The sequence below is a fragment of the Enterovirga sp. genome, from assembly GCF_035325185.1.
Lineage (GTDB): Bacteria > Pseudomonadota > Alphaproteobacteria > Rhizobiales > Beijerinckiaceae > Enterovirga.
Window position 1 is genome coordinate 1 of sequence record NZ_DAOLAJ010000020.1, and the last position, 51,691, is coordinate 51,691.

At 67.3% G+C, this 51,691-nt stretch carries 48 protein-coding genes, 2 pseudogenes and 1 riboswitch; of the genes and pseudogenes, 23 read left to right on the forward strand and 27 right to left on the reverse strand.

Annotation, left to right across the window (positions count from 1 at the left end):
• Positions 1-200 precede the first annotated feature (200 nt).
• A complete protein-coding gene (locus PKD06_RS06120) occupies positions 201-593 on the forward strand; it encodes an Arm DNA-binding domain-containing protein (RefSeq protein WP_324378629.1) in 393 nt (130 codons plus the stop codon).
• 41 nt (positions 594-634) lie between these two features.
• Here PKD06_RS06120 and PKD06_RS06125 read toward each other — a convergent pair whose 3' ends face one another.
• Positions 635-1,522 (reverse strand): caspase family protein, encoded by an 888-nt coding sequence (locus PKD06_RS06125; RefSeq protein WP_324378631.1) that lies wholly within the window; start codon positions 1,520-1,522, stop codon positions 635-637.
• Here PKD06_RS06125 and PKD06_RS06130 point away from each other — a divergent pair.
• On the forward strand, positions 1,506-1,919 hold the full coding sequence (locus PKD06_RS06130; protein WP_324378633.1) for a hypothetical protein: 414 nt from the start codon (positions 1,506-1,508) through the stop codon (positions 1,917-1,919). The two genes, PKD06_RS06125 and PKD06_RS06130, sit on opposite strands and share 17 nt — an antisense overlap.
• On the opposite strand, the gene PKD06_RS06135 is transcribed toward PKD06_RS06130, so the two are convergent.
• The 10 genes and pseudogenes from PKD06_RS06135 to PKD06_RS06180 form a co-directional block, all read right to left on the reverse strand.
• On the reverse strand, positions 1,916-2,191 hold the full coding sequence (locus PKD06_RS06135) for a hypothetical protein (RefSeq protein WP_324378635.1): 276 nt from the start codon (positions 2,189-2,191) through the stop codon (positions 1,916-1,918). The genes PKD06_RS06130 and PKD06_RS06135 overlap by 4 nt on opposite strands.
• Before the next feature lie 136 nt (positions 2,192-2,327).
• Positions 2,328-3,830: a caspase family protein gene (locus tag PKD06_RS06140; RefSeq protein ID WP_324378637.1), complete on the reverse strand. Its 1,503-nt coding sequence runs from the start codon at positions 3,828-3,830 to the stop codon at positions 2,328-2,330.
• Positions 3,800-5,419 carry a caspase family protein gene (locus PKD06_RS06145; protein WP_324378639.1) on the reverse strand — a complete coding sequence of 540 codons (1,620 nt, stop codon included), beginning with the start codon at positions 5,417-5,419 and terminating at the stop codon, positions 3,800-3,802. The genes PKD06_RS06140 and PKD06_RS06145 overlap by 31 nt, the downstream gene beginning before the upstream one ends.
• Positions 5,416-6,480: an OmpA family protein gene (locus tag PKD06_RS06150; RefSeq protein ID WP_324378641.1), complete on the reverse strand. Its 1,065-nt coding sequence runs from the start codon at positions 6,478-6,480 to the stop codon at positions 5,416-5,418. The genes PKD06_RS06145 and PKD06_RS06150 overlap by 4 nt, the downstream gene beginning before the upstream one ends.
• Positions 6,481-6,509: 29 nt before the next feature.
• Complete coding sequence (locus PKD06_RS06155) at positions 6,510-10,154, reverse strand: caspase family protein (protein WP_324378643.1); 3,645 nt, start codon at positions 10,152-10,154, stop codon at positions 6,510-6,512.
• Positions 10,138-10,764, reverse strand: a complete 627-nt coding sequence (locus PKD06_RS06160) for a trimeric intracellular cation channel family protein (RefSeq protein ID WP_324378645.1) — start codon at positions 10,762-10,764, stop codon at positions 10,138-10,140. Before PKD06_RS06160 ends, PKD06_RS06155 begins: the two co-directional genes overlap by 17 nt.
• A gap of 252 nt (positions 10,765-11,016) precedes the next feature.
• Complete coding sequence (locus PKD06_RS06165) at positions 11,017-11,418, reverse strand: type II toxin-antitoxin system death-on-curing family toxin (protein ID WP_324378647.1); 402 nt, start codon at positions 11,416-11,418, stop codon at positions 11,017-11,019.
• The gene (locus tag PKD06_RS06170) at positions 11,418-11,642 is read right to left on the reverse strand and encodes an AbrB/MazE/SpoVT family DNA-binding domain-containing protein (RefSeq protein WP_324378649.1); all 225 of its coding nucleotides are present in this window, start codon (positions 11,640-11,642) and stop codon (positions 11,418-11,420) included. Before PKD06_RS06170 ends, PKD06_RS06165 begins: the two co-directional genes overlap by 1 nt.
• Positions 11,643-11,743: 101 nt before the next feature.
• Positions 11,744-12,137: pseudogene (locus tag PKD06_RS06175) on the reverse strand (transposase); the annotation flags it as partial.
• A 284-nt stretch (positions 12,138-12,421) separates the two neighbouring features.
• On the reverse strand, positions 12,422-13,810 hold the full coding sequence (locus PKD06_RS06180) for a GntP family permease (protein ID WP_324378651.1): 1,389 nt from the start codon (positions 13,808-13,810) through the stop codon (positions 12,422-12,424).
• A 282-nt stretch (positions 13,811-14,092) separates the two neighbouring features.
• Between PKD06_RS06180 and PKD06_RS06185 the strand changes: the two genes are divergently transcribed.
• Entirely contained in the window at positions 14,093-14,392 is a 300-nt protein-coding gene (locus PKD06_RS06185; RefSeq protein WP_324378653.1) for a hypothetical protein, read from the forward strand.
• 40 nt (positions 14,393-14,432) lie between these two features.
• Here the strand turns inward: PKD06_RS06185 and PKD06_RS06190 are convergent, their stop codons facing one another.
• The 3 genes from PKD06_RS06190 to PKD06_RS06200 all read right to left on the reverse strand — a co-directional run bounded on the left by PKD06_RS06190 (position 14,433) and on the right by PKD06_RS06200 (position 17,353).
• Positions 14,433-14,894 (reverse strand): CBS domain-containing protein, encoded by a 462-nt coding sequence (locus PKD06_RS06190; protein WP_324378655.1) that lies wholly within the window; start codon positions 14,892-14,894, stop codon positions 14,433-14,435.
• Positions 14,895-15,111: 217 nt separating this feature from the next.
• Positions 15,112-16,233: a hypothetical protein gene (locus PKD06_RS06195; protein WP_324378657.1), complete on the reverse strand. Its 1,122-nt coding sequence runs from the start codon at positions 16,231-16,233 to the stop codon at positions 15,112-15,114.
• Between the two features lie 382 nt (positions 16,234-16,615).
• Positions 16,616-17,353 carry a GntR family transcriptional regulator gene (locus PKD06_RS06200; protein WP_324378659.1) on the reverse strand — a complete coding sequence of 246 codons (738 nt, stop codon included), beginning with the start codon at positions 17,351-17,353 and terminating at the stop codon, positions 16,616-16,618.
• 315 nt (positions 17,354-17,668) lie between these two features.
• On the opposite strand from PKD06_RS06200, the gene PKD06_RS06205 reads away from it, so the two are divergent.
• The 5 genes from PKD06_RS06205 (at position 17,669) to PKD06_RS06225 (ending at position 21,986) form a co-directional block, all read left to right on the forward strand.
• Entirely contained in the window at positions 17,669-18,412 is a 744-nt protein-coding gene (locus PKD06_RS06205) for an acetoacetate decarboxylase family protein (RefSeq protein ID WP_324378661.1), read from the forward strand.
• Positions 18,413-18,460: 48 nt separating this feature from the next.
• A complete protein-coding gene (locus PKD06_RS06210) occupies positions 18,461-19,204 on the forward strand; it encodes an acetoacetate decarboxylase family protein (RefSeq protein ID WP_324378663.1) in 744 nt (247 codons plus the stop codon).
• 191 nt (positions 19,205-19,395) lie between these two features.
• Positions 19,396-20,259, forward strand: a complete 864-nt coding sequence (locus PKD06_RS06215; protein ID WP_324378665.1) for an ABC transporter substrate-binding protein — start codon at positions 19,396-19,398, stop codon at positions 20,257-20,259.
• Positions 20,260-21,132 (forward strand): amino acid ABC transporter permease, encoded by an 873-nt coding sequence (locus PKD06_RS06220; protein WP_324378667.1) that lies wholly within the window; start codon positions 20,260-20,262, stop codon positions 21,130-21,132. It abuts the gene before it with no gap.
• A 101-nt stretch (positions 21,133-21,233) separates the two neighbouring features.
• Positions 21,234-21,986: an amino acid ABC transporter ATP-binding protein gene (locus PKD06_RS06225; protein WP_324378669.1), complete on the forward strand. Its 753-nt coding sequence runs from the start codon at positions 21,234-21,236 to the stop codon at positions 21,984-21,986.
• 133 nt (positions 21,987-22,119) lie between these two features.
• Here PKD06_RS06225 and PKD06_RS06230 read toward each other — a convergent pair whose 3' ends face one another.
• The 10 genes and pseudogenes from PKD06_RS06230 to PKD06_RS06275 all read right to left on the reverse strand — a co-directional run.
• A complete protein-coding gene (locus tag PKD06_RS06230) occupies positions 22,120-23,442 on the reverse strand; it encodes a hypothetical protein (protein ID WP_324378671.1) in 1,323 nt (440 codons plus the stop codon).
• Positions 23,439-24,083 (reverse strand): tetratricopeptide repeat protein, encoded by a 645-nt coding sequence (locus tag PKD06_RS06235; RefSeq protein ID WP_324378673.1) that lies wholly within the window; start codon positions 24,081-24,083, stop codon positions 23,439-23,441. Before PKD06_RS06235 ends, PKD06_RS06230 begins: the two co-directional genes overlap by 4 nt.
• Positions 24,080-24,997, reverse strand: a complete 918-nt coding sequence (locus PKD06_RS06240) for a VWA domain-containing protein (RefSeq protein WP_324378675.1) — start codon at positions 24,995-24,997, stop codon at positions 24,080-24,082. The genes PKD06_RS06235 and PKD06_RS06240 overlap by 4 nt, the downstream gene beginning before the upstream one ends.
• Positions 24,994-26,004, reverse strand: a complete 1,011-nt coding sequence (locus tag PKD06_RS06245; protein ID WP_324378677.1) for a VWA domain-containing protein — start codon at positions 26,002-26,004, stop codon at positions 24,994-24,996. The genes PKD06_RS06240 and PKD06_RS06245 overlap by 4 nt, the downstream gene beginning before the upstream one ends.
• A 2-nt stretch (positions 26,005-26,006) precedes the next feature.
• Entirely contained in the window at positions 26,007-26,492 is a 486-nt protein-coding gene (locus PKD06_RS06250) for a DUF4381 domain-containing protein (RefSeq protein ID WP_324378679.1), read from the reverse strand.
• Positions 26,489-27,487 (reverse strand): DUF58 domain-containing protein, encoded by a 999-nt coding sequence (locus tag PKD06_RS06255; RefSeq protein WP_324378681.1) that lies wholly within the window; start codon positions 27,485-27,487, stop codon positions 26,489-26,491. Before PKD06_RS06255 ends, PKD06_RS06250 begins: the two co-directional genes overlap by 4 nt.
• A gap of 9 nt (positions 27,488-27,496) precedes the next feature.
• Positions 27,497-28,483 (reverse strand): MoxR family ATPase, encoded by a 987-nt coding sequence (locus PKD06_RS06260; RefSeq protein WP_324378683.1) that lies wholly within the window; start codon positions 28,481-28,483, stop codon positions 27,497-27,499.
• A 14-nt stretch (positions 28,484-28,497) separates the two neighbouring features.
• On the reverse strand, positions 28,498-29,457 hold the full coding sequence (locus tag PKD06_RS06265) for a formylglycine-generating enzyme family protein (RefSeq protein ID WP_324378685.1): 960 nt from the start codon (positions 29,455-29,457) through the stop codon (positions 28,498-28,500).
• A 142-nt stretch (positions 29,458-29,599) separates the two neighbouring features.
• Entirely contained in the window at positions 29,600-31,147 is a 1,548-nt protein-coding gene (locus tag PKD06_RS06270; protein WP_324378722.1) for an arylsulfatase, read from the reverse strand.
• 295 nt (positions 31,148-31,442) lie between these two features.
• A pseudogene (locus PKD06_RS06275) lies at positions 31,443-31,763 on the reverse strand (haloacid dehalogenase-like hydrolase); the annotation flags it as partial.
• Between the two features lie 400 nt (positions 31,764-32,163).
• On the opposite strand from PKD06_RS06275, the gene PKD06_RS06280 reads away from it, so the two are divergent.
• The 7 genes from PKD06_RS06280 to PKD06_RS06310 all read left to right on the forward strand — a co-directional run bounded on the left by PKD06_RS06280 (position 32,164) and on the right by PKD06_RS06310 (position 39,538).
• On the forward strand, positions 32,164-32,823 hold the full coding sequence (locus tag PKD06_RS06280) for a hypothetical protein (RefSeq protein WP_324378687.1): 660 nt from the start codon (positions 32,164-32,166) through the stop codon (positions 32,821-32,823).
• Positions 32,824-32,845: 22 nt separating this feature from the next.
• Positions 32,846-33,130: a helix-turn-helix domain-containing protein gene (locus PKD06_RS06285; RefSeq protein WP_324378689.1), complete on the forward strand. Its 285-nt coding sequence runs from the start codon at positions 32,846-32,848 to the stop codon at positions 33,128-33,130.
• Between the two features lie 426 nt (positions 33,131-33,556).
• Positions 33,557-33,750: riboswitch (cobalamin riboswitch) on the forward strand.
• 102 nt (positions 33,751-33,852) lie between these two features.
• The gene (locus PKD06_RS06290; RefSeq protein ID WP_324378691.1) at positions 33,853-36,183 is read left to right on the forward strand and encodes a TonB-dependent siderophore receptor; all 2,331 of its coding nucleotides are present in this window, start codon (positions 33,853-33,855) and stop codon (positions 36,181-36,183) included.
• 26 nt (positions 36,184-36,209) lie between these two features.
• The gene (locus PKD06_RS06295) at positions 36,210-36,998 is read left to right on the forward strand and encodes an ABC transporter ATP-binding protein (protein WP_324378693.1); all 789 of its coding nucleotides are present in this window, start codon (positions 36,210-36,212) and stop codon (positions 36,996-36,998) included.
• Positions 36,991-37,971 (forward strand): ABC transporter substrate-binding protein, encoded by a 981-nt coding sequence (locus PKD06_RS06300; protein ID WP_324378695.1) that lies wholly within the window; start codon positions 36,991-36,993, stop codon positions 37,969-37,971. The genes PKD06_RS06295 and PKD06_RS06300 overlap by 8 nt, the downstream gene beginning before the upstream one ends.
• A complete protein-coding gene (locus PKD06_RS06305) occupies positions 37,968-39,008 on the forward strand; it encodes an iron ABC transporter permease (RefSeq protein ID WP_324378697.1) in 1,041 nt (346 codons plus the stop codon). Before PKD06_RS06300 ends, PKD06_RS06305 begins: the two co-directional genes overlap by 4 nt.
• The gene (locus tag PKD06_RS06310; protein ID WP_324378700.1) at positions 39,005-39,538 is read left to right on the forward strand and encodes a (2Fe-2S) ferredoxin domain-containing protein; all 534 of its coding nucleotides are present in this window, start codon (positions 39,005-39,007) and stop codon (positions 39,536-39,538) included. The genes PKD06_RS06305 and PKD06_RS06310 overlap by 4 nt, the downstream gene beginning before the upstream one ends.
• A 53-nt stretch (positions 39,539-39,591) precedes the next feature.
• Here PKD06_RS06310 and PKD06_RS06315 read toward each other — a convergent pair whose 3' ends face one another.
• A complete protein-coding gene (locus PKD06_RS06315; protein WP_324378702.1) occupies positions 39,592-40,491 on the reverse strand; it encodes a LysR family transcriptional regulator in 900 nt (299 codons plus the stop codon).
• Positions 40,492-40,586: 95 nt separating this feature from the next.
• Between PKD06_RS06315 and PKD06_RS06320 the strand changes: the two genes are divergently transcribed.
• From PKD06_RS06320 to PKD06_RS06345, 6 genes are read left to right on the forward strand one after another with little or no spacing between them, the layout of a single operon-like run.
• Positions 40,587-41,963: a M20/M25/M40 family metallo-hydrolase gene (locus tag PKD06_RS06320; RefSeq protein ID WP_324378704.1), complete on the forward strand. Its 1,377-nt coding sequence runs from the start codon at positions 40,587-40,589 to the stop codon at positions 41,961-41,963.
• 47 nt (positions 41,964-42,010) lie between these two features.
• Positions 42,011-43,627 (forward strand): ABC transporter substrate-binding protein, encoded by a 1,617-nt coding sequence (locus tag PKD06_RS06325; protein ID WP_324378706.1) that lies wholly within the window; start codon positions 42,011-42,013, stop codon positions 43,625-43,627.
• Positions 43,628-43,656: 29 nt separating this feature from the next.
• Positions 43,657-44,628, forward strand: a complete 972-nt coding sequence (locus tag PKD06_RS06330; RefSeq protein ID WP_324378708.1) for an ABC transporter permease — start codon at positions 43,657-43,659, stop codon at positions 44,626-44,628.
• Positions 44,625-45,461 (forward strand): ABC transporter permease, encoded by an 837-nt coding sequence (locus tag PKD06_RS06335; protein ID WP_324378710.1) that lies wholly within the window; start codon positions 44,625-44,627, stop codon positions 45,459-45,461. The genes PKD06_RS06330 and PKD06_RS06335 overlap by 4 nt, the downstream gene beginning before the upstream one ends.
• Positions 45,458-46,444, forward strand: a complete 987-nt coding sequence (locus PKD06_RS06340; RefSeq protein WP_324378712.1) for an ABC transporter ATP-binding protein — start codon at positions 45,458-45,460, stop codon at positions 46,442-46,444. Before PKD06_RS06335 ends, PKD06_RS06340 begins: the two co-directional genes overlap by 4 nt.
• Positions 46,441-47,436 (forward strand): oligopeptide/dipeptide ABC transporter ATP-binding protein, encoded by a 996-nt coding sequence (locus tag PKD06_RS06345; protein WP_324378714.1) that lies wholly within the window; start codon positions 46,441-46,443, stop codon positions 47,434-47,436. Before PKD06_RS06340 ends, PKD06_RS06345 begins: the two co-directional genes overlap by 4 nt.
• A 21-nt stretch (positions 47,437-47,457) precedes the next feature.
• On the opposite strand, the gene PKD06_RS06350 is transcribed toward PKD06_RS06345, so the two are convergent.
• Positions 47,458-48,441: a zinc-dependent alcohol dehydrogenase family protein gene (locus PKD06_RS06350; protein WP_324378716.1), complete on the reverse strand. Its 984-nt coding sequence runs from the start codon at positions 48,439-48,441 to the stop codon at positions 47,458-47,460.
• Positions 48,442-48,746: 305 nt separating this feature from the next.
• Here PKD06_RS06350 and PKD06_RS06355 point away from each other — a divergent pair, with 305 nt between their 5' ends.
• Positions 48,747-50,543, forward strand: coding sequence for an alpha/beta fold hydrolase (locus tag PKD06_RS06355; protein ID WP_324378718.1), 1,797 nt, complete (start codon positions 48,747-48,749; stop codon positions 50,541-50,543).
• A 221-nt stretch (positions 50,544-50,764) separates the two neighbouring features.
• Positions 50,765-51,013, forward strand: a complete 249-nt coding sequence (locus PKD06_RS06360) for a KGG domain-containing protein (RefSeq protein WP_324378724.1) — start codon at positions 50,765-50,767, stop codon at positions 51,011-51,013.
• A 57-nt stretch (positions 51,014-51,070) separates the two neighbouring features.
• On the opposite strand, the gene PKD06_RS06365 is transcribed toward PKD06_RS06360, so the two are convergent.
• The coding region (locus tag PKD06_RS06365) for a putative PEP-binding protein (protein ID WP_324378720.1) at positions 51,071-51,691 on the reverse strand (621 nt) is incomplete at its 5' end.

The following is a 51,691-nucleotide window of genomic DNA, read 5'->3' on the forward strand; positions in this document are numbered from 1 at the left end:
GAGCGCTGCAATCGCACTGCAGAGGTCAGGGGTTCGAATCCCCTCAGCTCCACCACCGGGCGGTCCGTAGTTATTCATTTTTTCCTACTCCTCGTCCGCTCGCCCTCTTGAAACTCTCTGCGGCGCACGGATAATCGTTCGCACGATGCCGCGCGGTTTCGACACAATGAGCCATCCGCGTTGGGGCGAATGGTGGGGTGATGGCCCGAGAGATTAATCGCCTGTCGGCGCGCCGTGTGCAGACCATTTCCGAACCGGGCCGGCATGCCGACGGCGGCGGGCTGTACCTTTTCGTCGAGCCGGGCGGCGCAAAGCGCTGGGTCATGCTGTATCACATGGCTGGCCGGCGGCGCGAAATGGGGCTCGGCAACACGATCTCGGTCCCGCTGGCCAAGGCCCGCGAGGCAGCCGCAGAGGCGCGAGCCCTGATTCAGCAGCGAATCGACCCCATCGAAGCGCGTAATTCGACCGTGGCGCCCGCCAAAGCCGCGCCGACATTCGGCGAGGTGGCCGAGGCATACATGGCCGATCGTGAGGCGGCGTGGCGGAATGCCGTGCATCGTCGGCAATGGCGCCAGACCCTTGAGGTGTAAGTCGCGGACATCTGGAAGAGGCCGGTCAACCTCGGCTTCGGTCACGGCCGCAGGAAGGACAGTTCCGCAAGCGGAAGCTGACTCACGACTTCGGGCTCCTGCGTCCCGCCGGTTTCGCGCGTAACGTCCTCCCGCACCCGCCGAAACAGCGTCGCCAGATCAAGGCCGGGCGTCGCGACGTGACGCATCAGGGCTGCCGCATAAGGCGAATGATCAGGCGAAAGAACGGACCACTCGAAGGGAAACTTGCCTGGGCGCGACGCATACGAGACGATAATCTTGGCCGAGCCCTGCATGGCCTCGTCCTGCGAAGATCGCGGGGAGCCACCGCCGTCGGACGCAATTCGGGTATTCCTGAACGTGTCGACGAGAAGCAGACCGAAGCGGCCGACGCCGTCAAGGGACGCCCGGACGGTGTTCAAAGGGATTGATTTCGTCGCCCGGGCCGAGCGATCTTCCGGATCGACCCCGATGGGTATGAGCAGCGTGTCGTTCTCGGAGCCGATTCCCGACCCCGCATAGTAGATGGCGGCCAGTTCCGCCTCCTTGGCCTCCTCCTCGAACCGGCGAAGCTCTCCCAGCATCTCGGCCCTGGAGGCGTTTGTCACGACCCGAACGGAATCGAAACCGGCACGTCGCAGCGCCTCTCCCACGGCCTTGGCGTCGCGGGCAGCGTTCTGCAGATGAAATCGTTCGTAGGTCCCGTTGCCGATCGTCAACGCGATCCGGCGTGGCTGTGGTGGCGAAGGTCGAGAGGCATCGTCTTGCGGTTTCGAGCCGTCCGGATCCTCGAACGCCAGACCGGAGGAACTGACGAGCGCCCGGAAACCCGACGGCCGGTCGGGAGCGGCCACGCCCGCTGTTGGCGCGACGGTGGCAGCGGCGATCTGGATTGCCGCCACAGCAAGGTATTTGAACAATGGCATCATCGACATCTCCTGCTTCAGGCCGGCAACCTATGATAGTTCCGGCCGCTCCGATCAGCAAAATACGTCACCCCCCGACCGCAGCCACCAGCAGCGTCAGAACGGCAATACTCGTTCGAGCCCTGTCCTCACCTTTCAGCAACGTCGTCCCGCCTTCGGCCGCGCGCCGGTACCATGCCATTGCCTCGGCCTTGTTCCAGCCAACGCCTCGGCCATGGTGGAGGTGGGCCGCCAACAGCCGTATGGAGAGGACGAGCCCACCCTCGGCCGCCACGCGGCACAGGCGGACCGCCCCGGCCTGGTCCTCGCGAACGCCGCTCCCGGTTTCGTGCAGGGTGGCCAGATTATGGGCCGCGACGATGCTCTCGCCTTCCGCCGCCTCGCGGAAGAGGACGGCTAGCGCTCCGGCGGAGCACCGGATTTCGCCAGCGCGCGGGCGAGCTGATACTTGATGCGCGGATCCTTCGGCCGCTCCTTGAGCGCCTGCATGCAGCGCGGCACCGCCCGGGCGACGTCGACGACGTCGAACCCGACCCCCGGCACGCCGGCCGGGCGCGTCGTGTCGAGCGGCGAGGCGGCGAGCCGGTCACAGCCGGCCACCTGCGCAGCGGCCGGCTGCCAGCACATGACAGCCAGCCCGAGCCAGAGGATTGCAGCGCATCTTCGCATCATGTTCCCCATCCTTCAGCCGGCGCCGCTCTCCCGCCACCCGCAGGGCGCGGCGTTCTTGTTCTTCCATCGCGCTCCGACCCGCCGGACCGTGCCGGAATCGTCGCGGGCACGGGTCGCATGCGGGTCGGCATCGTCATCATCGGGCGATCGTGTAGGGCATGGTCACGAACGACCAGCGATAGCGGCCATTCGGGATGGTGAGGTCGGGTGTGATATGCGCGGCCTGCACGGCCTCGGCATATTCGACCACGAGACCGCGAGGATCGGAGACCGGCTTCAGGTCGAGATGGGCGCCGATGACGCGCGAAAGATCGAGCGCCTGCTCCGCGACGAGCACCATCAGCGTGCCGGGGCCGGCATCGCGGGCGATGAAGCGGCAGCCGAAGCTCGCATCGGGGATGGTGTAAGGTGCTTTAGCCCGCACGGAGCGAAGGCCGGGATCGCTCCGGCAGGCGCCGCTGGGAAACAGCTGGTACAGCTTCCCGTCGGGGTTGGAATCGAGCACGACGAGCGTGCCGGCCTCGCCGGAGGTGATGCGGAACTGGACCGCGTCGCCGAGCCTGGGGCGCGGGCTCGGCATGATCTCCACCTTCAGCGGAAAGTCGTTGCGGTGGGAGAGCACGCTGGTCGCGTCGGCGACCGCCTGCGTCGCGGTATTGGGAGGGGCGGCGGTTGCGCGGTCCGGCACGAGGAGCGCGGTCCGGTATTCGGGAACGTTCGTCTCAAGCTGCGGAGTCAGACCCGGGCACGCCACGTTGGCGCAAAAAAGCTCGGATTGCTCGCGCACGTAATTGTAGAGGGAGCCGGCCGTGAGGCCGTGCGATCCCGGCGCTTTCGCCTTGTGCAGCCTCTCAACGAAGCTCTGGGTGAAGACGCCTCCCGAGCGATCCTTCCGGTCATAGGCCAACTGGTCGAGCGTGGTCGCAGACCAGACCGCAAGGCTGCCGCGACCTGAATTTCGCGGTCCGACCTTCACGAAGCGCGTCTGCGCCTTCACCTCGGATTGCAGGCTGCGGGTGTAGCCGTCGCCGGCGAGGCCGATCGGAATGCGGGGCGTGATGGTCCGCACGAGCGGCTCGTCGCCGGAGGGGCCATCGAGCCCGCGGGTCACCGAGCCGGAGTGGCAGGAATCTGCCACGACGGTCACGTGTCGATCCTTCAGGCGCTCGAGATAGGAGCCGATCGCTCGGCCCTCGATCATATTTGCGACGCTGTGGCGTACGGGATCGTCGGCAGCGTCCGCCGGCACCAGCGTCGAGGTGAAACGGCCGCGGCCATCGGGATCGGTCACATAGGCGGTCGCGCCGTGGCCGGCGAAGTAGAGGACGACCCGGTCGCCGGGCCGGCTCCCGGCGATCAGCCACTCCTCAAGACCGGCGAGGATGGCCCCGCGGGTCGCCTGGCCGTCGAGCAGAAGGCGGATGTCGCCCTGCTCGAACCCGAACACATCCACGAGGGCATCGGCGAAGGCTCGCGCGTCGGGCACCGCCCCGCGCAGATCCGCCGGGAGCCCGTTCATGCTGATGCCCGGATATCGGTTGATGCCGACGACCAGGGCACGGTCGCGGGCCTGCGCCCCGGCCGAAATGGCGCACAGGATCGCGAGGATCAGGGCGCCAAGGAAAGCATGCTGTCGCACGTCTTGTTTCCCTTGAGTTCCCGGCAGGTGAAAAGGCTCTGGATGCCGATCCTGATGCGCTTGCCGGCGAGGGCGCGCGTCAAGACATCCTCGATCTCGCTGGCACCAGCCTTGTTCCCCTTGAAAGCCCGCCACAATCCGAGTGGCGCCTCGCTGTTGACGAAGACCGCGAAATCGCCGCCGAACGGCTCGAGAACGACCAGCGGCTCGAAATCGAAGCGTCCGGGCCGCTCCTCCGCATCCTCCCGCGGGAAGATGATCTGCACCTCGCCGCTCGCGCTGATGTTGAACAGAGTCGTGTAGGGAAACGGCCTCGGCGCGGTCTCGACGACGAGCCTCTCGTCCTTGAGGAAATAGCGATGTTTCTCGTCCGCGCCCGCGGCTCCGCCCGTCGCGGAGCGGACCGAAACGTTCAGGTTGCCGCTCCGCTCGCTCGCACCGCGCAGGAAGAGCAGCAGGTGCCGGGCATCGACCGCACCCTGGAGGCCGGATCCGTCGAGCCCCGAGACCAGAACGTCGCCGGCCGCATCGAGGAGCTGGCGGCGCTGCGGATCCCAGATCAGGTCGGCGGCCGCCTTGGAGGTCATGAATCTCGCATTGCGCAGGGCCGCGCCGGAGCCGAGGCTATGGATCACCACCTCCGGCGCGGCGGGAAGGTCCGGCACCGGCGGCCTCGCACCGGGCTCCGGCCCGAAGATCGGCATCGTCTCATCCTCGGCGCGGACCTTCTTCTGCGGCGCCTGCTGGTTTTCGGAGCGGTCCTCAACCACCTGCTTGACGAAATCCCATAACGCCCGGAACGTGATCGACCCCGTCCGGCCGGCATCGGCCGCCCCCTCCAGGCCGCGGGCGACGGCGTAGCTGAGGATGCCGCGCTGCCGGCCGTCGATCGGATATTCCTGGATCTTCTTTTCCTCGAGCTGCGCCGTGATCGTGGCCACGGAGGGGATCGGAGGGCGCGGAGCGCGGACCGGCTGCGGCGCGGCATCGGCCGGACTTTCCGCCGAAACGTCAAAGGACTGGAAGCGCGGAGCCCCACCTCCCCGACGGGGATCGACATCCCTGATGCCGGATCCGGCATGGCAGGCATCAGCCACGAAGATGATGCGCACCCCTCTCGCCGCGACATCGCTGAAGAGGTCGTAGAGATGCTCGTCGCGGAGGATCTCCTCGGGACGGGCATCGGGATCGAATGACGGGAACAGGAAGCCCTTGTCGCTGCCGTACGGCGTAGGCCTGGACAAGCGCTTTGCGGGTGTTGCGACGCCGTGGCCGGCGAACGAGAGGACGATGAGATCGCCGGGTCGCGAGCGCGACACGATCTCGCTCCACCGTCGATGGAAGTCGCTCACGCGCGACCGGGGGTCCGTCATCATGACGACGTCGCGGACACCGCGCTTCCTGAGCGCGCCCGCGATATCGTTGGCGTCGGCGACCGCGCCGCGCAGTGCCTGGCCTTTATAGGCGTCGAAGCCGATTGCGAGGGCGTGGATCTCCGCTGACGCGCCGCCAGCCGAACCGATGCCGATCCCGGCGACGAGCGCCGGCAGGAAAGCCGACCGAAGCCGGGCGAAAGCCCTGCGTCTCATGGCTCGCCTCCTGCCAGCTCGACGCGGCGATTGAGCTGGAGGATCTCATCCTCGCTGAGGCGACCGGCATCGGCGCTCCGGTAGGGTTGTCGCTTGCCTTTGGGCTCGAGAACGATGCGGCCCGTGAAGCCGCGGTCGACCAGGAGCTGTTTGACCGCCTGCAGCCGCCGCGCCGACAGCTTCATGTTGTAGTCGTCGGTTCCGCGCATATCGGCGTGACCGGTCAGGCGAATGCTCGCGAAACTCCGCGCGGTCACGCATTCGGCGAGCGCATCGGCCGCCTGCCGGCCCTTGGCGGTGAAGGTGGTCGAGTCCGTGTCGAACTCGATCGGCAAGGGAGTGCTTTCGGCCGCGAATCCCCGGACTTTGGTCAGGAACACGCCGCCGCATTGGCCGTCCCGCGTGCGGACCAGCTCGAAGGCGGGTGCGAGGAGCTTGGCCTCGGTCATCCGACGCCGAAGCCCCGCGATCTGTGCGCTGGGGGGAGCGCCCGGCTCGCCGAACGCGGCGCAGGCCGGTTCCTCGGCGAGATCGTTCACGGCCATCTCGTAGGCCCGCGCGGCCCGGCCATAGGCCCGCTTGTCGCCTTTGAGCCCGTCCTCGAACTCCAGATCGCCTTCGGCCACGAGAAGCTGCCAAGGCGCCCCGAAGGATTTGCCTTTTCTGATCGTCTCCCGAAGCTCCCCGGTCTTCATGGTCGAGGCGCCTGCGATCACCGCATTGCGGTACAGGATGCCGACCAGGCGGCCCGTGCAGAAGGTCGTCTTCGCCGGGCAGGTCGAGCGCGGCTCGCGCGCTCTGCGGTAGATCGCTTCGAGCTGCGCGAGATGGCCGGACCGGAAGGTCGCGGCCACGGACGCCGCGTCGCATGCCGGCCCCTCCTGCGCCCACGCATCGGGCGCGAACGCGAGAAAGCCGATGAGGGAACATAATGTGAAACACTGGCATGCCGTTGCACGCATCGTGAGCCTGGGCATCATGAGAGCCTGCTCCGGGAAAAATCGTCGTGCGTCACAATATGGCAAAACCGCCCCACGTCTGGAAGTTGCAAGAGCTCCCAACGGTTGGGAGGGCGGGCCGGCTCGGCGCCTCACTGCCTTGCGATGGCGAAGTCGAAATCCGGGACGGTTGCGGGCCGGATCATGACGGGGCTCTGGGTGCCCCCGGTGAGGCTCTTGACGCGCTCGCGCACATAGGCGTCGAGGGCCGAGGTGGTGATGGCGCCCGTGCCCAGGAGATCGGCCTTGGCCGGCTGGCCGGGGAGGCCCAGGCCCTCGACCACCGCCTTGGTGAAGGCGCCGTTGCCCCAGGCCGGGTTCTCCTGGCTCACCTGCTTGCCGGTCGAGGCCGTGAACATCACAACGCCCCGCTCTGCCTGCGCGAAGCCGTTGACCACGCTGTTGATGTCCAGGCCCCCACGGCGACCGCCCGCCCCCGCGATCGCACCGGAATGGCACGCGTCCAGGAACAGCAGGGCCTTCCCCGCCAAGGCCGACAGCGCGTCCTGGAGGTCCTCGCGCGGCACGGCGGTCGCCCGCAGACGCGCCGTGTCGCTGTCCGCCGCCAGGAAGTAGAAGCGGCCGCGCTCGTCGAGCAGGCCGTGCCCCGCCAGATAGACCACGCCGATATCCGCGCTCGTCACCTGCTGCGTCAGCCAGTCGAGGCCCTCCCGGATGCCCGCCGCGCTGGCCTGCCCGTCCACCAGCATCCGCACCGTCACATCGCCGTAGAGCCCGCCCTTCTGGTGCGCCAGCGTGGCCGCGAAGTCGCGCGCGTCCTTGGCCGCGTAGGCGAGCGCATAGTCAGGATTGGCATAGGCCGAGATGCCGATCACCAGCGCGTAGAGCTTGGGCTTGAGCAGCTCTGCCCCGGCGGCGACCCCGGCCCGGGTCAACCGCACCTGGACCACCTCGCCCGCCCGCTCCCCCGTGCGCGCGAACAGCCCGACCTGATGCGTCCCCGGCGGGAGCGACACCGTCAGGCTGCCACGGCAGCCCTGGAGGCCCCCCTCCAGACGGCCCCGGCCCTGCGTCTCCGCGAGGCAGCGGCTCACCGGCTCGAAACGGTCCTCGATTCGGCCGAGCCCCCGCCCGGCCCCCGCCGGGCGCCCGTCCACCAGCGCCTCGATCCGGTCGACCGGCAGGCCCGCCGGCGAGCGCACCAGATAGTCGATCCGAACGCTCGCCCCCGCCACCGTCGTGCCCTCGCCCGGTGACAGGATCGAGACGACCGGCGGCAGCAAGTCCGCGATCGGCTTCGCCGGCGCCACACGGCCCGGAAGCGCCGCATTCGCCTGGCGCACTGCCTCGTCCTCGTCCAGCGTGGCCAGCACCCGCTCGACGATATCGGGCCGGGCATAGGTGTCGCGGAACTTCGAGGTCGGGAAGAAATCCGCCGGCTGCTCCCAGCCGCGGTTGACGTGCCAGCCGATCAGTTCCTCGCCGCCGGGCGAGGCGGCATAATAGCCCCTGGGCGTCCAGGCCACCCAGGCCTTCGTCTGCCGGTCGACGAAGAGCGCCAGCAACTCGGCCCCGTCCCGCCAGCGGTGCCAGCGCACGGTGCCGTCCCCATAGGCCGCCACGATCAATTCGCCGTCACGGGCGAGGTTCACGCCCCAGACGACGCCCGGCCCGGCCCGGTCCGGCCAGCGCTCCCGGCCCGACGCATCGTAGGCGCGCAGCGACCACTCGGTCCCGAGCACGAAGCCGGACCGGTCGGGCCGCACCGCAAGAGAGCGGGTGACCTCGTATTCCCGGAGCGCGATCGGCTTGCCGCCGAGGCGGGGATGCATCGTGTCCATCCACTCCGTCACGGCGATGCCGCCGGTCCGCGGCGGGATCAGGCCCGGCACGGCCGCAGCCGCCTGGGTCAGCATCGACCGGCCGAGATCGAACAGCACAGGCTGGTTGGCGGCCCGGCCCAGCCCGAACCGGATCTGCCGCCCGTCGGACGAGACCGTGAAGGCCTCGCCCAGTTTGTCCCGCATGTCTGGGCTGCGGCCCCGCGCCAGGGTGACAGCCTGTCCGTCAGGCCGCAGCAACCCGAAGGACGGGTCCGCCGCCCCGAACCCCACCCCATCCCCGCAGGGCGCGAGCGACATGATCGTGTCGTCCGCCGCCGGTGCCTCTGGACCCAGCCGACGCCCCTCGGGCGTGAAGCTCAGCAGTCGACGACGGCCGTTGCGGTCGGAGTACCTCCCCCCCGCCACCAGCCGGCGTCCATCCGCCGACCAGGCCACTCTGCCAAGATTACCCTTATTGATGCCGCGCGTGTCGACTGCTCCGATCCGGCGCAGGCTCGCCGCTTCGTAGAGGTCCACGGACGCCGTGTCGGCGTATCCGACCGCGAGCCGGCGGCCGGTCGGATCGACCGCGACCGAGAAGGGCTCCTTGCCACCCTCGGTCACGACCTTGGCGGCGAGACGCCCGTCCGGTCCGTAGCGCCGCAGGAAGCCGTCATCCCCGACCGCATGGAGCGAGCCGTCCGGACTGAAGGCGACGCCGTAGCTGGCCTTGCCGCCGTAATCGCGGTCGGCCGTCAACTCGCGGCCCGACGCCACCTCCACCACACGCACGCCCTGGCCCCCGCCGAGCGCCACCGCCAAGCGCCGCCCATCCGCCGAGAAGGCAAGATGGGTGATCACACTGCCGAAGCTGCCGAGCCGGCGTATCGACAGGCCCGTCGCGCTGTCGAACAGGGACACGCTCATGTTCCTGCCGGTGTCCCAGGTCGCGTCCCATCCTCCGGCCGCCACCCAGGCGCCGTCCGGCGAGACCGCGACCGAAAAGACCTTGCCGCCGTCCCCGCCCCCGATCGGCAGGCGCTGGGTGCGCAGGAGCCTCCCCTCCGGCATCGACCACAGCCGCACCGTCTTGTCGAGGGACCCGCTCACCAGGAGGCGGCAGCTCCGATCGGCCCCGAGGCGCCAGATGGGAGCCGTGTGCATCCCCGTCTCGATCCGCAGGACGGGGCGCGGGTCGGGAGCGGGCAGTCCCGGCTGGGCCTGCGCGGGCACCGCAAGACAAAGCCCGGCCAGGAGCGGCGCAAATACCACCACGCTCAAGAGAGCAAGGAGCAGGGGTACGATATGCAGGCCGCGACGATCTCTGTGGCCGCCGATCCGCGGAGCGTCCGCATATTGCGCAAGGGGACGCTGTTGTCCCGAAGGCGATAACGCACCCGCTCTGAAGATCCACATGGAGATTCTCCAGGCACCTCTGCCGACAAAGAGAACGTCGACGTTACCGCGAGCGACATAGCACGCGCCGCCAGCGCCCAGAAGATCGCAACAAAGCCGCTGCTCTCCAAACGATTTGGAAGGCACTCGCGGCCCGCGGCGTAGCACGAGAAGACTTTCAGAGCCGATCCGGCCTCCGGCCCATGCGCCGGGAGGTTCGCCAATTTCTTGGCGCGGACGTCCACCGATTGCCCGGCCATCTCGAAGACGCGAGCGATCTCCGGGACGCGGACGCCGGCCTTCACCATCTCCTCGAACAGCGCGGCGCCGTCCGGCTTCCGGCCCGGCCTCTGAACGGCCGTAGCAGCCGCGCAGGCTGGTCCGGCTTTGATTCTCCGGATTGGAGGGCGTCGTGATGATCTTCGTCACGATGGCGCCAGGCACGCCGAGCTTGAACGCCAGCCGGGCCATCGCCAGCGTGCCCGCCACGACGTTCGTGGTTTCCTGGCCCGGCTCGCTGGTGCCGGGACGAGGTGCCTGGTCAGTGCCAGTCCTCATGGTAGACGAATTTTGGCATGCTCCAGCCGAAGCGCAAGGCGAGCAGCCTCAGCGCCAAGCCGATTGACATGGCAAGTACCGCCGAAAGGCCGTGATTAAAGCCGAAGTGTCGGCCAGCAATGTAGAGCAGGCCCGTCGCGACAGAAACCGTCGCATAGAGTTCCGAGCGGAAAAGCAAGGGAACGTCCGCGCAGAGGATGTCACGCAGAACGCCGCCAACACAGCCGGTGATCATTCCAGACGCAATCACGATGATGAGCGGCATGTTCATGCCGATCGCCACTCCGCAGCCGATCACAGTGAAGACGACGAGCCCGACAGCATCGAGGAAAAGGAACAATCGCCGCAGCGAATGCATGAAGCGGGCGATCGGTATCGTCGCGAGCGCCGCAGCGCCCGTGAGGAGCAGGTAACTCGGATGCTCGACCCATGACAGCGGGTGATGGTCGAGCAGAACATCACGCGCCGAACCTCCTCCCAATGCGGTGACGCAACCGAGCAGAATGACCCCGATCCAATCCATCTCACGGCGGCCCGCTGCAAGCGCAGCCGTCATGGCTTCAGCGACGATAGCCGCGAGATAGAGCGCGTGGATGATCTGGTCGGCCATAGCTCAACATTCGGGCAGGCTCCCGCCCGCCGGGAAGCGCCTGCATGATGCAGGTGCCTTGTCTCCCAATTTGATGAAAACCGCGAGGGCACCGGTTCCTCTTGAACGCCTCGTGCCGCTGCCGAGCCCGACAACTCGATGCGCTGGCAGCGATGGACATCGAGGCGAGAGCCCTCGGCCAGAAGGGGATCGAGGCGAACCTTGCAGCCGGGAAGGACGTGGAAAAGCTGGAGCCTCTGACGGCCGCGGCGTTCAGGGAGGTGCGAGTTCCGAGGTACCTGGTTCCGTGTTTGATCGGAACCAGTCGGCGATCTGCTCCTCGTCCATCGACCCGTCGGCGATTGCGAGCCAAGTCGTGACGATATCCGCCAAGTCTGCGGTCACCGTCAGGCCGTTCAATTCGAGGAACGTGACGGAGACCACTTCGGAGGTTCGCTTGTTCCCGTCCACGAACGGATGGTTCCGGGCGATCCCGAAGGCATAGGCAGCAGCGAGAGCGCATAGGTCAGGTTCGTCATAGGCCGCGAGGTTCTGAGGGCGTCCCAAAGCGGATTCGAGAGCGCTGTCGTCCCGTGTTCCCGGCGAGCCGCCGTGTTCGGCGATCTGCTCGTCGTGGATCGCCAGGACGACGGCCTTGTGGATCCAGAAGGGCATCACTTCGCGAGTTCGCGGAGCGCCGCCCGATGCTTCTTCATGACGGCGCGGGCAACCTTCATCTGCTCCTCGAAATCAGGCGCATAGGGAGTGATCCGGAACCCGTCCGGGGCCTCGGTCAGGTAGATGACATCGCCCTTCTCGACACGGAGCTTGTCACGCACCTCCTTGGGGAGCACGACGCCGACCGAGTTGCCGACCTGGGTGAGTTTGAGCGCAACCATAACGTCCTCCTCGGCGCGAGGATGTAATAACGACGGTTAGAATGTAGCGTTGAGAGACGCTCCAATCAACGGGTCGTTGATTGGACAGGGAGCGGCATAGCTGAGCGGTTCAGCCAGGCATGAAACCCGGATCGGGAGACATCCAGCGCGTCGCAAAGCCATGCCACCGGCCAGATCGCACGGTGCCTCGCAACGAAAGCGAATCTCATATCGATTCCCTCGCGAAGTAGGCTGCGGCCATTTTTTGGATATCGCGCTCCGCCTTGAGCTTGGCGACCTCACGCCGCAAACGCTCGATCTCGAGGTGCTCCGGCTTCATCTGGCCGTGCCGGGAAAGGCCTGCCCAGGATCGGCGGCAAACTCCTTCACCCATTTGCGCAGCACGTTCTCATGGACTTCGAGATCCCGCGCCGCCTGCGCGACACTCATCCCTCGATCCTCGATCAGCCGAACCGCCTCGATCTTGAATTCACGCCCAAATCGCCTTCGCTGCATACGCCACCTCCGGCTTCAGGAAACACCTAATCTCGGTGTCCACGAAACCGGCAGCAGGCCAGTTCGCTTCGTCATGGCTCCATCCTCTCAAGAGGGGGGGGAGCCTCCGGAAATCCCGGCGCGGTTCAGCGGAGCCGCTTTATTGCGAGACGCTGGAGATCCGGGAGCGAGTTCTGGGACCGGACCATCCCGAAGCGGCGCCATGACCATGGACACAGGCCAAGGTCACGGCGAGAGCCGGGAAAATCCAGGCCCTCGGGCTGTGGATCGGCGCAGGGCCGGCGTCAGACGATTCCGGTCGTGTAGTAGACGAGGATCACGAAGAGGACCGCCAGCGTCTTCAGCACCGTGATCGCGAAGATGTCGCCATAGGACTGCCTGTGGCTCAGCCCGGTGACGAACAGGAGCGTGATGACCGCGCCGTTGTGAGGCAGGGTGTCCATGCCCCCGCTCGCCATCGCCGCGACCCGGTGCACCACTTCCAGCGGGATGTTCGCCGCCGCCGCCGCCTCCTTGAACTGGCCGGACATGGCGGCGAGCGCGATGCTGAGTCCCCCGGAGGCCGAGCCGGTGATCCCGGCCAGCGCGCTCACCGTCACGCCGATCTTGACCAGCGGGTTGGGGATCGCCTGGAGCATGCCGGCGATGACGAGGAAGCCGGGCAGCGAGGCGATCACCCCGCCGAAGCCGTATTCGGAGGCGGTATTCATCGACGCCAGGAGCGAGCCCGCGACAGCCGCCTTGGTGCCCTCGGCGAATTTCGCCGCCACCGCCTTCCAGGCGAAGGCGAGCACGGTCAGGATGCCGAGGATCAGCGCCCCCATCACCGCCCAGATCGCCGTCACCGGGCCGATCTGGGTGATGAGTGGCTCATGGCCGACGAGCTGGACCTTCTGGGTCGTGCCGAAGACGATCGGGATCGCCGAGGTCAGGACCTTGTTCATCACCCCCACCACGATCAGCGGCAGGATGGCGACCCAGGGATTCGGCAGGTTCTCCTCGGAGAGCGGCTCAGGCTCGTTGACATGGCCGGTCCCATAACCTTCGCCCTGGGCCTTGGCGGTCCGGCGACGGAATTCGAGATAGGCCATGCCGAGCACGAAGATGAAGACCGACCCCAGTACGCCGAGCACGGGCGCTGCCCAGGTCGTGGTGCCGAAGAAGGTCGAGGGGATGATGTTCTGGATCTGCGGCGTGCCCGGCAGAGCGTCCATGGTGAAGGAGAAGGCGCCGAGCGCAACCGTTCCCGGGATCAGCCGCTTGGGAATGTCGCTCGAGCGGAACATCTCGGCGGCGAAAGGATAGACCGCGAAGACCACGACGAAGAGCGAGACGCCGCCATAGGTGAGGATCGCGCAGACCAGCACGATCGAGAGCATCGCGCGCTGCGCCCCCACCACCCCGATCACCGCCCGGACGATGGTCTTGGAGAAGCCGGAAATCTCGATCACCTTGCCGAAGACCGCGCCGAGCAGGAAGACCGGGAAATAGAGCCGGACGAACCCCGCCAGCTTCTCCATGAAGATGCCGGTGAACATGGACGGCACGGCGTCGGGCTGGGTCAGCAGCACAGCGAGCATCGCCGCGATCGGGGCGAAGAGGATAACGCTGAAGCCGCGATAGGCCACGAACATCAGCAGACAGAGGGATAAAAGTACAATCAGGAAATCCATGCTGTTCCTCCCGACGCTCGACGATCCGTGCCAAGTTGAAGGCGAGGTTAAGCACGTGCCACGCCCGGCGGAAACAAAATTCCTGGTGGACGCGCCCGTTCCGCCGCCGCGAGGGCGGTCGGTCCGGCGGATTGCGCAGCGCGGCTGCTCTCGTGAATGGTGGAACGGCGCCGGCGCGCCAGCGTCTGGCCGAGCCGGCGGCACAGGAAGGCGGAAGAGGAGTGGCGCGATATCCGCCCCGGTAGAGGGGGCCTCGAGGTCGTCCACCATCCCGGCACAGGCATGCTCGACCTGATCGTGAACCTACGCCTGGTTGTCGTTCACGACCACGTCCACTTTGTGCCCCAGCGGGCCCACAAGGGTGTTCACCCGCTCGCGGATCGCCTCGATGCCGGCGACGGTGCGCAAGGCCTGCCGAAGCGGCTCGGGCCAAGCCTGCCATGGCCGGGCTCCGCGAACCGGGCCACCGCCTCAGAGAGGTTTCGACATCCGGCGGCGGAGATCCGACCGGCTTTTCCAAAAGGCTTCTGGATCGCGATGATGCTTCGTCGAAGCGCCATTGCGATCCAGCTTGTCATTTGAGCATGATCTCTTCGAAAGACACCACTCCTCGGATCCTGCTTCAATAGAGCCCGCTCTCAACCAGGCGACGTTCGATCTCCAGGCTCTTGATGTCTTTCTCCTCGTCGGCCACGACTTCCGTGAGCACGTCGCGGCTCGAGAGCACGCCCACGAGCTTGCCGTTCTCGATCACGGGCAGGTGGCGGATGTGGTGCTGACGCATCAGGACGTTGCATTCCTCGACGGTCTCGTCCGACGACACGGTCACAAGCTCGGTGGTCATGAGGTCTTTGACGTGCGTGGCTACGGCAGTGCGGCCCTTCAGCTCCACTTTGCGGGCATAGTCGCGCTCCGAGAAAATCCCGACAAGCCGCTCGCCGTCGAGCACGAGTACGGCACCGATATTGCTCTCCGCCATCACCTCGAGCGCCTTGAGCACGGTGTCGTCGGGGAGAACGCCGATCTGCCCGGTATTCTTGCGCGCGAGCAGCTGCCGAACGCGCGTAACGTGCCTCTCCGCCATTCCACCCTCCTCCGATCGGCGCCGACGGCGTCGATTAGGTGCGGCGCACGGCCTCCGCCAATCTATTCAACCGAGCCTCGCGCAGCAAGTTCGAGGCCGCCCCGATTCCAAGCCTCGCCGGCCAGGGGAAAGATCGCGCCTCGCCGTACTGGCCCCGCAGGGCCGGAACGGCGAGGAGCGAGGAGCGGTTGGAGAGAGGCGATATCTTCCCTTCGCATCACACCGGGTAGCGCAGGATCGCCGCCAGCGCCCCGCCGCCCGGAATGTCGGCGGCGCGCGCCGACACCACCCGCGCGCCGGACAGCAGCGCGCGGCGGGTGATCTCGTCGGTGACGCTGTAGTTCACGCCGTCGGCCTTCTCTGCAAAGGTCACCGCCCCGTCCTCATCCGCCACGGTGCCGGGCAGGTCGGCGTCCATGTCCACCACCAGCGTGTCGATCGCACCGAAGGTCGCGGCTCGGGCTGCGGTGGCGATCTCGTTCGTCGCGCGGCCCTGGCTGGCGCGCGCGGCATAGAGCGTGCCGAGTTCCTCGACCTGACCCGCGTAGACGCGGTCCAGCACCGACCGGGCGGCAGCGGCGAGCTCATGATCCGGCGAATGGTCGGCGCTGCCCGGAATCGCTTCCGGGGCGAGGTGCGGGTAGCTGCAAACGGCACGGTAAAGCGACGCCAGCGGTTCCGCCGCGACGATGATCAACGGGCGCTCGTGGCCCGACAGCACCGGACGGAGCGCCTGATCCACGGCGCGGGCATATCGCGTCATGGAAGCGTGCTCGCTGGTGCTCTCGCCGCTCAGCATGTCGCCCTTGCGCTCGATGTGGCTGCGCCGTCCGAGCGCGTCGGCGGCGTTGCGCGGCAGGCCGGGCACCTTGACCTCGTGCGGCGGCATGTCGGCCGAGACCTCCACGAGCCGAACCGCGCCCATGCTGATGACCAGCAACCAGGCGTGATGCGGGAAGGTGACCGAGCGCAGCAGCGGCTTGAGGTGGAAGCGATCGGCGACTTCCATTCCCTCCGCCAGCTTGTTGGGCAGACGGAAGGTGCGCACGGCCTCGGGTGTGGCGAAGATGGCGAGGCTGTTGGCCTGCTCGGCCCAAAAGTCGTCGTCCTCGACAAGGTGCCCGACGGCATCCTCGACGGCGCGGACGGCACGTTTCGGGGTATCTACCCCCTCCATCTCGGCGACGGCCGATTTCAGCAAGTTCTTGAGGGCGATGCGGTCGGCCTGCACATCCTGCGTCAGGGGCGTGGTCGGCAAATAGAGAGAGACGGCCGGGCTACCACGAAAACCCGCGAGACGCTCGATCTCGCTGCGCGTGGGAACATCAATGTGGAGCACGGCAAGGCCTCGCAACGAACGGGCGCCCCGTTTACTATAGGCGACGGCTTTTGCAATCCGGACGGGAGCCTGACCTGGACAGGGCCGCGGCTTTTCTCATGGTCTGGATTTTGCGGTGGCCGGCGAGATTGGAGCGTGCGACGCAGGGCGTATCGGCGGGAGTATGAGGAGTTTCGTGTGCGGGCGCGATGTCTTTCAGTTGCGGCACCGATTCCATGATCATCCACAGCGCCCGGCGATCGTCAGGCGCGATCAGCGCGCCGTTCGGGTCGCCAGCAGGCTCTCGAAGAGTACGCCCTGTTTTGTCATCGGCGTCCCAGCGGCCGCATCCGCGTCTTCGCATCCCGCGACGACGACGCCCAAGGCAACAGCAACTGTAATGCTAAAGCAGCATCTCTCGAAGAAGATCCGAGTGCTGGGTCACATGCTCGCCGAGCAGGGCGCGGGCAGCCTGCGGATCGCGATCCGCGATTGCCCGGGCGACCGGCCGCTGGTCGAGAGGCCCCAGTTCGCGCCGGTTCGCCTGGCGACGGCAAAAATGCCAGAGCCTCAGGGACAGGTTGAAATGCATCTCCAGAATAGGAAGGAGGAACGAGTTCCTCGCCATGGCGTAGATCTGCCTGTGGAACCGCGCGTCGCCGCTCATCTTGTCCACGATGACGCGCTCCTGATAAAGCGCATCGGCGAGCGCCACGAGTTCCTCCGCCTCCTCTTTCGTGCCACGAACGGCCGCAAGCGCCCCGGCTAGTCCTTCCATCTCATAACGCACCTCGCGGATCGCCTGCTGGTCGGTGATCACGATCTCGGAGGCGAATATTCCCCGCCGCGGATAGATCGTCACGAGCCGCTCGCGTTCCAGCCTCCTCAATGCTTCCCGGATCGGTGCGATACCCACGCCGAGCCTTTGGCTGAGGGCGCGCTCGTTGAGCGGCTCCATCGGCTCGAATTCCAGCCTGATCAGTCCGTCGCGCAGCTTCCTGTACGCCTTGTCGCTCAGCCGCTCGCCATCGACGGGGCGGTCCGCATCGTGATGCTCGTGCATGGCGATCTGTTCGTTTTTCATCGTACCGGCCAGGACTTCGTACTCACGCTCGGCTGCCCCCGCACGATCCGTCCCCATGCACCCGACCCCGGCTCCCTCATGCGTCCGCGCGGATGGCCGCCGTCGACGGATGGATCGCGCATGCCCCGAACGCCCCCGGAACGACCCTGATATCAGCTTCCGGACAAAATGCCATTGACATGCCGAAATTTCCAGCCTTAACATTTGCTGGAAATGTCACAGACATTTCAGGGAGGGCGGCGGACTACCGTCATGTTCGAATCGTTGCCTGAACGGCAGGCTGCCTGCTTGGGTGCCTCTGCACATATGTAAAATGGAGTATTTCAGTCGAATTTTGGAAATATGTCAGGCATGTGGAGCATCTGATCCGCCATGAAGAAAAATTACGACGTCAATCGCTTCTTCGACTACCTCGGCTATTATCCGACAAACTATACGCCGACCTGCCCGGGCATGCGGACATTGTCCGTCTTCCTGAAGGGCGATCGTGCGCAGCTCGAAGCAATGCTCGAGCCGACGCCGTTCCTTCTGGCAGACGATCGCTTCATGGTCACGATCGCCGATTTCAGGAATCAATCGCACTTCTCGTTCTTCGACGCGGCGGTGCTGCTTCCGGTGCGCTTCGGCGATGTCGAGGGAAGCACATATTATTTCGAATACGAAGACAGTCACGAGACCGTGGCGTCCGGCCGCGAGAAGTGGGGCTATCCCAAGCGCTACGCCAGAATAACGCTCGAGGATGACGGACAGCGCGCCAGGGGCGACGTCACCCTCTACGACGAAACCATGTTCCGCATTGCGGTCGAGTTCGACGACGCGACGAACAACGCTGCGTGGAGCGACTACCGGATTTTCCCCCATCTCCAGATCCGTGCGGTGTCGGAGATCTACGGCCCGTCCTTCTCCAGCTTCGATATCGTCTCGCGCGACACGAGCAGGGATTATCGGCCGATCAGCAAGACGTTCGGAAGGGCTTCGGTCGAACTCGGTCCGTCCATCGCCGTCAATGGCCGCCGGTTGCAGGTTCTCGATGTGCTCGGCGGTGAATATGCCGTGGGAGACTTCGCATCGACCCGCGAGAACGGCCGGGCGAACGTCGTCGGCTCGCTGGTTTGACCGGCGGGCGCAAGATCACCACCAGTGAATATCGAGCAAGGAGCGCTCATGTCACAACAGCTTCTCGGGACCATTCCGCATTACAGTCCATTGTTCAAGCCGTTGCCGCGGCTCTACGCCAAGTTCGAGAAGATCAGCGTCATCTGCCGTGCGCCGAAGGAGGCCGTGCGGCGCGTGCTGCCGGCTCCCTTCCGCTACGTGTCGGACGTGATCGAGGTCTTCGTCTACAAATGCCCGGAAGTGCACGATCTCGCCGTGCCGGAAGCGCCGACCCGCAGCTATCTCGAAAGCGGCATCGTGCTCCAGGCCGGGATCGACGACGTGACAGGCGGCCATGTCGCCTATGAATATGTGACCACCGACGATGCGCTGGCGCCGGGCCGCGAGATTTTCGGCTATCCAAAGAAGCTCGCGGACGTGGACTGGGTGGTCGACGGGCCGGCTGTGACGTCCCGGACGGTGCGGCGCGATCAGACGCTGATCGACATCGCCTTCACGGAGGCGCCTGTCTCCTTCGAGAAGCCCGTGCTTCAGCCGCGCCTCCAGATCAAGCGGATCCCGCGAGCCGACGGGATGGGCTACGACGCGCATCAGGTCGTGCTCAATACGCTCGGAAAATGGGATCTCTTCGAGACGAGGACGGGCACGGCGAAGGTGACCCTCGGCGGGACCCGGGCCATGGACCCGCTGTTCGAGCTGGGACCGCTCGAGGTCCTCGGAGCCGAGAAGATCCGGGCCGAATTCGAGCTGACCTATGCCCGGATCTACAAGGATCTGGGCCCGTCCGACTAGAGCCGTTCCACCTCAGGCGGAATCGTCTTTCTACTTTGTTTGGTTGCATCTTTGCTGGCGGTCTTCCGGTTCTTCGCGGGAACCGTCTTTCGCGCAATCGCCGGAATCCGCGATCCTGCGCTGGCGCGGATCGACAGTCGCAAGGGAATGCCATCATCGGCGAAACACACAGCTCCACAGGGGAAAAAGTCGTGAAGAATGCTTTGTCCAGCTTCGTCCGGACGGGAATATCCGTCCTGGCCGCCACCGGCGCCCTCGCCGTCGTCCTGGGCTCCTCCGCCAAGGCCGCGGAAGGCGTCGATCCCGCCCTGAAGGCCAAGGTGCCGGAGGCGTATCGCAACGGGCTGATCGGGGTCTACGACCCCCAGTATCCGCCGACCTATTATATCGACGACAGCGGCAAGATGGTCGGATTGTCCATCGACTTCCAGAGGATCATCGCCGCCAAGCTGGGCATTCCCTCGCAGGAGGAGCAGGCCAAGTTCGCTGCGATCATTCCGGGCATTCTCGGCGGCCGCTACCACACCTCCTTCTTCCATGACACGAAGGAGCGCCGCGAGAAAATGGACTTCATCGACTTCCATCGCACCGGCGCGGTGGTCATGGTGGCGAAGGGCAATCCGCAGAAGCTCGACCTCAACGACCTGTGCGGGCACAAGGTCGGCGTGGCTTCGGGAGCCCAGCAGCATCTCGAATTGATGCCCAAGCTCCAGGAGGCCTGCAAGAGCCAGGGCCGGCCCGCCATCGAGATGTTTGCCTTCTCCGGGCTGAACGAGGGGGCGCTGGCCGTGAAGTCCGGGCGCATCGAGGCCTGGCTCGGCGACGCACCGTCCGTCGCCTACGTCATCAAGCAGACCAAGGGCACCTTCGAGAAGACGCCGACCGCCGTCCTCTCGGGTCTGTCCGGCTTCGCCTTCAAGAAGGGCGATCCGATGGCGCTCCTCGTCCGCGACGCGCTCGCCGCGATGCTCAAGGACGGCACCTACCAGCGGGTTCTCGACGAATGGCAGATGTCCGACGTCGGGGTCGACAAGCCCATGCTCAACGGGGAATGAATGACCTCCGGCGCAGAAGAGCGTGACTCCGCGGTCAAGGCCGGCGGCACGCGAAGAGAAAACTGGAAGATCATCCATCGGCCGCATTACGGCCGATGGAGCGTCGACGCGGCGCTCGTCCTGTTCGTGGTCGGCCTGGCGTGGATCAGCATCACCAATCCCAACTTCCAGTGGGACGTGGTGCTGAAATACCTCTTCCATCCGGCGATCCTGTCAGGATTGTCGGTCACCGTCCGGCTGACCGTCATCACGATGGTTCTGGGCGTCCTGCTGGGCATCGTCTTCGCCATGCTCATGCTCTCCAGGGACCGGTTCCTGTCGGGCTTTGCGGCCGCCTATATCTGGCTCTTCCGCGGGACGCCGCTGCTGGTGCAGCTCATCTTCTGGTTCAATATCTCCGCGCTCTATCCGCAGATCAGCTTCGGGATTCCGGGCGGGCCCTATCTGTTTTCCTTCTCCGGCAACGCGATCACGCCCTTCATGGCGGCGGTTCTCGGCCTCTCGCTTCACGAGGGAGCCTACATGGCGGAGATCGTCCGCGGCGGCGTGCTCGCGGTCGGGCGAGGCCAGAGCCTGGCGGCGGTGGCCTTGGGCATGACGCCGCTTCAGGCGTTCAGGCGCATCACGCTGCCGCAAGCCCTGCGCATCATCGTGCCGGCGAGCGGGAACCAGGTGATCCTGATGCTGAAGACCACCTCGCTCGTCAGCGTCATCGCGCTGCCTGAACTGCTTTATTCGGCGCAGACCATCTACGCGCGGACCTTCGAGGTCGTTCCGCTGCTGATCGTCGTCAGCCTCTGGTATCTGCTCATCTGCAGTCTGCTCTCGATCGTCCAATATTTCCTCGAGCGCCGCCTCGGGAAAGGATTCTAGAATGTCTTCAAGCGAAGCGGATGCCGGCTCGCGTCAAGAGAACGCAGTCCGCTCCACGCCACGATGGGATTGATCGGGTCATGGTGAAATCGGAAGAGCCGATGGTTCTTGCCGAAGGCGTCACGAAGGCCTTCGGCTCGCTGCAGGTCCTCAAGGGCGTCGACCTGGAGGTTGCCAGGGGGCAGGTCGTCTGCCTGATCGGGCCGTCGGGCTCCGGCAAGTCGACCTTCCTGCGTTGCATCAACCATCTCGAATCGATCGATGCCGGCTGGCTGTCGGTCGACGGCGAACTGGTCGGCTATCGGCAGGAGGGGCACAACCTGATCGAGCTGCGCGAGCGCGAAGCCGCCTCGCGTCGGGCTCAGATCGGCATGGTCTTCCAGCACTTCAACCTGTTCGCGCACAAGACGGCGCTCAGGAATGTGATGGAGGGGCCGGTCGCCGTCCGCCGCATGAGCAAGGCGAAGGCACGCTCGCTCGCCGAGTCGCTCCTGGAGCGCGTCGGCTTGAAGGAGAAGGCGGATTTCTATCCCAGCCAGCTTTCCGGCGGCCAGCAGCAGCGCGTCGCCATCGCGCGCGCAATGGCGATGGAGCCGAAGCTGCTGCTTTTCGACGAACCGACATCGGCTCTCGATCCGGAACTGGTTGGCGAGGTGCTCGAAGTCATGCGCGACCTTGCGCGCGGCGGCATGACGATGGTCGTCGTGACCCACGAAATGGGCTTCGCACGCGATGTCGCCGACAAGATCGTCTTCATGGACGGGGGCGTCGTCGTCGAGGCCGGCATGCCGGCCGAGGTGCTCGGGGCTCCGAAAAGCCCGAGGGTGCGTGAATTCCTCTCCAATGTGACCTGATGCACGCGTGAACACCACGCCTTGCTCATGACGGACCTTCGGAATCGCCATCGAGGAGAACCAAGCCGATTCGCAGACTCGCAAGGAGTCACGATCAGCGCGTCCTGGTATGCCGACCTTCGGAGTGCGTGACTCATCGCACGCTGGCATCTGTGCTGGTGGTTCCGCCCAACATCACACTGCTGCCCCTGCCGCCGAACTGCTCGGAGGGATTGAGGGGGGGAAGCGCCGGTTCTGCCGATCTCCGTTCGCCGAACACGGATGCGGGAAGCTGCGCAAGGGATTGCGCCAGGAGAGCGCCGTCGCGGGCGGACCAGCTTCCGTCCGGGCCGAACAGCGCGCGATCCAGCTTCCCGTGGAGCGCCCGGATGCGCGGGTCCATCCCGACCGCCTCCCGAGCCGCCGCCGGGAGCCGTTGCAGCCAGATGCCGAGGGCCGAACAGGTCGCGGCGGCGTCCCCGCCCGGCGCGGTCTCCATCAGAACCTTGCGGGCGAAGGCGGCCGAGGCGCGACGACGGTCCCGCCGGCGATGCAGGATGGCCGCGAGGCGCGGCCGGGTGGCGAACAGCGCGAGCAGAACGACAAGACCCGCCAGGGCGATCGTGATCCAGCGGCCTCCCGAGGCGGCCGGCCCGCGTCTCGCGGCGTCGGAGGCCGCGACCGTGATCGTCGCTCCGGCGAGCGGCTCGGAGCGCGCCTGCTTCCGGGCGGTGTCCCACCAGGGCTGGGACAGGCCCGGCAGGGCATAGGTGCCCGGCCTCTCGAAGACATAGGTCACCTTGTCGGTGCGAGTGCCTTCGACCTCGCCGCGATTGACCTTGTCGTCGATCTCGGGCGGATCGACGTAGACGCGCACGCCGTCCGGCGCGGTGAAACGGAACTCGGCCATGCCGAGCGCGGGCACGCCGGCCGCCCGGCGCCGGATGATGCGCGTGATCGCCCCGCCGGCCTTGAAGCTCGCGGAGGCGGGATCGGGCGACCAGCTCTCGCCGGCCTCCACCCTGGCGGCGGCGAGGACCGGGCCGGACGGATCGATCCCCGGCGGCACGGTTGCGGTGAAGCGCATCGGCTGGCCCTGCGCCGAGCCTACGGGCTCTCCGGCGCGGTCGAGCAGCGTCACCTTCGCGGCCGGCACCTCGATGTCTCCTCCCCGGCGCGGGAAGACGACGAATTCGAAGGACTGGCCGACATGATCCTGGCCGCCGATCGTCTCGCGGATCGTCGTCGCCTGGCTTTCGAACCGCATGACCTGGGCGCCCGGCACGTCGCCCAGCGCGACCCGCGGCGGCCTCGGCATCTCGCCGGGAAACAGCACCTCGACATCGAGCCGCACGGTCTGGCCGATGACGATGCCGTCGGCGGGATGAAGCGTGGTCCGCACAAGCGGCGCAGGGCTCTGCGCCCAGGCGGCGCTGGATAGGACGAGGAGGACGAGGACGCAGAGGAAGCGCATCATGGCTGCGCCTCCGCACCGCCCGCCTGGAGCTGGCGGGAGAACCTGATCCGCAGGAAATCGGCGGGCTTCGTCTGAACCCGCTTCAGCCAGAGCGCCCGAACCGCCTCGTCGGACATGGGAGCGCCGCCCTGCTCGACGGTGGTCTCCTCCCCGCCCTTCTTCGTCTTGTCGAACACGACCTCGTCGGGCTTGGATTCGGTGTCGTCGGTGACGCCGCCCTCGGCTTTCTTGCGCTCGCCGCGAATGCGCGCGATCTCGCGATTGACGGCCGCATCCTGCCAGCCGGGACGCAGGGCGAGCGCGCGGTCGTAGCGCTTCACGGCGTCGTCATATTGGCCGAGCATGACGAAGGCGTTGCCCTGGTTATAGGCCGCTTCCGCGCTGTCCAGGCTGGCGAAAGCCTGGGCCGCGCCCTTGAAATCGCCGGCGCGGAACGAGGCCGCCCCGCGCCAGAGCGGGTTGCGGAAAGCCTCGGCCGCTGCCGCCGGCTTGCCGCGCTCGAGCAGGAGGCGCCCGCGCTGGTCCGGGGTGAGGAACAGGTTTTGCCAGCCGACGCGCTGGCCCGCGGCAAGAAGCGCCACAATCGCCGCCGCGGCGACGAGCGCGAAGGGAGCCCAGGCAGGATGTCTTGCGCGGCTCACGTCAGCACCCATCCGCGGCGGAACCAGAGCAGCGCCAGGAGCGCCAGAAGGGGCGTCAGCCAATATCCCGCCTCCTGCCAGCGTTGTCCCTCCCCCTCCACATCGCCCGTGCGCCCGACCCGGTCGAGCCGCCGGGCGATGGCGGCGACATCGGACTGGTCCGGGGTGGTTGCGACGAGGGTGGCTCCGAGCGACCGGGCCGCTTCCGACAGCGCCGGCGTGTCGAGATGGGGGGGCAGCAGCGAGAGAAGGGTGACGTCGACCCCGGACATCTTGCCGAGCCGCGGGATCTGGTCGCCTGCGACGGTATCGGCCATGACGAGGATCGAGCCGCCGTGTCCGTTCCCGGCGAGGACCCGCCGGGCCATGGCCAGGGCTCCGGCGAGATCGTCGCCCTCCTTCGGCATGATCGCGGGCGAGAGCGCCTTGGCGAGGTCGAGGACGACCTTGGCGTCCGGCGTCGGCGGCAGGACGAGATGCGAGGAGCCGGCATAGGCGATCAGCCCGGCCGAGGCCCCCTCCCGCAGCGCCAGCAGGTCCGCGAGCTTCTGCCGTGCCCGGTCCAGCCGCGTCGGCGCGAGATCCCCTGTCATCATCGACGGCGTGACCTTCAGGACGACGACGACCGGCGGCTTGGAATCGGCGAAGGGCGACGGCACGCGCTGCCAGGCGGGCCCCGCGACCGCCACGATGCCGAGGGCCCAGGCCGCCATCAGCAGCAGGTTCGGCGTCACGCGCGCGGCCGGGCCGTTGCTCACCAGCAGGTATTTCAGCAAGTCGGGATCGATGACCCGCCGCCAATGCGAGGCCGGATCGGCGATCCGGTGGCCGAGCAGCGTCAGCAGCACAGCGGGGACGAGGGCGAGCAGCCAGAGCGGGCGCTCGAAATGAAAGGCGGACAGGCTCTCCGTCATGGTGCCCCCCGCGCGGCTGCGAGGCCGGAGGGCATCCGGATCCGGCGCCGCAGAAGCAGGAAGGCCCGCATCAGAAGAGAGAGCGTGAGGACGGCCGCGAGCGGGACCCAGTAGACGTCCCGCTTGGGCCGGAAGGTCACGGTGTCGATCTTGCGCGTCTCGATCTCGTCCAGCCGCCGGTAGATGCCTTCGAGCTGCTCCCGGTCGAGCGCCCGGTAGAACCCGCCGCCCGTCGCCTGCGCGACCTGCTTCAGCGCCTCCTCGTCGAGCTTATCCTCGCCCGCCGCCGTCGGGTCCCCGACCGCGACCGTGTGGATGACGATGCCGCGATCCTTGGCAATGCCGGCGGCTTCGGCGGGAGGAACCTTGCTCGCCGTGTCGTTGCCGTCGGTCAGGGCGATGATGGTCTTGGCCTTCACCGTGCTCTTGTCGAACAGGCCGAGGCCGAGGCCGATGGCATCGCCGAAGGCGGTGCGCGGCCCGGCCATGCCGACGACAATGTCCTGCAGCATCGCGCGCGCGAGGTCGAGATCGGTGGTGAAGGGCACGAGCGCGAAGGGCGCGTCCCCGAAGACGACGACGCCAACCCGGTCGCCCTTGCGGCGCGACAGGAAATCGCCCAGCACCTGCTTGACCGCGCTCAGCCGGTCGACCGTCTTGCCCGAGGCGTCGACGAAGTCCTTCGTGTCCATCGAGCCGGACAGGTCGACGAGCAGCAGGAGGTCCCGCGTCGGCTGGTCCCGGTGCAGCGGCGGCTCGATCCATTGCGGCCGCGCCAGGGCCGCCAGCGCGAGGAGCCAGCACAGGACGAGCACGGCCAGGGGAAGACGCTGGCGGGGGGCGACCACGCCTCCGTGGCGCGGCGTCTCGCCGCTCAAAGCGACGAGGCGGTCGAAGAAGGGCACCCGCAGGCCGGTGCGCCGGCTCGGATAGGCCGGGAGCAGCCACCGGACGGCCAGGGGCAGCGGGGCGAGCAATGCGATCCAGGGATAGGCGAAGGCGAGCATCGTCACGCCTCCCCGGCGGCCGGCACGCGATGAGCGCGGACCCAGCCCGACGCCTGCGCGGCGAGAAAACGGCGCTCGGCCGGAGAGGGCATCCGCGGAGCGATGCAACTCGTCGCCAGGAACCTGCGGAGTGCCATCGTGTCGGCGCCCGAGGCGGTCTCCGCCACGAAATCGAGCCACACCTTGCCGGTCAGGGAGGCGACGCGCTCGCGGCCATATTCCACCATCGCGACGCGCTTCATCACCGCCGACAGGCGCCCGGCCATGTCGGGGCCGCCCGCGGCGGCGATCTCGCCGAGTTCCGCGATCGCGGCCCGGCGATAGGCCATGGCGTGGTAATGCCGCCTCGCCCGCCACAGGACGATTCCGAGCACGGCGAGGCCGGCCGCAACGACGATCCAGGTGCCCGCGGCAGGCGGCCAGAAGGAGATCGGGGCCGGCAGCGCGAGATCGCGCAGATGGGCGAGATCGCCCGGATCGCCGCTCATCGCCGCTCTCCGCCCTGGACGGCCGCGGCGCGCCGGTCGAGCCGCTTGCCGATGAGTTCGCGCAGCTGCGTCGCGACATCGCGATCGGTCGCGATCGGCAGGACCGGGATCTCGCGGCGGCGGGAGAGATCGGCGAGCCCGGCCCGCCACGCGGCATGCTCGGCCGCAAAGCGGCGGCGCAGGTCCCGCGCCGAGGAATCGACCTCGATCTGGCCGGCTCCCGAGGCGAAGACCGCCTGCCCGACATCCGGCAGGTCGTGCTCGAGCGGGTCGTGGACATAGATCGACAGGACGTCGTTATGGGCGCAGAGGCGCGTGACGAGCCTCGCCGTGTCCTCGCCGGCGCCGGCCGCGTCCGAGATCAGGCAGACGAGCCAGTCATGGGTGGCGCTGCGAGCCGCGCGCCGCAGCGCCTCGTCGAGCTGCCCCGGCGCGCCGTCGCCGGGCGCCCCGAGAAGCCTGTTCTGACGCACCACCTCCGACAGCACGCGGATGGCGCCCGCGTCGCGGCCCTGCGGCTTGATCTCGACGATCCGCTCATCCCCGAAGACGACCGCGCCGATCCGGTCGCCGAGCGAGGTGACGCGCCAGGCGGCGAGCGCCGCCGCCTCGGCCGCGGCAACCGACTTCATGCAGTGCCGGCTGCCGAAGAACATGCTGCTGCGCTGGTCGACTAGAAGAAGGACCGGCCGGTCGCGCTCCTCGGAATAGACGCGCACATGCGGCGAGCCGAGGCGGGCCGTCGCCCGCCAGTCGATCGAGCGTGTGTCGTCGCCTTCGAAATAGTACCGCAGCTCCTCGAAATTGAGGCCGCGCCCCCGCAGGCGCGAGGCGTGGCGGCCGATGAGAAGGCTGTGGACCGGCTGCCGGGGCAGGAAGCTGAACCCCTTTGCCCGATGCTTCAGCCGCAGCAATTCGTCCAGCGAGACGAAGGCGCGGGCGGACGGCGCGGCCCTCCGCTCCCCCGTGCCGGCCCGCTCGCGCATCGCCGCCATCGCCCGCCCTCACACGGCCACCGCGACCTGCCGGACGATCTCGTCCAGCACGCCGTCGGCGCTCACCCCGTCGGCTCCCGCCTCGTAGCTGAGCGACAGGCGGTGGCGCAGGCAATCATGCACCACCGCCTGGACATCCTCGGGCGTGACATAGTCGCGCCCCGCGAGCCACGCATGGACGCGGGAGCAGCGGTCGAGGGCGAGGGAGCCGCGCGGGCTCGCGCCCACCGCGATCCAGGTCTTCAGCTTGTCGCCGAATTCGGCCGGCCGGCGCGTCGCGGCGATGAGCGCGACGATATAGGTCTCGACGACATCCTTGCTCGACACCCGGTCGATCTCGCGCCGCGCGTCGAAGATCATCTGCTGCGCAATCTTCGCGGGCGCGGGCGAAGCCGGCCCTGAGGACGCGCCGGTCTCCCCGCGGACGAGCCGCATCACCTTCACCTCGTCCGCGTCGGAGGGATAGTCGATCCGCACATGCATCAGGAAGCGGTCCATCTGCGCCTCCGGCAGCGGATAGGTTCCCTCCTGCTCGATCGGGTTCTGGGTCGCGAGCACCATGAACAGGCCCGGCAGGTCGTAGCTCTTGCCGGCCACGGTGACACGGCGCTCCTCCATGGCCTCGAGCAGCGCCGATTGCACCTTGGCGGGAGCCCGGTTGATCTCGTCGGCGAGGATGAGGTTGCCGAAGATCGGCCCCTTCCTGAACTCGAACTGCCCGTCGCCGCGCAGGATCTCCCCGCCCGTCACGTCCGAGGGGAGAAGGTCGGGCGTGAACTGGATGCGGCTGAACTCCGATTCCAAGTTCCTCGATAGGCTCTTGATGGCCCGCGTCTTGGCGAGGCCCGGCAGACCCTCCAGCAAGACGTTGCCGTTGGCGAGGAGCGCGATCACGAGCCGCTCGACGACCCGCTCCTGGCCGATGATGTCCCGGTTGATCCGCGCCTCGAGATCGGCGATCGCCCGGCGTGCCGCCGATCCCGTGGCTTCGCTCATCGATTGTCCTTCCATCAGGCACCCCGGACCACGCAGCGGAAGCCGACATGGCTCGTCGAGGTATCGATCGGCTCGGCATGGCGCGCCGCCGGCCGGTAGCGCTTGCAATAGTTCGGCGCGCACAGATGCGAGCCGCCCTTGAGGACCTTGCGCGGGATGCGGATCGCCGGCTGGCGCGGATCGTAGCTGTCCGCCTCCGGGCCGCCGCGCGGGTTCTGCGGCACGCAGCAGGCTTTCGGCGCATCGGCCGGGTGGCGGGTGGACCAGAAGTCGGAGGTCCATTCCCAGACATTGCCGATCATGTCGTGGAGCCCGTAGCCGTTCGGAGGAAAGGCCCGAACCGGCGAGGTGCGGGCATAGCCGTCCGCCTCGGTGTTCTCGTGCGGGAAATTGCCCTGCCAGGTATTGGCCATGTGCCGCCCGCCCGGCGTCAGTTCGTCGCCCCAGGCGAATTCGGCCTCGTCGAGGCCCCCGCGCGCGGCGAATTCCCATTCCGCCTCGGTCGGCAGGCTCTTGCCCGCCCAGGCCGCATAGGCTTCGGCGTCCCGATAGGCCACATGCACCACGGGATGATCGTCGAGCCCCTTGATCGAGGAGCCGGGGCCATAGGGCTTGCGCCACGTCGCTCCGAACCGGAACGTCCACCATTGCGACCAGTTCCGCAGGTCCACGGGATAGGGCGGCGGATCGAAGACCAGCGAGCCCGCCCGCAGCATGTGCGGCAAGGCGCCGGGATAGTCCTTCGGATCGGGAGGGATCTCGGCGAAGGTGACGTGGCCCGTCGCCCGGACGAAGGCCCGGAACTGGGCGTTGGTGACGGGCGTCTCGTCCATCAGGAAGCCGTCCACCTCCACGCGATGGCTCGGCGCCTCCTCGGAATAGTGATGGTCCGACCCCATGCGGAAGGTCCCGCCGGGAATGCGGATCATCCCATCCTGCGCCGCGGACCTGTCGAGCAACGCTTGTCCAGCCATGTCAGGAACCCTCCGCTCCCTTTCGGCGCCGATGGGCCGCCACCGCGGCCCATTTTGCACCGATCCTGTTCAGGGCGGGAACCCTTGGCGTGTCAGACGGAGATGATCCCGCCGCCCGTGAGGCGGCGGGATGGGGAGGATGCTATTTCGCCGCCCCTGGCGCCTTGTCGAGCGAACTCATGAGGGCCGCGACCATCTGATCGATGCTGAAGCTCGCCGGGCGCTGGCTCGGCGGATACTCCTTGAAGGTGTTCAGGAACGGAGCGACCTTCCAGACGCCGTATTGGAACAGATAGGCGTTCTTCGTGGTCCAGTCGTAATACTGGTCGGAGACCGAATCGGCCCGCTCCATCGGGTCCATGCGCAGGTTGAAGATTTTCGGAGCCCTCAGGCAGGTGAAGGGATTGGCCCAGACCTGGAAGCCCCCGGGCTGGCGCTGCTCGCAGAACACGACCTTCCAATCGTCGTAGCGATACGCGACCAGCTCGCCGTCGTCGTTGAAGTAGATGAACTCGTTGCGGGCCGATTTCGGCTGCTGGCCGGTCAGGTAGGGAAGCTGGTTGTAGCCGTCCAGATGCACCTTCGCCTGCTTGTTGCCGAGGCTCGTGCCGCCGAGGAGGCGCTCCTTGACCGTCGTGTCGCCGGCGGCGGCGAGGAGAGTCGGGAACCAGTCGAGGCCGGAGATCATCTCGTTGGAGACCTCCCCGGCCTTGATCTTGCCGGGCCAGCGGATGATCGCGGGCACGCGGAAGGCGCCCTCCCAGTTGGTGTTCTTCTCGCTGCGGAACTGGGTCGTCGCGGCATCGGGCCAGGAGAACTGGTTCGGCCCGTTATCGGTGGTGTAGATGACGATCGTGTTGTCGGCCACGCCGAGATCGTCGAGCGTCTTCAGGAGCTTGCCGACATCCTCGTCGTGCTCCAGCATGCCGTCGGCATAGTCGTTCCCCGGCATGCCGCTTCGCCCCTTCATCGAATCGCGGACATGCGTGAAGAGATGCATGCGGGTGGTGTTCATCCAGGTGAAGAACGGCTTCTTGGCCTTCACCTGGCGCTGCATGAAGTCGATCGCCGCGCCCGTCGTCTCGTCGTCGATCGTCTCCATCCGCTTCTTGGTCAGCGGGCCCGTATCCTCGATCTTGCCGTCCGCCGAGGACTTGATGACGCCGCGCGGAGAATTCTGCTTGACGAATTCGGCGTCCTGCTTGGGATAATAGGGCCTTTCGGGCTCTTCCTCGGCGTTGAGGTGATAGAGGTTGCCGAAGAACTCGTCGAAGCCGTGCTTCGTCGGCAGGTATTCGTCGCGGTCGCCGAGATGGTTCTTGCCGAACTGCCCGGTCGCGTAGCCGAGGGGCTTGAGAGCCTCCGCGATGGTCACGTCACGGTCCTGCAACCCCACGGTCGCGCCGGGGATGCCGACCTTGCACAGACCCGTCCGCAGGCAGACCTGCCCGGTGATGAAGGTCGCCCGGCCCGCCGTGCAGCTGTTCTCCGCGTAATAGTCGGTGAACATCATGCCTTCATTGGCGATCCGGTCGATATTGGGCGTCCTGTAGCCGACCACGCCCCGTCCATAGGCGCTGACATTGGTCTGGCCGATATCGTCGCCGAAGATCACGAGGATGTTCGGCTTCGTCGCGGGCGCCGTCTGGGCCTGCACCGCCTTGGTGGAGACGCCCAGCGATAGCGCCAGGGCCGCCGCCGCAAGAATCCTGCGCGTTTTCAAAGCATGTCTCCCTGTTATTATCTGAGCCGAATACGCGATACAACGTCACGTCGAGTTGGAATACTAGAGCCGTTCCGCTTCGAGTGGAAGCGGCTTTCTTCTTTTATCCCGTTACATTTTCGCTGACGCGATCCTCGGGTTCTTCACCTGTGCCGGGGCCGCCTCACGCGAAAATGCTCCAGCGCCTCCATGAGCAAGGAAATTGTTGCACGATCTTCGGCGATGCTTCAATGGCGGTTGAGGGGTTGGCTCTTGCGCATGATCACCGGCTCGAGGGGAACACCGTCTTCCAGTCCGCCTTCATGTCGACGATCGTCCACCCCCTGGTCCTCCCCTCGTCGAGCTGGCCGAAGCTGGAGTTGCGATCGTAAGCCCATTCGCGCTCGGCATCCGTGTGGTGGAGGATGAGGGCGAGCCGGGGCCCCGCGCCCGCGGCGGCATATTGCAGCATCTGCAGGTCGCCGTCGGAATTGCCGAAGGCCAGTATCGGGCGCCGGCCGATGAAGCGGTTGATGCCCACGGGCTTGCCTGCCCCGTCGTTGACGAACTCGACCTTCGGCTCCTTGAACAGATCGGGCTTTCCGACCCTCTAACCGATCGCCGGATCGATGCCGCCGACCGTGAGCCCGGCAGTCCGCCGACACATCGAGGTCGAGCGAGGGCATGGTTTCAGAGCGGCAAGCTGAAGGCGCCCCTGCCACCAAGCATCGCCGCGAGCAGCAACGAGACCGGGCACCGCACGACCTTCAGTTTTCTCAAATCGGCCTCCCGCGACGATCGACGGAGAATATATGAGCGATTTCCGGGTCGATCTGTGCAGATCCTGCCAAATTCCATCGCCCCATGAATTATTTTGAATGCTTGGAAGCCGGTGGTTTTGCTGGCAAAATGCGCTTTCTTTCCCATGCTGGGACAAATACCCGTCTGTCGAGGAACAAGGTCGAATGGGCAATCGGCATTCCGCCGAGGTGCCACGGGCACCCATGAGCACCCCGCCGCCGACGGCGCCGCTCCTGAGTCGCATCTCTCAGCTCGAAGACCTCCACAATGCCGTGCTGGGCGCGGGTCTCACTGCCACCCAGCTGTCGCGCGCGCCCGTCACGGGCTCCATTATCCTGTCCAGCCATAAGGGCCTTGCCCTCAGCTCGGCCAGCATCGGGGGGCGCATCGCCCTCGCGGGAGTATTGTCGAAAGATCTGGTCACCTTCGGTCTTGGCGTCCATCTGAAACCGGGCAGCCGCCAATGGCTGAGGGAAGTTCAGACGGGGGAAGTCGCGGCTTTCCTGCCGGGCGACGATCATGACGCTCTCTATGCCCCGGGTTCCCTCTATGCGACGGTGGGCGTTTCGCCGGAACGGATCGAGGAGCGCGCTGCCCAGCTCGACATCGTGCTGAACTCTTCCGCGCTGGGGACCGGCGTCCATGCCCGGCCGCTATCGCACGAGTTGCTGACGCAATTCCAGCGGGAATACATGCGGCTTCACACGGATCCATCGGTCCGCGCCTCCCATTTCAACCTGTGCGGACAGCGGCTCCTGGATGCGTTTTTGCTGCATTTCGGATGCCAGTTGCGCGCGCGCCTGGGGCTCTGCGCTCCGGGCAGGCGGGAGCGCGTGGTCGCCCGCGCGTGCCTTCATCCATGAGAGCCTGAGCCAGCCGCTCTCCGTGGAGAGGATCGCCGCGGCCGCCTCGCCCCCGCACCGCACCTTTCAGGAGGTTCTCGACGAGACGCCCTATTCCTACGTCCTCAAGCTGAGGCTCCACCGGATCCGCCACGTCCTCGTCTCGGACGCCGAACTCTCCTGCACAATTGCCTCTATCGCAAATTTGTGGGGCATCACCGAACTCGGACGCTTCGCCGGTCATTACCAGGAGCTTTTCGGGGAACTCCCCTCCGAAACCCGCATGCGGTGCCGGAGGCTGCTGCAATCGACTGATACATATACCTGATGCCAGATTTCGACGCGGATTTCAGCGTCGGCGCATGCCGGCTGCATCATGCTCCGATGCCAGTTGCGATCGCCGGCTTCCGACGCATCGCAACCGGGAGCGCCCTCATTCGAGCCTTGACGGCAATTCGCCCGGCAGGGCCTACACGGGGCGCAAAGGGTGGCGGTAGCCGCAGTCTCAACCGAGACGACTATCCCGGAGGCGTCGGGGCTGCATCTCCTGCCGCTGGCTCGCTTCACCCAAACCTCAAGGCCAGCTCGATCGCAACGTAGGCCTCAAAACCAATGGGCCTCCGGACATCCCGGAGCGGTTCAATCCACACTAGACAGCAGCGGGGGCCTTGGGCTTGCCCCGTGGCTTGCTTGCAACGCCCGCCTATCGAATTGCGATCCAGGCACCTCGGCGATTGACGGCTTCCAAGGTTAACGGATTGTAAGAAACGACGGTTCCCTTCGGGGATTGAATGGGAACGCGGTGAGGGCTCGCCCGAATCCGCGGCTGCCCCCGCAACTGTGAGCGGTGAGCCTCTCGCCACGATGCCACTGGGTCCTCGGCCCGGGAAGGCGGCGGGAGGCGGCGACCCGCGAGCCAGGAGACCTGCCGTCAGCCGTGGTCACGCGCGAGCACGATCGGGCGGGGTGTCCCGATCGTAGGCGAACCGGCTGCTCAGGCAGCCGGGGCTTCGTTCGCGGTGACGTACCACCGTTCGTCCGAGGCCCATCGTGATATTCCCTCAATCATCGAGCCGGGGCGCTGCGCTCGGCGCCGTGTCGCTCGCCGCCTTGCTCGCCCACGCGGCCGGTCCGGCCGAGGCGCAGCAGGGAGAACTGCCCCCCGTCGTGGTTCAACAGCCGCGGACGACGCTGAAGACACGGCGGGTTGAAGCGCAGGCGCCGCGAAGCGCGGCCGCGCCCTCACGCGCCTCCCGTCCGGCGCGCCGCGGCGCGCCCGGCCTCTCCTCAAGTTCGGCCGCGAGCGCGCCGCCCTCCCCCACTCCGGCGGCCGCCGCAGCACCGGTCCCGGCTCCCGGGGAGCGGGGCTACACGGCGTCCCCGACCGGCCTGAACCTCGGAACGCCGTCCCGCACCGGAAGCCGGCTCGGCCTCACCCCGTTCCAGACGCCGGCCGCGGTCGAGATCATTCCAGGCCAGAAGATCCAGGAGCGCGGCCAGAACACGATCCAGGAGGCGATCACCCAGAACGCCACGGGCATCACGAATATCGGCTCGCCCGGGAACGGCTTCCAGGCCTATACCTCGCGCGGCTTCTCAGGGGTCGGCTCGATCATGACCCTCTATGACGGCACGCGCACCTATATCGGCTCGGGCACGCTGACCTTCCCCTTCGACACCTGGAACGTCGACCGGATCGAGGTGCTGCGCGGGCCGGCCTCCGTCCTCTACGGCGAGGGCTCCATCGGCGGCGCGATCAACATCGTGCCGAAGAAGCCGACTTTCGTCTCCGTCAACGAGATGCGGGCGGCCTACGGCTCAGACGGCACGAAGCGTCTCGCGCTCGACAGCGGCGGGGCGATCAGCCAGGATGTCGCCTACCGGCTGAACATCAGCGGCAACCAGGCCGACGGCTGGCTCAAGCCGAACGGCGGGTTCAGGAACCTCGCCGTTTCCGGTGCGCTGCTCTGGCAGGTGAACCCGGACTTCTCCCTCACCCTCTCGCACGATTACGGCTACAACGAGCCTCTGGCCTATTTCGGCTCGCCGCTCGTGAACGGGCGGGTGCCGAGGAACCTGCGCAAGACGAACTTCAACGTCTCCGACAATATCGTCGCCTTCAGCGACAACATCACTCAGCTCAAGGCCGAGTGGAGCATCACGCCGGACATCACCTTGCGCAACACCGCCTATCGCCTGACCTCGGACAGGCACTGGCGGGACACGGAGACCTACGCCTACCAGCCGCTGACGGGGCTGCTCCGGCGCTCGGACTACATCGAGATCTATCATACGCAGGAGCAGATCGGGAACCGCTTCGACGCCACCTGGAAGAGCGATGTCTTCGACATGAAGAACACCTTCCTCATCGGCTTCGACGTCAACCACATCGACTTCAAGAACACCAGCAATTCGCCCTATCTCGGAACGAGCTACGTCAATCCCTATTTCTTCGATCCGGGAACGTTCATCCATGCATCCCCGACGCTGCCGAGCTTGATGACGACGACCAACCAAGCCTCGGTCTTCGCCGAGAACCGCATCGAGCTGACGGACCAGTTCGCCATCATCGGGGGCCTGCGCTACGAGGCGCCCCAGATGCGGCGCAGGGATCCCCGCAACCCGGCCAACAGCTTCGAGACCGATTTCGAGGCCCTGACCTGGCGCGCCGGCGCGGTCTACAACCCGCTCCCGGAGACGGCGCTGTTTGTGCAATACGCGACAGGCGTCGATCCGATCGGCAACCTCATCTCGCTTTCGATGGCCCAGAAGGACCTGCGCCTCACGACCGGGCAGCAGGTCGAGGGCGGCGTCAAGCAGAAGCTGTTCGGCGATTTCCTCGAATTCACGCTGGCGGGCTACCACATCCAGAAGGACAACCTGCAAACGGTGCTGCCGGACAATCCGACGCTCTCGGTCCAGGTGGGGCAGCAATCCTCGACGGGGTTCGAGGCTTTCGCCTCGATGAAGCTGCTGGAGACGCTGCGCCTCGAGGGCAACCTCGCCCTGCTCAAGGCGCAATATGACGACTTCTCGCAGACGGTCGCCGGCCGCGTCGTGTCCTACAGGGGCAATCGGCCCGTGGACGTGCCGAACGAGGTCGCCAATCTCTGGGTCTCCTGGGCCTTCTGGCCACGCTGGGAAGCGCGGGTCGGCGTGCAATATGTCGGCGCGACCTTCAGCGACGCCGCCAACACGCTCAAGCGTCCCGCCTACACGATCCTCAATGCCAGCCTCGACTACCGCGTGACCGACAATTCCAAGCTCAGCATCCGCGGCTACAACCTCACGGACGAGGTCTATGCCGTGCGCGGCAGCTCGAACACCTGGGTTCTCGGCCGCCCGCGCTCGGTCGAGGTCGCCTGCGCGATCACGTTCTGATGGGGCGCCTGACGGGTGCGTACGCGATGCCGGCCGTCGTGATCGAGGGCCTCGCCTGCCACTATGGCGAGACCGAGGTGCTGCGCGGCATCGACCTCGCCGTGGGCGCGGGCGAGTTCGTCGGCATCCTCGGGCCGAACGGCTGCGGAAAGACGACGCTGCTGCGCACCGTGGCGGGGCTGCACGCCCCGGCGGCGGGGCGCGTCCTGGTCATAGGCGAGGATGTGCGGAGCCTCGCCCCCGCCACCCTGGCCCGTCGTCTCGCCATGCAGGCCCAGGACACTCCCAACGTGCTCGGCTATCGCGTCCGCGACGTCGTCGGCCTCGGGCGCCTTGCCCATCGGACCAGCCTCTTCGCGGGCCGCGAGCGGGACGACGAGAGCGTCGTGGCGAAAAGCCTCGCCGCTCTCGACATCGCGAACCTGTCCGAGCGCGCCGTCGAGACCTTGTCCGGCGGCGAGCGCCAGCGCGTGACGATCGCCCGGGCCCTGGCGCAGGAGCCGCGGGTTCTGCTCCTCGACGAGCCCACCAATCATCTCGACATCCGCCACCGTTTCGCGGTGATGGAGCGGGTGCGCGGGCTCGCCGTCACGGTGATCGCGACATTGCACGACATCGAATTCGCGGCCCGCATCTGCGACCGCCTGATCGTCCTCGGCGGAGGCCGCATCGCGGCGGACGGGCCGCCCGAAAAGGCCCTGACGCCGGACGTCGTCGCCGGCGTCTGGAACCTCCGCGCCGAAATCGATCACCATCCCGTGACAGGACAGATGCGCATCGACCTTCAGCCGCTTCGGGAATCGTCCCGTGCATAGAGGCGCAATTTGGCTGGGCGCTTTCGCCCTCGCTTTCGCGTTTCGGCCCGCCATCGCCCAGACCTATCCGGTCGAGATCCGCAGTTGCGCCGATCCCGTCACCTTCGACGGTCCCCCGCGGCGGGCGCTCGTGAACGACACCAACATGGTGCAGACGATCCTGGACCTCGGCCTCGCGGACAGGGTCGTGGGCGTCTCCGGCATCAAGGGCGTCGAGCGCCATCTCGTCGGCAGGCCCGAGGACATCGCCCGCCTGCCGCAATTCGTCGATCGCTATCCCTCGCTCGAGGCGATCCTGGGCCAGAATCCCGATTTCATGTTCGCGGGCTGGAACTACGGCTTTCGGAACACGACCGGGGTGACGCCGGAGGCGCTCGCCGCGTTCGGCGTCAAGAGCTACGTGCTGCGCGAGAGCTGCATCCGCATCGGCCAGCGCGAGCCGATCTCGATGGAAACGCTTTACGCGGACATCTCGGCGCTCGGAGCCATCTTCGGCATCCGCGAGCGCGCGGAGGCCATGATCGCGTCGCTGAAGGCCCGCGTCGCGGCGGTCGAGGAGCGGCTTCGCGACGTATCCGTCCGTCCCCGCGTGATGTATTGCGACGATTGCTACCGGGCGACCCCGCCTCTCTCGGTCGGGCGCGAGGGCATGACGGCGCTCCTCATGCGCCTCGCCGGCGGCCAAAACATCTTCGACGACATCGCCGACAGCTATGTTTGGGTGAGTTGGGAAGAGGTCGCCCGGCGGGACCCGCAATGGATCATCGTCAACGACCACCGCATTCCGGTCGAGCAGACCATCGCGCATCTGACGAGCGATCCCGAGCTTTCCCATGTCGAGGCGATCCGCAAGCGCCGGTTCATTCCCCTGACCTATGCCGAGCAGACCCCTTCGACCCGCAGCGTCGACGGGCTGGAAAAGTTCGCGCGCGCCCTTCATCCGGAACGGTTTGCCGGCGGGAGCGCGCAGTGAGGGCGGCCCGATTGTCGAGGGGCGGCCTGTGGCTGCTCTGCTGCGGGCTGCTTGCGCTTCTCGCCGCCTCGGGCGTCGCGGCATTCGGGTTCGGGGCGGCCCGCATCCCCGTCTCGCACGTCTTCGCCATCGTGGCCGACGCACTTGGCCTCGGAAGCGGGACGCGGAACTGGACTCCGGCGGAGCGCAACATCGTCATGGAATTGCGTGTCCCCCGCGTCCTTCTGGGGGCCGCCGCGGGAGCGGGCCTCGCCGCCGTCGGCGCCGTGCTGCAGGTCCTGACCCGCAATCCGCTGGCCGACCCCTATCTCTTCGGCGTCTCGGCCGGGGCGGGCCTGGGGGCGGTGGTCGTCATCCTCTATGCCGGGAGCCTCGCGGGGCCGCTGACGCTGCCGGGCGCGGCCTTCCTCGGGGCTCTCCTGGCCATGGCGCTCGTCTTCGCGGCGGCGCGCGGACGGCAGGGAGCGCCGACCAGCGAGCGCCTGATCCTGACCGGCGTGGCCGTCGCCTTCGTGCTGCATGCGGCCACGAATTTCCTGATCACGACCTCGCTCGACCGGGGCGCCGACGCGGTGATGTTCTGGATGATGGGCGGGCTCGGCGCCGCCAGATGGTCGAGCGTTCCGGTCCCGCTCGCCCTGAGCTGCGCCGGGATCGTCTGGCTCATGCTGCGCGCCGCCTCCGTCAACGCCCTCGCCTTCGGGGACGATACGGCCCGGACCCTCGGGATCGATCCCGTCCGCCTTCGCGCCGAGATGTTCGTGGTCACGGCGCTGATGACCGGGGCGATCGTCGCGATGAGCGGCGGCATCGGCTTCGTGGGATTGGTGATGCCGCATATCGTGCGGCTGCTGGCCGGCGGCGACCTGAGGCGCCTCCTGCCCCTCTCCGGGCTTTTCGGGGCGCTCTTCCTGGTCTGGATCGACGTTCTCGCCCGCAGCGCCTTCGCGCCGCGCGAGATTCCCCTCGGCGTGGTGACGGCAGCGATCGGGGGCGCCTTCTTCCTTTGGCTGATGCGCAGGAGACGGGAACCGTGAACGGGGACTCGGAATCGGGAGCGGTCGTGCTCTATGGCCGCGCTTCCTTCGACAGGACGCAGGCACTCGCCGCCATCGCGGCGCGGCTCGGGCCCAGGCTCGGCGAGGCAGCGCTCGACCTGGCCCAGGCGGCCGCCGCCTGTCTGGCGGGGCCTTCGTCGGACGTCACGGAGACGCCGCCGAGCCTCGGCAAGCCGGGATGGTCGAAAATCCCGGAACACGGCCGGCAATTGTTCTTCTGCGTCGGCGCCCGCTGCCTGCATCGGTCGGCGGAGCCCCTCTGGCAGCACCTGCGCGCGCGAATGAAGGAGCACCGCTCGCTGGCCGCCGGCCCCCACCGTGTGATGTGCGCGCGGACGAGTTGCCTCTATCCTTGCAATCTCGGACCGCTGATGACGGTGCACCCGGAAGGCGTCTGGTATGGCGCGCTCGACCGTGCGGCGCTCGATCGGATCGTCGACGAGCACTTGCTGGGGGACGAGCCCGTCGAGGATCACATCGTTCACGTCACGCAGCCGCCATCGCCGTAGGGGCCTGCGCCCGACACAACCGAACGGCGCCTGACAGCCTCCGGGAACGGAGGTCAACCGCGTCTCAAGGCCCCGATATCGTGACGGTCTCCGGGCATGCGGGCCGCCTCGGCGAAGATGGCCTTGACGATCGCGCGTTCCCGCTCGCTCTTCAGGCAGGCGATGTAGTCCATGGTCACGAGTTCGTCGTTCTCGATCGGAATGGCGCGGACGCGGCTCGAGGCCAACGCCTCGAGTTCCCAGACGATTCCACAACCGAGCCCGACCGCCACCGCTTCGATGAGGGCCTCGCGGCTCCCGAGTTCCAGCACCTTGCGGGGCTTGACCTTGTGCCGCGCCAAGGCGGCATCGACGAGAGCCTGCGTGGTCGAGCCGTCCTCGCGGCCGATCATGGCCTCCCCTTCCAGCTCCGCCAGCGCCACGACGTCCCGGCCGGCGAGGCGATGGTCGTGGGACGTGATGAGAAGCCCGCGATGGGTCCAGAGCGGAACGGCATGGACGCGCGGGTGATCGGCGATCAGCGGGAGGATACCCACATCGACGTGCCGATCGAGGAGCCGCTGCCGCACGAACTGCGTGTTGCCCATCGAGACCGACAGGCGGACGCGCGGATGCCGCGCCAGGAACTGGGCGAACAGGCCCATGACGATGTGCGGCCCGTCGACCGCGAGACGCAACTCGCCGCTCTGCACCTCGCTGGAGGTCGCGAGGGTATCGTCGATCATCTCCTCGAGACTGGCGAGCTGGCGCGACAGCGTGAACAGCCGCTCACCCGCCTCCGTCAGCTTCACGCCCCGCCCGTCGCGATGCAGCAGCTTCAGGCCGTGCCGCTCCTCCAGCGCCCTCACCTGGATCGTGAGCGCGGGCTGGGTCAGCCCGAGCACCTCGGCCGCCCGGGAAAAGCTCCCCTCTCGCGCGACGGCGTCGAAGGCCCGGATTTGGGTATAGATCATCGACCGCCGCTCCTCCGGCGAGGTATAAATCCTTCTCGATTGCCTCTCAACATTTCTAATTTGTCTTATAGCCGGACGACCGGGATCATCCGGTCATGTGGGAAGCCGACCTCGCCCGAACCTCCGTCACGCTCGAGGGCGCGATCGCCTCCGCGCACGCGCAGCAGGAGCGCAGCATCGGCAGGCTCGCCGAATGGGTGCGCATCCCCTCCCTGACGGGCGAGGAAGGAGCCGCCCAGGCGCATATGCGCGCATGGATGGAGGCGGCGGGCGCCGATATCCACCAATCCGAACCCGACGTCGAAGCGATGTTCGCGGCCTACCCGGACGTCGCGCAATATCCGACGCATTGGCAGCACGATCTCATCCTGCCCTATGCCGACCTTCCCAGCTTCGCCGCTCTCCAGGCAAGCGGCCTCTCGAACGTGCTCAATTACGACGGCCGGCCGAACCTCGTCGGGACTTGGCGGGGCGAGGGCGGCGGGCGCTCGCTGATCCTGAACGGCCATGTCGACACGGTGACGGTCGAGCCCCGCGCGGCCTGGACGCGCGATCCCTTTGGGGCCGAGATCGTGGACGGCCTGATGTACGGCCGAGGCACTTCGGACATGAAGGGCGGCGTCATGGCGGCCCTGATGGCCGTCACCTATCTGCGCGAAGCCGGCATCCGGCTGCGCGGGGATGTCAGCCTGCAATCCGTGGTCAACGAGGAGCATGCCGGAAACGGCACGCTCGATCTGGTCCGCCGCGGCTTCCGGGCGGATGCGGCGGTCGTTCTCGAGCCGACCAGCAACACGATCGCCGTCTCGCATCCGGGCGGCCTCTATTGGCAGGTCTCCCTCACGGGCGTTCCGCGCTCGCCCGGCGCACGCTGGAACGGCACGGAACTCGAAGGGCTCGGCGCGATCGACGCTCTTCCGCCCGTCATCGAGGCACTGCTGGCGCTGGAAGCACGCTACAATGCCGGCACGCCCCGATGCCAGAAGGCCCCCTTCGCGCTGACGATCGGCCGCGTGTCCGGGGGGCATTACGAGACGTCGAGCGCCGCGGAGGCGCAGCTCAAGGGCGGCGCCTATTTCGCCCCCTCGCTCGGCAGCGTGACCGACGTGATGGCGAATTTCCGCGACGCCATCACCGAAGCCAACCGCACCGATCCGCGGCTCCGGCGCCATCCGGCCAAGCTCGAATTCCTGCACCATGACGACGCCACCGCCCAAGGCGTGGATCACGAGATCGCCCGCGTCATGGGCGCAGTCCTGGCGGGGCGGGGTGCCGACGGCATCGCCCACCAGGGGCATTTCTGCTGTGACATGCGCCATCTCGTGAACCAGGGCGGCATCCCGAGCATCGTCTTCGGGCCGGGCTCCATCGCGCAGGCGCACAAGCCCGACGAGCATATTCCGGTCGCCGATTACGTCGCGGCGATCGAGCACCTCATGGCCTTCATCGCCGAATGGTGTGGCGTCGCCTGAGCGTCACACCGCCCAACTACCACCGCCGGACGAGAGAGGATTCGAGAATGCGCATCAAGACCCTCACGGCCCTCAGGGCCACCCTCCTCGCGGCACCCGCCGCCCTCGCATTCGCCGGCGCGGCCGAGGCCCAAAGCTGTCCGAAGACCGGCGGCACGCTCACCTATGCCTACAGCCTCGAGCCGAGCGCGCTGTCGACCATCGCGACCTCCGCCGTGCCGGTCGCGCTCGTCGCGACGAAGATCTACGAGAGCCTGCTCAATTACGAAGGGCCGTCGCTGGAGCCGAAGCCCGGCCTCGCCGAATCCTGGACGATCTCTCCCGACAAGAAGACCTATACCTTCAAGCTCCGCCCGAACGTGAAATGGCATGACGGCAAGCCCTTCACGGCCGAGGACGTGAAGTTCTCGGTCGAGAAGATCGTGAAGCCCTACCATTCCCGCGGCCACGCGTATTTCGGCGAGTTGCAGGACATCGCGACGCCCGATCCGCTGACCGTGGTCTTCACGCTGAAGAAGCCGGTCCCCTATTTCATGAACGTCTTCCAGGCCGGCGAGACGCCGATCCTGCCGGCCCACGCCTTCGCCGGGGTGGACATGAGCACCGCCGCCTCGGTCCGCGGCGCCGAGATCATGCAGAAGCCGATCGGCACCGGCCCCTTCCGCTTCAAGGAATGGCAGAAGGGCAGCTACATCGCCCTCGAGCGCAACAAGGATTACTGGCTCGCGGGCTTCCCCTGCCTCGACGGCATCATCGTGCGGATGATCCCGGACGGCGCCGCGCGCGCCATCGCAGTCGAGACCGGCGAGGTCGATCTCGTGCCGATGAGCGGGCTGCCGGAGGCCGAGGTGCAGCGCCTCGCCTCCTCGCCCAAGCTCGAAACCTCGACCGCCGGAAGCGAGGCGCTCGGGCCGAACATGTGGCTCGAGGTGAACATGCGCGAGAAGCCCTTGCAGGACCTCAGGGTCCGCCAGGCCATCAGCATGGCGCTCAACCGCGAGCGGATCGCCGACGTCATCTGGTACGGCCAGGGCAAGCCCGCGCGCGGGCCGATCGTGAGCACCGGCGCGTTCTTCAACAAGAGCCTGCCGGCCTACGAGTACAACCCGGCCAAGGCGGGCAAGCTGCTCGACGAGGCGGGCTATCCGCGCGGCGCGGGCAATATCCGCTTCAAGCTGACGCAGAACTTCCTGCCTTACGGCGAGAACTGGGTCCGCCTCGCCGAATACGTCCGCCAGGAACTCGGCAAGATCGGCATCCCGGTGGAGACGAAGAGCGCGGATCTCGGCGGCTGGCTGAAGACCATCTACACCGACTGGAACTTCGACCTCACCAGCACCTTCTCGCACAATTATTCCGATCCCTCGATCGGCGTCGAGCGGACCTTCAGCTCCGCCTTCATCAAGAAGGGCGCCACCTTCACCAACTCGATGGGCTATGTGAACCCGCGCGTCGACGAGCTGTTCGCCAAGGCCGCGATCGAGACCGACCCGGCCGAGCGGCGCAAGCAGTTCGACGAATTGCAGGAGATCCTCCACCACGACCTTCCGGTCATCTTCCTGATGGAGCCCTCCTACACCCATGTCTGGAACAAGCGCATCCACGGCCTGATCACGAACGGCATCTCCATGTATTCGCCCTGGGCCGCGGTCTGGAAGGACTGAGCGGGGCGGACGGAACCGGAGCAACCGCGATGAAGCCTCTCCTGTTCGTCCTCGGGCGCGCGGCGCGGGTGATCCCGAGCATCCTCGGCATCGCGGTGCTGAACTTCGTCCTGATCCACATGGCTCCCGGCGATGCGGCCGATATCATCGCCGCGCAATCGGGAGGCGGCACGGGCGAATATGTCGAGGAGCTGCGCCGCTCCTTCGGCCTCGACAAGCCGCTCTGGCAGCAATTCCTGATCTATCTCGGCAAGCTCCTCACCTTCGATCTCGGCATGTCGAACGTGCAGCAGCGGCCGGTCCTGTCCCTGATCGCGGACCGGATTCCCGCGACCGTCCTCCTGATGCTGACGGCGATCGTGATCGCGACGCTGCTCGGCATCCTCTTCGGCATGATCGCGGCCATGCGCCATCGCAAATGGCTGGACGGCGTGATCTCGATCCTCGCCCTGCTCGTCTACGCGACGCCGCAATTCTGGCTGGGCCTGATGCTGATCGTTCTTTTCTCGGTGACGCTCGGCGTCCTGCCCTCGGGGGGCATGATGACGATCGGCGTCGAGATGGCCTGGCCGGAGCGCCTCCTCGACATCGCCCGCCATCTCGCGCTTCCGGCTCTCACGCTCGGCCTGTTCTACGTCGCGCTCTACACGCGCCTGATGCGGGCCTCGATGCTCGAAGTCTATACCTTCGACTTCATCACCACGGCCCGCGCCAAGGGGGTCTCGGAGGCCAAGGTCGGCTTCGTCCACGCCGCCGCCAATGCGCTTCTGCCGGTCGTCACCATGGCCGGCATCCAGGTCGGCCACATGCTCGGCGGCTCGATCCTGATCGAGACGGTGTTCGGCTGGCCCGGCCTCGGACGCCTTCTCTTCGACGCGCTCCAGCAGCGCGACCTGAACCTCCTACTCGGCATCCTGTTCATCTCCTCCATCCTGGTCGTGGCGGCGAACCTCCTCGTGGACCTGCTCTACGGCGTCCTCGACCCGAGGATGGCGAAATGAGCGCGCTCGCGGATTTCTGGCGCCGCTTCCGCCGCAATTCCGCGGCCGTCATCGGGCTCGTCTTTCTCGTGCTGATCGTCGCGGTCGCGATCTTCGGGCCGCTGCTCTATTCCGTCGATCCCTACGACATGATCGGCCGGCCCTCGCAGCCGCCCTCCCCGCGCTTCCCGCTCGGGACGGACGTCTCCGGCCGGGATATCCTGGCCGGGCTGATCGGGGGCGCCCGCGTCTCGCTGCTGATCGGGCTCGTCGCGAGCCTCGGAGCGACGGTGCTGGGCGTCGCCGTGGGGGCGCTGGCCGGCTACCGGGGCGGCTGGCTCGACACGTTCCTGATGCGGCTGACGGATTTCTTCCTGACGATCCCGTCCTTCGTGCTCGCCGTCGTCATCATCGCCATCTTCAGCCCGTCGATCGTGACGGTCACGGGCGCGATCGCCATCGTCTCCTGGCCGCCCGTCGCCCGGCTCGCCCGCGCGGAGTTCATGGCGCAGCGCGACCGCGAATACGTCCAGGCTTGCCGGGCGCTCGGGATGTCCAACCTCGAGATCGCTCTCCGCCAGATCCTGCCCAACGCGCTTCCGCCGGTCATCGTGGTGTCGAGCCTGCTCGTCGCCACCTCGATCCTGACGGAATCCGGGCTCTCGTTCCTCGGCCTCGCCGATCCCGACCTCATATCGTGGGGCTACATGATCGGCGTCGGCCGCACCGTCTTGCGCACCGCCTGGTGGATGTCCGCCATCCCGGGAGCCGCGATCCTGGTCACGGTGCTCTGCATCAACCTCGTCGGCGAAGGCTTGAACGACGCCCTCAATCCGAGGCTGCAACAGCGATGACGAGTCCCGCCTCCCAGCCGGTTCTCGCCGTCGAGGACCTCGGCGTCGAGTTTCCGACGAGCCGCGGCGCCGTGAAGGCGGTGAGCGGCCTCTCCTTCTCGCTCGGCGCGGGCGAGACCCTGGCGATCGTCGGGGAATCGGGCTGCGGGAAAAGCACGGCGGCCATGTCGATCCTCGGCCTTCTGGCCATGCGCGGCCCCTGCCGCGTCACCGGGCGCGTGCTGCTCGAAGGCCGCGACCTCATGGCCCTGTCGCCGCGCGCAATGCGCGAGGTGCGCGGGCGCGGCATCGGCATGATCTTCCAGGACCCGATGATGGCGCTCAATCCGGTCTTCACGATCGGCTGGCAGATCGCGGAATCGCTCCGCATCCACCAGGGGCTCTCGGCCGGCGCCGCCCACAAGCGCGCGATCGAGCTGCTCGACCTCGTCGGCATCCCCTCGCCCGCGGAGCGTTGCGACCAATATCCCCACAACCTGTCCGGCGGCATGCGCCAGCGCGTCATGATCGCCATCGCGCTGGCCTGCCAGCCGAAGGTCCTGATCGCCGACGAGCCGACGACGGCCCTGGATGTCACCATCCAGGCGCAGGTCCTGGCGCTGATCCAGCGGCTCAAGCGGGAACTCGGCATGGCCGTGCTCCTGATCACCCACGATCTCGGCGTCGTCTGGGAGGTCGCCGACCGGGTTGCGGTCATGTATGCCGGCCGGAAGGTCGAGGAGGCCCCGGTCGCGGACCTGTTCGGCGCCCCGGCCCATCCCTATGCGCGGGGCCTCCTGAGGGCGGCGCGCTGGAAGGACGACACCTCCGGGCGTCTCCCGGAAATCGGCGGCACGGTTCCGTCCCCGCTCGCCATGCCCAAGGGGTGCAGCTTCGCGCCGCGCTGCGGGAGAGCGGCGGCCGATTGCGGGAAGGCTCCGCCCGCCCTGACCGGCACGGCGCGCCAGGTCGCCTGCTATCACCCGGAGCCCGTCGCGGCATGAGCGCGCTCCTCGAAGCCCGTGGCCTCGTCAAGGAATACGAGATCGGCTCCGCCTTCGCGGGCCGCAAGCGGATCGTGCATGCGCTGAGCGGCGTGGATCTCGCCCTGAAGGCGGGCGAGACCCTGTCGGTGGTCGGCGAATCGGGCTGCGGGAAATCGACTCTCGCGCGCTGCCTTACGGCCCTGGCTGCGCCGACTTCCGGCAGCGTTCTTCTCGACGGAGCCGATGCCCAGAACCTGCTGCACCGCGACCCCGGGCGGTTCCGGCGCGCTGTGCAGATCGTCTTCCAGGATCCCTATGCGAGCCTCAATCCACGACGCTCGATCGGCCAGGCGATCGGCGATGGCCTGAGGCTGCACAAGCTCTGCCCGGCCAGGGAGCGGCGGGCGCGCGTTTGCGATCTGCTCGAGCAGGTCGGGCTGTCCGAAGACCATGTCGATCGCTATCCGCATGAACTCTCGGGCGGCCAGCGCCAGCGCGTGGCCATTGCGCGCGCCATCGCCGTCTCGCCGCGGGTCGTCGTCTGCGACGAGCCGGTCTCCGCGCTCGACGTCTCGGTCCAGGCGCAGATCATCAACCTCCTGAGCGACATCCAGACGGCGCTCGGCGTCGCCTATGTCTTCATCTCCCACAACCTCGCGCTCGTGCGGCACATCTCCGACCGCATCGCGGTGATGTATCTCGGCCAGGTGGTCGAGATCGGGGATGCGGCGGCGCTTCGAGCCGGCCTCGCTCATCCCTACAGCCGTGCTCTCTTCGCGGCCTCGCCCGAGATCGGCCGTGACCGGGACGCGCCAGGCGCGAAGCCGCTGGAAGGGGACGTGCCGAGCCCGCTCGATCCCCCCTCGGGCTGCCGCTTCCGCACGCGCTGCCCCTTCGCGCGGGAGCGCTGCGCGCAGGAAATGCCGGCTTTGCGGAACGTGGCCGGGCGCGATGTCCGCTGTCATTTCGCCGAGGAAATCGTCGGGGCCGGATTCGCCATGTCATGCTGATTGCCCCGGCGACGCGGCCGGTCAGGGCACGAGGACGGCGGCCCCGGTCAGGCGCCCGTCCCGAAGGTCGGACAGGGCGCGGTTGGCCTCTGGGAGAGGATAGGTTGTCGTCGTGGTGCGGACCGGCACCTGCGGGGCGATTTCGAGGAATTCCCGCGCATCCGCGCGCGTCAGGTTCGCGATCGAGACGATCTCCCGCTCCTCCCAGAGCAGGCTGTAGGGAAAACGCGGGATGTCGCTCATGTGGATGCCGCCGCAGACCACTCGCCCGCCTTTCCCAACCACTCGGAGCGCAGCGGGAACCAGCTCGCCGGCCGGCGCGAAGATGATGGCTGCGTCGAGCGTCTCGAGAGGCTGCTCGTCAGAGGCGCCCGCCCAGACGGCGCCGAGGGTCCGGGCGAAGTCCTGCGCGGCGCGATCGCCGCTTTTGGTGAAGGCGTAGACGCGACGGCCCTGCCAGCGGCAGACCTGGGCGATGATATGGGCAGCTGCCCCGAACCCGAAGATGCCAATCTTTTCGGCCTCGCCGGTGGCCTTCAGGGAGCGCCAGCCGATGAGTCCCGCGCAGAGCAGGGGCGCCGCGGCCACCGGATCGGCGAATCCGTCGAGCGGGAAAGCGAAATCCGCATCCGCGACGACCTCCGTGGCGAAGCCGCCGTTGCGCGTGTAGCCGGTGAAGAGCGGCTCGTCGCAGAGGTTCTCGCGGCCCGAGACGCAATAGCGGCAATGTCCGCAGGTATGGCCCAGCCAGGGGATGCCGACGCGCTGCCCGACCCTCAGATGCCCGACGCCCGCACCGACCGAGCGCACCCGCCCGACGATCTCATGGCCGGGAATCACGGGACGGGCGGGATTCGTCAGGTCGCCGTCGACGACATGAAGATCCGTCCTGCAAACGGCGCAGGCTTCCACTGTGACGCAGACCTCGCCGGGGCCTGCCACGGGATCAGGCACGTCCTCGCAGACAAGCGGCTGCCGCTGCGCCCGCAGAACCATCGCCTTCATCTTCCGTCTCCCCGGAGGATCCGAAATGGGCCGATATGCCCGATCGGCCCCGGAGCGCAAATGCGCCCGGAACGCCGCCGAGGCGAGCGGGAGCACGGCACGATGCCGCGCTTCACGCGCCGCGCGTCCTGGGGTATCGCTCGCCGCGACGCCGTTGCCCGATCACGCCGAGGGTTGCGCCTTGTGATCAAGGGCCGTCTCTCCTCCCATCTCGCCGTCGAGCGCCCTCCCCTCCCGCGAGAGCATGCCGGAGGCTTCGGCAGAAGACGGAGCGACTCGCCCATTCCTTTCCCGAAGGAACCGCCATGTCCGTCCAGGACCCGACGACGATTTCCGTCTCTCCTCCCCGCACTGCCGCGCGCGAGCGCGAGGGGCTGAGCCTCAAGGCGTTCCGCTCCATCGACAGGATGCGGGAGGCGCTGAGCGCGCAATTCACCGGCGGGCTGTCCCCGCAGGCTCTCGCCCTCGCCTTCTTCGACTGGTCGATCCATCTCGCGGCGGCGCCGGGCAAGCGCGCCGAGCTGGCCTACAAGACCGCCGACAAGGCGTACCGGCTGCTCGGCCTCCTCGCCGCCTCGACCCTCGACGCGGCCGCTCCCGCCTGCATCGAACCCCTGCCGGGAGACGAGCGGTTCGCCGGCGAGGCCTGGCGCCGGTTCCCCTACAATGTCTGGGCCCAGGCGTTCCTGCTGAACCAGCAATGGTGGCACAACGTCACGCGCGAGGTGCCGGGCGTGACGCCGCATCACGAGGAGGTGGCGTCTTTCGTGGCGCGCCAGCTTCTCGACGTGGCCTCGCCCGCGAATGTCCCCTTCGCCAATCCCGAAGTCGTCGCGCGCACGATCGAGACGGGCGGGATGAATTTCGCGCAAGGGTTGCGGAACTGGCTGGAGGATGCTTCCCGGCTCGTCGCGGGGCAGCCGCCGGTCGGCGCGGAGAATTTCATCGTCGGGCGCGACGTCGCGGTCACCCCCGGCAAGGTCGTCTATCGCAACCACCTCGTCGAACTGATCCAATACGCGCCGGCCACCGCGACGGTGCGGGCCGAGCCGATCCTGATCGTGCCAGCCTGGATCATGAAATATTACATCCTCGACCTGTCGCCGCGGAACTCGCTGATCCGCCATCTCGTGGCACAGGGGCACAGCGTCTTCTGCATCTCCTGGCGCAACCCGACCGAGGAGGACCGCGACATCAGCCTCGACGACTACCGGCGGCTCGGCGTGATGGCGGCGCTCGATGCGCTCGGTGCGATCATGCCCGGATGGAGGGTGCATGCGGTCGGCTATTGCCTCGGCGGGACGCTGCTCTCGATCGCCGCCGCCGCCATGGCGAAGGCCGGCGACCAGCGGCTTGCGTCCATGACCCTCTTCGCGGCGCAGACTGATTTCACCGAGCCGGGCGAACTCGCGCTTTTCATCGACCACAGCCAGATGCACTACCTCGAAAGCGTGATGTGGAACCGGGGCTATCTCGCCGCCGGCCAGATGGCGGGAGCCTTCCAGCTCCTGCGCTCCAACGATCTCGTCTGGTCGCGGCTCGTCCACGACTACCTCATGGGCGAGCGCACGCCGATGAGCGATCTGATGGCGTGGAACGCCGACACGACCCGGATGCCCTATCGCATGCATGCGGAATATCTGCGCGAACTCTATCTCGACAACGCGCTCGCCGCCGGCCGCCGGACGGCGGATGGCCGTCCGGTCGCCTTGCAGAATATCCGCGTGCCGCTCTTCGTGGTCGGGACGGAGCGCGACCATGTGGCGCCCTGGCGCTCGGTCTACAAGATCCATTACCTCACGGATTCGGATGTCACCTTCGTGCTGACGAGCGGAGGCCACAATGCCGGCATCGTGAGCGAGCCGGGCCATCCTCACCGGCATTTCCGCATCGCGACGCGGACCCACGGCGATGTCGATCTCGGGCCGGACGAATGGCTCGAACAGACGCCCTCGCGGGAGGGATCCTGGTGGCCGAGCTGGACGGAATGGCTCGGAGGCCATTCCGCACCGGAGCCCGTGGCGCCCCCGGCCATGGGCTCTCCCGAAAGGAACCTCGCGCCCCTCGGGAACGCTCCCGGCACCTATGTCTTCCAGCGCTGAGAAGCGGACGGAAGGCGGTCCGAAGCGAGACAAACCGCCGTCTCGGCGGAAAGACAAACCGTCTCTCTTGCTTTGCGCAGACACCTTCTCTGCCTGACAAGTAAATGAATTACTAAGAAGCGTGGCCGTTCAACTTTCCCGGAACGTCCTCACGGATGCTCGGTTGGGCCGGTAACCAGCGCCTGCCGGTGCTGGCCTCTACCCATCTCCAGGAGGATATCATGGCAAACACAGCCAATCGCGGTTTCGCGGCCATGGACGACGGCAAGCAACGGGAGATCGCCGCCAAGGGCGGCGCGAGCGTTCCGCCCGAAGAGCGCAGCTTCTCGAAGGACCATAAGCTGGCAGCCGAGGCTGGACGAAAAGGCGGCGCCGGCGTTCCCGCTGAGGAACGGAGCTTCTCAAAGGACCACGAGCTGGCGGCGGAAGCTGGCCGCAAGGGCGGCCAGCACAGCCACGGCAACCGCTGAGGATCGGCCGCCTCCGTCAGCGGGGGCGGCCTTCCTTTCCTTGCGAGCCGGCGCGCCTTACGCTTGGCTCGCGATGCCCTTCCCCAGCGCCGCCTGGGCGGCGGCGAGGCGGGCGATCGGCACGCGGAAGGGCGAGCAGGAGACGTAGTCGAGCCCCACCTCGTGGCAGAAGACCACCGAGGCCGGATCGCCGCCATGCTCGCCGCAGATGCCGATCTTCAGGCCGGCCCGGACCTTGCGCCCCCGCTCGACGCCGATGCGCACCAGTTCGCCGACGCCGTCACGGTCGATGGAAATGAAGGGATCCTTCTCGAAGATGCCCTTGGCGCCGTAGGCGCCGAGGAAGGTGCCGGCATCGTCGCGGGAGATGCCGAGCGCGGTCTGCGTCAGGTCGTTGGTGCCGAAGGAGAAGAATTCGGCGGTTCCGGCGATCTCCCCCGCCCGCAGGGCGGCGCGCGGCAACTCGATCATGGTGCCGACCTGATAGTCGATCGCGACCCCGGTCTCCTCCATGACCTCGCGGGCCACGGCGTCGACGCGCTCCTTGACGAGATCCAGCTCGCGCCGCGTCATGACGAGCGGCACCATAACCTCCGGCTGGACCGGCGAGCCCGTCGCCTTCCCCGCCTCGACCGCCGCCTCGAAGATGGCGCGGGCCTGCATCTCGGCGATCTCGGG

Excerpts from the sequence above, each read along its gene's own strand:
- PKD06_RS06280 (WP_324378687.1), top strand. The coding sequence starts at position 32,164 with ATGAGCACCCCGCCGCCGACGGCGCCGCTCCTGAGTCGCATCTCTCAG.
- PKD06_RS06135 (WP_324378635.1), bottom strand. The coding sequence starts at position 2,191 with ATGATGCGAAGATGCGCTGCAATCCTCTGGCTCGGGCTGGCTGTCATG.
- PKD06_RS06350 (WP_324378716.1), bottom strand. The coding sequence starts at position 48,441 with ATGAAGGCGATGGTTCTGCGGGCGCAGCGGCAGCCGCTTGTCTGCGAG.
- PKD06_RS06320 (WP_324378704.1), top strand. The coding sequence starts at position 40,587 with ATGTGGGAAGCCGACCTCGCCCGAACCTCCGTCACGCTCGAGGGCGCG.
- PKD06_RS06355 (WP_324378718.1), top strand. The coding sequence starts at position 48,747 with ATGTCCGTCCAGGACCCGACGACGATTTCCGTCTCTCCTCCCCGCACT.
- PKD06_RS06330 (WP_324378708.1), top strand. The coding sequence starts at position 43,657 with ATGAAGCCTCTCCTGTTCGTCCTCGGGCGCGCGGCGCGGGTGATCCCG.
- PKD06_RS06160 (WP_324378645.1), bottom strand. The coding sequence starts at position 10,764 with ATGGCCGACCAGATCATCCACGCGCTCTATCTCGCGGCTATCGTCGCT.
- PKD06_RS06240 (WP_324378675.1), bottom strand. The coding sequence starts at position 24,997 with ATGACGGAGAGCCTGTCCGCCTTTCATTTCGAGCGCCCGCTCTGGCTG.
- PKD06_RS06255 (WP_324378681.1), bottom strand. The coding sequence starts at position 27,487 with ATGGCGGCGATGCGCGAGCGGGCCGGCACGGGGGAGCGGAGGGCCGCG.
- PKD06_RS06245 (WP_324378677.1), bottom strand. The coding sequence starts at position 26,004 with ATGCTCGCCTTCGCCTATCCCTGGATCGCATTGCTCGCCCCGCTGCCC.
- PKD06_RS06335 (WP_324378710.1), top strand. The coding sequence starts at position 44,625 with ATGAGCGCGCTCGCGGATTTCTGGCGCCGCTTCCGCCGCAATTCCGCG.
- PKD06_RS06345 (WP_324378714.1), top strand. The coding sequence starts at position 46,441 with ATGAGCGCGCTCCTCGAAGCCCGTGGCCTCGTCAAGGAATACGAGATC.
- PKD06_RS06265 (WP_324378685.1), bottom strand. The coding sequence starts at position 29,457 with ATGGCTGGACAAGCGTTGCTCGACAGGTCCGCGGCGCAGGATGGGATG.
- PKD06_RS06360 (WP_324378724.1), top strand. The coding sequence starts at position 50,765 with ATGGCAAACACAGCCAATCGCGGTTTCGCGGCCATGGACGACGGCAAG.
- PKD06_RS06120 (WP_324378629.1), top strand. The coding sequence starts at position 201 with ATGGCCCGAGAGATTAATCGCCTGTCGGCGCGCCGTGTGCAGACCATT.
- PKD06_RS06205 (WP_324378661.1), top strand. The coding sequence starts at position 17,669 with ATGAAGAAAAATTACGACGTCAATCGCTTCTTCGACTACCTCGGCTAT.
- PKD06_RS06155 (WP_324378643.1), bottom strand. The coding sequence starts at position 10,154 with ATGAGGACTGGCACTGACCAGGCACCTCGTCCCGGCACCAGCGAGCCG.
- PKD06_RS06180 (WP_324378651.1), bottom strand. The coding sequence starts at position 13,810 with ATGGATTTCCTGATTGTACTTTTATCCCTCTGTCTGCTGATGTTCGTG.
- PKD06_RS06295 (WP_324378693.1), top strand. The coding sequence starts at position 36,210 with ATGCCGGCCGTCGTGATCGAGGGCCTCGCCTGCCACTATGGCGAGACC.
- PKD06_RS06170 (WP_324378649.1), bottom strand. The coding sequence starts at position 11,642 with ATGGTTGCGCTCAAACTCACCCAGGTCGGCAACTCGGTCGGCGTCGTG.
- PKD06_RS06165 (WP_324378647.1), bottom strand. The coding sequence starts at position 11,418 with ATGCCCTTCTGGATCCACAAGGCCGTCGTCCTGGCGATCCACGACGAG.
- PKD06_RS06250 (WP_324378679.1), bottom strand. The coding sequence starts at position 26,492 with ATGAGCGGCGATCCGGGCGATCTCGCCCATCTGCGCGATCTCGCGCTG.
- PKD06_RS06145 (WP_324378639.1), bottom strand. The coding sequence starts at position 5,419 with ATGAGACGCAGGGCTTTCGCCCGGCTTCGGTCGGCTTTCCTGCCGGCG.
- PKD06_RS06340 (WP_324378712.1), top strand. The coding sequence starts at position 45,458 with ATGACGAGTCCCGCCTCCCAGCCGGTTCTCGCCGTCGAGGACCTCGGC.
- PKD06_RS06190 (WP_324378655.1), bottom strand. The coding sequence starts at position 14,894 with ATGGCGGAGAGGCACGTTACGCGCGTTCGGCAGCTGCTCGCGCGCAAG.
- PKD06_RS06315 (WP_324378702.1), bottom strand. The coding sequence starts at position 40,491 with ATGATCTATACCCAAATCCGGGCCTTCGACGCCGTCGCGCGAGAGGGG.
- PKD06_RS06220 (WP_324378667.1), top strand. The coding sequence starts at position 20,260 with ATGACCTCCGGCGCAGAAGAGCGTGACTCCGCGGTCAAGGCCGGCGGC.
- PKD06_RS06185 (WP_324378653.1), top strand. The coding sequence starts at position 14,093 with ATGCTCGACCTGATCGTGAACCTACGCCTGGTTGTCGTTCACGACCAC.
- PKD06_RS06230 (WP_324378671.1), bottom strand. The coding sequence starts at position 23,442 with ATGATGCGCTTCCTCTGCGTCCTCGTCCTCCTCGTCCTATCCAGCGCC.
- PKD06_RS06225 (WP_324378669.1), top strand. The coding sequence starts at position 21,234 with ATGGTTCTTGCCGAAGGCGTCACGAAGGCCTTCGGCTCGCTGCAGGTC.
- PKD06_RS06200 (WP_324378659.1), bottom strand. The coding sequence starts at position 17,353 with ATGGGGACGGATCGTGCGGGGGCAGCCGAGCGTGAGTACGAAGTCCTG.
- PKD06_RS06210 (WP_324378663.1), top strand. The coding sequence starts at position 18,461 with ATGTCACAACAGCTTCTCGGGACCATTCCGCATTACAGTCCATTGTTC.
- PKD06_RS06325 (WP_324378706.1), top strand. The coding sequence starts at position 42,011 with ATGCGCATCAAGACCCTCACGGCCCTCAGGGCCACCCTCCTCGCGGCA.
- PKD06_RS06260 (WP_324378683.1), bottom strand. The coding sequence starts at position 28,483 with ATGAGCGAAGCCACGGGATCGGCGGCACGCCGGGCGATCGCCGATCTC.
- PKD06_RS06125 (WP_324378631.1), bottom strand. The coding sequence starts at position 1,522 with ATGATGCCATTGTTCAAATACCTTGCTGTGGCGGCAATCCAGATCGCC.